The 57,671-nt window shown below is 74.7% G+C and carries 38 protein-coding genes and 1 pseudogene (2 of these 39 only partly in view); 17 read left to right on the top strand and 22 right to left on the bottom strand.

The window, feature by feature from the left end:
* From ACZ5GH_RS06125 to ACZ5GH_RS06140, 4 genes are all read left to right on the top strand, one after another.
* A protein-coding gene (locus ACZ5GH_RS06125; RefSeq protein WP_464333659.1) for a non-ribosomal peptide synthetase crosses the window boundary here: on the top strand, window positions 1-14,512 show its 3' portion. Its footprint begins 461 nt before the window's first position; the window shows 14,512 of its 14,973 coding nt (coding positions 462-14,973); the start codon falls outside the window, past its left edge; the stop codon is at window positions 14,510-14,512.
* On the top strand, window positions 14,506-15,324 hold the full coding sequence (locus tag ACZ5GH_RS06130) for an ABC transporter permease (RefSeq protein ID WP_387751208.1): 819 nt from the start codon (window positions 14,506-14,508) through the stop codon (window positions 15,322-15,324). The genes ACZ5GH_RS06125 and ACZ5GH_RS06130 overlap by 7 nt, the downstream gene beginning before the upstream one ends.
* A gap of 23 nt (window positions 15,325-15,347) precedes the next feature.
* Window positions 15,348-16,610 carry a cytochrome P450 gene (locus ACZ5GH_RS06135; RefSeq protein WP_464333660.1) on the top strand — a complete coding sequence of 421 codons (1,263 nt, stop codon included), beginning with the start codon at window positions 15,348-15,350 and terminating at the stop codon, window positions 16,608-16,610.
* A 64-nt stretch (window positions 16,611-16,674) separates the two neighbouring features.
* Window positions 16,675-17,616, top strand: a complete 942-nt coding sequence (locus ACZ5GH_RS06140; RefSeq protein WP_464333661.1) for an ATP-binding cassette domain-containing protein — start codon at window positions 16,675-16,677, stop codon at window positions 17,614-17,616.
* Here ACZ5GH_RS06140 and ACZ5GH_RS06145 read toward each other — a convergent pair whose 3' ends face one another.
* The 3 genes from ACZ5GH_RS06145 to ACZ5GH_RS06155 all read right to left on the bottom strand — a co-directional run bounded on the left by ACZ5GH_RS06145 (window position 17,617) and on the right by ACZ5GH_RS06155 (window position 21,602).
* Window positions 17,617-18,585, bottom strand: a complete 969-nt coding sequence (locus ACZ5GH_RS06145; protein WP_464333662.1) for a Gfo/Idh/MocA family protein — start codon at window positions 18,583-18,585, stop codon at window positions 17,617-17,619.
* Between the two features lie 52 nt (window positions 18,586-18,637).
* Window positions 18,638-21,274: a tetratricopeptide repeat protein gene (locus ACZ5GH_RS06150; protein ID WP_464333663.1), complete on the bottom strand. Its 2,637-nt coding sequence runs from the start codon at window positions 21,272-21,274 to the stop codon at window positions 18,638-18,640.
* Between the two features lie 133 nt (window positions 21,275-21,407).
* On the bottom strand, window positions 21,408-21,602 hold the full coding sequence (locus ACZ5GH_RS06155) for a hypothetical protein (RefSeq protein WP_387751195.1): 195 nt from the start codon (window positions 21,600-21,602) through the stop codon (window positions 21,408-21,410).
* Window positions 21,603-21,840: 238 nt separating this feature from the next.
* Here ACZ5GH_RS06155 and ACZ5GH_RS06160 point away from each other — a divergent pair, with 238 nt between their 5' ends.
* The 3 genes from ACZ5GH_RS06160 (at window position 21,841) to ACZ5GH_RS06170 (ending at window position 23,804) form a co-directional block, all read left to right on the top strand.
* Window positions 21,841-22,200, top strand: coding sequence for a hypothetical protein (locus ACZ5GH_RS06160; protein ID WP_387751192.1), 360 nt, complete (start codon window positions 21,841-21,843; stop codon window positions 22,198-22,200).
* A 133-nt stretch (window positions 22,201-22,333) separates the two neighbouring features.
* On the top strand, window positions 22,334-23,188 hold the full coding sequence (locus ACZ5GH_RS06165; protein WP_464333664.1) for an alpha/beta fold hydrolase: 855 nt from the start codon (window positions 22,334-22,336) through the stop codon (window positions 23,186-23,188).
* 187 nt (window positions 23,189-23,375) lie between these two features.
* Complete coding sequence (locus ACZ5GH_RS06170) at window positions 23,376-23,804, top strand: SRPBCC family protein (protein WP_387751186.1); 429 nt, start codon at window positions 23,376-23,378, stop codon at window positions 23,802-23,804.
* A gap of 196 nt (window positions 23,805-24,000) precedes the next feature.
* Here ACZ5GH_RS06170 and ACZ5GH_RS06175 read toward each other — a convergent pair whose 3' ends face one another.
* The 3 genes and pseudogenes from ACZ5GH_RS06175 to ACZ5GH_RS06185 all read right to left on the bottom strand — a co-directional run bounded on the left by ACZ5GH_RS06175 (window position 24,001) and on the right by ACZ5GH_RS06185 (window position 27,164).
* On the bottom strand, window positions 24,001-25,614 hold the full coding sequence (locus ACZ5GH_RS06175; RefSeq protein WP_464333665.1) for a tannase/feruloyl esterase family alpha/beta hydrolase: 1,614 nt from the start codon (window positions 25,612-25,614) through the stop codon (window positions 24,001-24,003).
* A 211-nt stretch (window positions 25,615-25,825) separates the two neighbouring features.
* Window positions 25,826-26,494, bottom strand: coding sequence for a cytochrome b/b6 domain-containing protein (locus ACZ5GH_RS06180; RefSeq protein ID WP_464333666.1), 669 nt, complete (start codon window positions 26,492-26,494; stop codon window positions 25,826-25,828).
* Window positions 26,442-27,164 (bottom strand): annotated as a pseudogene (locus ACZ5GH_RS06185) (molybdopterin-dependent oxidoreductase). The gene ACZ5GH_RS06180 and the pseudogene ACZ5GH_RS06185 overlap by 53 nt, the downstream one beginning before the upstream one ends.
* A 510-nt stretch (window positions 27,165-27,674) precedes the next feature.
* Between ACZ5GH_RS06185 and abc-f the strand changes: the two are divergent.
* From abc-f to ACZ5GH_RS06200, 3 genes are all read left to right on the top strand, one after another.
* Window positions 27,675-29,309: a ribosomal protection-like ABC-F family protein gene (gene abc-f / locus ACZ5GH_RS06190; protein WP_387751175.1), complete on the top strand. Its 1,635-nt coding sequence runs from the start codon at window positions 27,675-27,677 to the stop codon at window positions 29,307-29,309.
* A 79-nt stretch (window positions 29,310-29,388) separates the two neighbouring features.
* The gene (locus ACZ5GH_RS06195; protein ID WP_464333667.1) at window positions 29,389-31,122 is read left to right on the top strand and encodes an ABC-F family ATP-binding cassette domain-containing protein; all 1,734 of its coding nucleotides are present in this window, start codon (window positions 29,389-29,391) and stop codon (window positions 31,120-31,122) included.
* A 20-nt stretch (window positions 31,123-31,142) separates the two neighbouring features.
* Window positions 31,143-31,706, top strand: coding sequence for a CGNR zinc finger domain-containing protein (locus ACZ5GH_RS06200; RefSeq protein ID WP_464333668.1), 564 nt, complete (start codon window positions 31,143-31,145; stop codon window positions 31,704-31,706).
* 367 nt (window positions 31,707-32,073) lie between these two features.
* Here ACZ5GH_RS06200 and ACZ5GH_RS06205 read toward each other — a convergent pair whose 3' ends face one another.
* Window positions 32,074-32,502, bottom strand: a complete 429-nt coding sequence (locus tag ACZ5GH_RS06205; RefSeq protein ID WP_387751168.1) for an Ohr family peroxiredoxin — start codon at window positions 32,500-32,502, stop codon at window positions 32,074-32,076.
* A gap of 340 nt (window positions 32,503-32,842) precedes the next feature.
* Between ACZ5GH_RS06205 and ACZ5GH_RS06210 the strand changes: the two genes are divergently transcribed.
* Window positions 32,843-35,986, top strand: a complete 3,144-nt coding sequence (locus ACZ5GH_RS06210; RefSeq protein ID WP_464333669.1) for an AfsR/SARP family transcriptional regulator — start codon at window positions 32,843-32,845, stop codon at window positions 35,984-35,986.
* A 91-nt stretch (window positions 35,987-36,077) separates the two neighbouring features.
* Window positions 36,078-36,242, top strand: a complete 165-nt coding sequence (locus ACZ5GH_RS06215) for a hypothetical protein (protein WP_387751162.1) — start codon at window positions 36,078-36,080, stop codon at window positions 36,240-36,242.
* A 29-nt stretch (window positions 36,243-36,271) separates the two neighbouring features.
* Here the strand turns inward: ACZ5GH_RS06215 and ACZ5GH_RS06220 are convergent, their stop codons facing one another.
* The 6 genes from ACZ5GH_RS06220 to ACZ5GH_RS06245 all read right to left on the bottom strand — a co-directional run bounded on the left by ACZ5GH_RS06220 (window position 36,272) and on the right by ACZ5GH_RS06245 (window position 45,169).
* A complete protein-coding gene (locus tag ACZ5GH_RS06220; RefSeq protein ID WP_387751159.1) occupies window positions 36,272-37,285 on the bottom strand; it encodes a helix-turn-helix domain-containing protein in 1,014 nt (337 codons plus the stop codon).
* 92 nt (window positions 37,286-37,377) lie between these two features.
* A complete protein-coding gene (locus ACZ5GH_RS06225; protein ID WP_387751157.1) occupies window positions 37,378-38,391 on the bottom strand; it encodes an alpha/beta hydrolase in 1,014 nt (337 codons plus the stop codon).
* 113 nt (window positions 38,392-38,504) lie between these two features.
* Window positions 38,505-39,476, bottom strand: coding sequence for an AraC-like ligand-binding domain-containing protein (locus ACZ5GH_RS06230; protein ID WP_464333670.1), 972 nt, complete (start codon window positions 39,474-39,476; stop codon window positions 38,505-38,507).
* A 151-nt stretch (window positions 39,477-39,627) separates the two neighbouring features.
* Window positions 39,628-42,357 carry a helix-turn-helix transcriptional regulator gene (locus ACZ5GH_RS06235; protein ID WP_464333671.1) on the bottom strand — a complete coding sequence of 910 codons (2,730 nt, stop codon included), beginning with the start codon at window positions 42,355-42,357 and terminating at the stop codon, window positions 39,628-39,630.
* A gap of 156 nt (window positions 42,358-42,513) precedes the next feature.
* The gene (locus ACZ5GH_RS06240) at window positions 42,514-43,200 is read right to left on the bottom strand and encodes a YoaK family protein (RefSeq protein WP_387751148.1); all 687 of its coding nucleotides are present in this window, start codon (window positions 43,198-43,200) and stop codon (window positions 42,514-42,516) included.
* Window positions 43,201-43,288: 88 nt separating this feature from the next.
* Complete coding sequence (locus tag ACZ5GH_RS06245; RefSeq protein ID WP_387751922.1) at window positions 43,289-45,169, bottom strand: amidohydrolase; 1,881 nt, start codon at window positions 45,167-45,169, stop codon at window positions 43,289-43,291.
* Between the two features lie 322 nt (window positions 45,170-45,491).
* Between ACZ5GH_RS06245 and ACZ5GH_RS06250 the strand changes: the two genes are divergently transcribed.
* Window positions 45,492-46,154 (top strand): hydrolase, encoded by a 663-nt coding sequence (locus ACZ5GH_RS06250; RefSeq protein WP_387751146.1) that lies wholly within the window; start codon window positions 45,492-45,494, stop codon window positions 46,152-46,154.
* A gap of 14 nt (window positions 46,155-46,168) precedes the next feature.
* A complete protein-coding gene (locus tag ACZ5GH_RS06255) occupies window positions 46,169-46,651 on the top strand; it encodes a DoxX family protein (protein ID WP_464333672.1) in 483 nt (160 codons plus the stop codon).
* Window positions 46,652-46,901: 250 nt separating this feature from the next.
* Here the strand turns inward: ACZ5GH_RS06255 and ACZ5GH_RS06260 are convergent, their stop codons facing one another.
* The 3 genes from ACZ5GH_RS06260 to ACZ5GH_RS06270 all read right to left on the bottom strand — a co-directional run bounded on the left by ACZ5GH_RS06260 (window position 46,902) and on the right by ACZ5GH_RS06270 (window position 48,794).
* Complete coding sequence (locus tag ACZ5GH_RS06260; protein WP_387751142.1) at window positions 46,902-47,366, bottom strand: SsgA family sporulation/cell division regulator; 465 nt, start codon at window positions 47,364-47,366, stop codon at window positions 46,902-46,904.
* Window positions 47,367-47,475: 109 nt separating this feature from the next.
* Window positions 47,476-48,030 (bottom strand): Dps family protein, encoded by a 555-nt coding sequence (locus tag ACZ5GH_RS06265; RefSeq protein ID WP_387751139.1) that lies wholly within the window; start codon window positions 48,028-48,030, stop codon window positions 47,476-47,478.
* Between the two features lie 38 nt (window positions 48,031-48,068).
* A complete protein-coding gene (locus ACZ5GH_RS06270) occupies window positions 48,069-48,794 on the bottom strand; it encodes an alpha/beta fold hydrolase (protein ID WP_387751136.1) in 726 nt (241 codons plus the stop codon).
* 289 nt (window positions 48,795-49,083) lie between these two features.
* Here ACZ5GH_RS06270 and ACZ5GH_RS06275 point away from each other — a divergent pair, with 289 nt between their 5' ends.
* Together ACZ5GH_RS06275 and ACZ5GH_RS06280 are read left to right on the top strand one after the other, a co-directional pair.
* Window positions 49,084-49,920, top strand: coding sequence for an alpha/beta fold hydrolase (locus ACZ5GH_RS06275; RefSeq protein WP_387751133.1), 837 nt, complete (start codon window positions 49,084-49,086; stop codon window positions 49,918-49,920).
* Window positions 49,921-50,082: 162 nt separating this feature from the next.
* Complete coding sequence (locus ACZ5GH_RS06280; RefSeq protein ID WP_464333673.1) at window positions 50,083-51,009, top strand: VOC family protein; 927 nt, start codon at window positions 50,083-50,085, stop codon at window positions 51,007-51,009.
* A 118-nt stretch (window positions 51,010-51,127) separates the two neighbouring features.
* On the opposite strand, the gene ACZ5GH_RS06285 is transcribed toward ACZ5GH_RS06280, so the two are convergent.
* The 4 genes from ACZ5GH_RS06285 to ACZ5GH_RS06300 form a co-directional block, all read right to left on the bottom strand.
* Complete coding sequence (locus ACZ5GH_RS06285) at window positions 51,128-51,886, bottom strand: alpha/beta fold hydrolase (RefSeq protein WP_387751128.1); 759 nt, start codon at window positions 51,884-51,886, stop codon at window positions 51,128-51,130.
* Between the two features lie 143 nt (window positions 51,887-52,029).
* Window positions 52,030-52,893 (bottom strand): helix-turn-helix domain-containing protein, encoded by an 864-nt coding sequence (locus tag ACZ5GH_RS06290; RefSeq protein ID WP_387751125.1) that lies wholly within the window; start codon window positions 52,891-52,893, stop codon window positions 52,030-52,032.
* A gap of 107 nt (window positions 52,894-53,000) precedes the next feature.
* On the bottom strand, window positions 53,001-53,831 hold the full coding sequence (locus tag ACZ5GH_RS06295; protein WP_387751122.1) for an alpha/beta fold hydrolase: 831 nt from the start codon (window positions 53,829-53,831) through the stop codon (window positions 53,001-53,003).
* 154 nt (window positions 53,832-53,985) lie between these two features.
* The gene (locus ACZ5GH_RS06300; RefSeq protein WP_387751119.1) at window positions 53,986-55,257 is read right to left on the bottom strand and encodes a PucR family transcriptional regulator; all 1,272 of its coding nucleotides are present in this window, start codon (window positions 55,255-55,257) and stop codon (window positions 53,986-53,988) included.
* Window positions 55,258-55,785: 528 nt separating this feature from the next.
* Between ACZ5GH_RS06300 and ACZ5GH_RS06305 the strand changes: the two genes are divergently transcribed.
* On the top strand, window positions 55,786-56,241 hold the full coding sequence (locus ACZ5GH_RS06305; RefSeq protein ID WP_387751117.1) for an SsgA family sporulation/cell division regulator: 456 nt from the start codon (window positions 55,786-55,788) through the stop codon (window positions 56,239-56,241).
* A gap of 126 nt (window positions 56,242-56,367) precedes the next feature.
* Here ACZ5GH_RS06305 and ACZ5GH_RS06310 read toward each other — a convergent pair whose 3' ends face one another.
* On the bottom strand, window positions 56,368-57,306 hold the full coding sequence (locus tag ACZ5GH_RS06310; protein WP_464333674.1) for a hypothetical protein: 939 nt from the start codon (window positions 57,304-57,306) through the stop codon (window positions 56,368-56,370).
* A 151-nt stretch (window positions 57,307-57,457) separates the two neighbouring features.
* Window positions 57,458-57,671 carry the 3' portion of a hypothetical protein gene (locus tag ACZ5GH_RS06315; protein ID WP_464333675.1) on the bottom strand. 212 nt of this gene lie beyond the right edge of the window, so only the last 214 of its 426 coding nucleotides appear in the window; its start codon lies beyond the right edge, outside the window; its stop codon occupies window positions 57,458-57,460.

Here is a 57,671-nt window from a genome sequence, read left to right on the forward strand (position 1 = left end):
GCTGGCCGAACTGTACGGGGCCGACGGCGGCGACCCCGGCCCGGCGCTGCCCCCGCTGGCCGACCTGCTCGCCGCCGAGGCGGCCCACCGCGGCTCCGAACGGGCCCGGCGGGACGCGGAGTTCTGGCAGCGCCGGTTCCCCGAGCCGCCGGAGCCGGCCGACCTCTCCCACCGGGAGCCCCCGGCGGCCCCGCCGCGCGGCTTCCTGCGCCGCACCGCCGCCCTGTCCCCCGCCACCTGCGCCCACCTGCGCGCCACCGCCGGCCGCGCGGACGTCACCTGGCCGACCGCGGTGATGGCCGCGGTCGCGGTGTACACCCAGCGGATGACGGGCGTCGAGGACGTCCTGCTGACCCTGCCGGTGACCGCCCGGCTGACCGCCCACGAGCGGTCGATCCCCGGGATGCTGGCCAACTACCTGCCGCTGCGGGTGCCCGTCCGCCCCACCCTGACCAAGGCCGGCCTGCTGCGGCGGACCTCCCGGGAACTCGCCCAGGTGCTCCGCCACCAGCGCCACCGGGTCAGCGCGATCCGCCGCGCCATGGGGCTGCGCAGCGACGACCGGCGGCCGTTCGGACCGTTCGTCAACCTGCTGCCGCAGCAGACCGAGCTGGCCCTCGGCCCGTGCACCGCCCGGGTGGTCAACCTGTCGACCGGGCTGATCGACGACCTGATGGTCACCGTGGTCGAGACCGCCGGGGCCGGCATCGAACTGCACCTCAACGGGAACCCGGACCGCTACACCGGGGCGGAGATCGACGGGCACCTCGCCCGGCTGGTGGACTTCCTGGACCGGTTCGCCGAGGCCGGGGACGACCGGCCGGTCGGCGGCCTGGCCGTGGCCACCGGGGACCGCGCCGACTGGCTGCGGCGGGCGAGCGGACCGGAGCGCCCGGCGGAGTTCGACTGCCCGGTGGCCCGGATCCGCGAGGTCGCCGCCCGGCACCCCGAGGCGGTCGCGGTCGTCGAGGACGGCGGCACGACCGGATACGCCGAACTGGTCGGCCGGGCGAGCGCCCTGTCCCGCCGGGTGGACGGCAGCAGCCCGGTCGCCCTGCTGGTCGCCCCGGGCGCCGACTTCATCGCCGCGGTGCTCGGCGTGATCGGCGCCGGCGCGGCCTACGTCCCGCTGGACCCGCACGCGCCCGAGGCCAGGACCGTCGCCCTGCTCGTCGACAACGGGATCGGCACCGTGGTCGCGGACGCCGCCCACCGGCCGCTCGCCGAGCGGGCGGTGGCCGCCGCCAGCCGGCCGATCCGGGTGCTGGAGGTCTCCGCCCGGGACCGGGACGCCGCCGACGACCTCGCGCCCGTCCTCGGTGCCCCGCTGGACCTGGCGTACGTGATCTTCACCTCCGGGTCCACCGGGGCGCCGAAGGGCGCCATGGTGCACCGCGCGGGGATGGTCAACCACCTGCTGGCGAAGGTCGACGACCTGGCGCTGGACCGGGCCGACACCGTGGTGCACAACGCCCCGGTCACCTTCGACGTGTCGGTGTGGCAGATGCTCGCGCCGCTGGTGGTCGGCGGCCGGGTGCGGGTGGTGCCCCGGGAGACCGCGGCCGACCCCGACCTGCTGTTCGCCCTCGCCGACACCGAGGGCGTCACCGTCCTGGAGGTCGTCCCCTCGCTGCTGCGCGCGGCCCTGGACGCCTGGGACCTGACCGCCGCAGGCCCCCGGCTGGCCGCGCTGCGCCACCTGGTGGCGACCGGCGAGGCGCTGCCCGCCGACCTGTGCCGGCGCTGGGCCGACCGCTACCCGCTGGTCGGGCTGGTCAACGCGTACGGGCCCACCGAGTGCTCGGACGACGTCGCCCACGCCCACCTCGGGCCCGGGGGCCCGGCGCGCGGCTCCGTCCCGATCGGGCGCCCGGTGCGCAACACCCGGCTCTACGTGCTCGACGACGCCCTGCTCCCGGCACCCCAGGGCACGCCCGGCGAGCTGTACGTCGGCGGCGCCGGCGTCGGGCGCGGCTACCTGGCGGACCCGGCCCGCTCCGCCGCCGCGTTCGTGCCCGACCCGTACGGCCCGGCGGGCAGCCGGATGTACCGCACCGGCGACCGCGTGGTGTGGGACGGGGACGGGCAGCTGGTCTTCCTGGACCGCCGGGACAACCAGGTGAAGGTGCGCGGCCACCGGATCGAGCTCGGCGAGATCGAGGCGGCGCTGCGCGCGCTGCCGGACGTCTCGGACGCCGTGGTGCGGGCGGTCGACGGCGCCGGCGGCGGCAAGCGGCTGGTGGGCTACTGCGTCCCGCGCGCCGGGGCCGAGCTGCGCCCGGCCGCGGTCCGCGAGCGCCTGGCCGCCGTCCTGCCGGACCACCTGGTGCCGCGCGACGTCCTGGTCCTGGACGCCCTGCCGCTGACCGCGCACGGCAAGGTCGACCGCCGGGCGCTGCCGGACCCGGGGCCCGCCGCCGAGGCCCCGGCCCGGCCGGACACCCCGCGCAGCCGGGCCGAGGAGATCGTCTGCGCCGCGTTCGCCGAGGTCCTCGGCGTGCCGGAGGTCCGCCCCACCGACAACTTCTTCGAGCTGGGCGGGGACAGCATCAGCGCCATCCTGGCGGTCGGCCACGCCCGCCGGGCCGGACTGACCGTCACCCCGCTGCAGATCCGCACCCACCACACCCCCGCGGCCGTCGCGGCGCTCGCCGCGCCGGGCTCCCCGGGTGCGGCGACCCGCCCGGCCGCCGCGCCGGACGACACCGGCGAGGTCGAACTCCTGCCGATCGCCCACCAGTTGCGCGAGGACCTGGCCGTCCTGGACGAGCGCACCCGGCAGTACAGCCAGTACCAGGTGCTCACCACCCCGGCCGGCCTGGACCTCGACCGGCTGACCGCGGCCGCCGCCGTCCTGCTGGACCACCACGCCGCGCTGCGGTCGCGGCTGACCGCGGTGGCCGACGGCCTGTGGTCCCTGGAGGCCCTGCCCGAGGGCGCCGTCCGGGCCGCCGACGCGGTCCGCCGGGTCGACGTCTCGGCGCTCGCCGACGACCCGGACGCGCTGGCCGCCGCCGTCGGCGAGCAGATCGACGCGGCCCGCGCCCGGCTGGCCCCGGAGGCCGGCACGGTGACCCAGCTCGTGCTGCTCGACGCCGGGCCCGGCCGCCCGGGCCGGCTGGTGTGGCTGACCCACCACCTGTGCGTGGACGGGATCTCCTGGCGCGTCCTGGTCGACGACCTCGCCGCCGCCTGCCGGGGCCTGGACCCGGATCCGGTCGGCACCTCCTACCGCCGCTGGTCGCAGCTGCTCGGCGAGCAGGCCCGCACCGCCGAGCGGGTGCGCGAGTTCCCGCTGTGGGCCGAGCAGTCGGCGGGCCGGGAGCCGCTCGGCGCCCGCCCGCTGGACCCGGAGCGCGACGTGTACGGCTCCGCGCACCGGCTCCGGCTGGAGCTGCCCGCGGACACCACCGCGGCCCTGCTCGCCGCCGCCCGCCGCGGCTACGGCGGGGAGATCAACGACCTGCTGCTGACCGGCCTCGCGCTCGCCGTCGCCGACTGGCGCCGGCACCGCGGCCGCCCGGCCGGCGCCGTCACCGTCGAACTGGAGGGCCACGGCCGCGAGCCGTTCACCGACGAGGCCGAACTCTCCCGCACCGTCGGCTGGTTCACCAGCGTCTTCCCGGTGCGGCTGGACCTCGGCGACACCTCCCGGGAGCCGCTCGACGCGGCGGTGCGCCGGGTGCGCCGGCAGCTGGGCCGGCTGCCCGACCACGGGCTCGGCTACGGGCTGCTGCGCCACCTCAACCCGCAGACCGTCGCCGCGCTGGCCCGGCACGGCGTGCCGGAGCTCGGCTTCAACTACCTCGGCCGCTTCCAGACCGACCGGGACGAGAGCGCCGGGGACTGGCTGCCGGACTCCCGGCACGCCGTCGTCGGCACCGGGGTGCACCCGCGGATGCCGCTGCGGCACGTGCTCGCGGCCACCCCGGTCACCGAGGACCGGCCGGACGGGCCGCACCTGGTCGCGGACTGGCTCTGGGCCCCGGAGGCGCTGGCCGACGAGGACGCCGAACACATCGCCCACGCCTGGTTCCGCGCGCTCGAAGCCCTGGCCGCCCACGGCTCCCACGCCCGGCGGGGCGGGGCCGCCGCGACGGACGGGGAGGCCCTGGAGCTGTCACCGCTCCAGAAGGGCCTGATCTTCCAGACGGAGTTCGACAAGCAGGGCATGAACTCCTACCTGATGCAGGCCGTCCTGGACATCGAGGGGCCGTTCGACCCGGCCGCGCTGCGCGCCGCGGCCGCCACCCTGCTGGCCCGCCACGACGGCCTGCGGGTGCACTTCCCCGAGCGGTCCACCGAGGACGCCCGGCAGGTCGTGGCCGCCGAGGTGCCGGTGCCCTGGGAGGAGGTCGACCTGTCCGGCCTCCCGACCGCGGCCGAGCAGGCGGCCGAGGCCCAGCGGCTGACCGACGCGGACTGGACCCGCGGCTTCGACCTGGCCCAGCCCCCGCTGCTGCGCTTCACCGTGATCCGGCTGGCCCCCGACCGGGTCCGGCTGCTGTGGACCCTGCACCACCTGCTGGTGGACGGCTGGTCGATGGGCGTGATCGCCCAGGAGCTGTTCACCCTGTACGCCACCGGCGGCGACCCGTCCGCCCTGCCGCCGGCGCCCTCCTACCGGGCGTACTTCGACTGGCTCGCCGCCCAGGACACCGAGGCCGCCCGCGCCGCCTGGCAGCGGGCGCTGGACGGCCTGGGCGAGCCGCTGCGGCTGGGGACGGCCGACCGGCCGGGCGACCCGGGGCTGCCCGAGGCCGTCGACCTCGCCCTCCCCGAGGAGCTCACCGCCCGGCTGGTCGCCTGGGCGCGCGCCGAGAACCTCACCCTCAACACCGTCCTCCAGGGCTGCTGGGCGCTGTTGCTCGGCCGCCTCACCGACGCCTCCGACGTGGTGTTCGGCGCGGTCAACTCGGTGCGGCCGCCGGAGCTTCCGGGCATCGAGTCGCTGGTCGGCCTCTTCCTGAACATGCTCCCGGTGCGGGTGCGGCTCGACCCGGACCTGCCCGTCGCCGAGCTCTTCCACCGGATCGACGAGGAGCAGACCGCCCTGCTCGACCACCGGCACCTCGGCCTGGCCGAGGTGCAGCGGATCGCCGGCGCCGGCGAGCTGTTCGACACCGTGTTCAGCTACCAGAACCAGCCGCAGGCCGACGTCGGCCGGCTCAACGCGCTGGTGCCCGAGCTGCGGCTGGGCGACGCGCGGACCCGGCTGGCCGGCGAGCGCGGCCTCGCGGTGCTCGCGTACCCGGACACCCGGCTGACGCTGAGCGCGCAGTTCCGGCCCGACCGCTACGACCGCGGCGAGGTCGTGCGCATCCTGGACCGCTTCGCGCACGTGGTGGAGAGCGTCCTGGCCGCCCCGGACGTCCCGGTCCGCCGGCTGCCGCTGCTCACCGACGAGGAGCGGCACCGGATCCTCGGCGACTGGGCCGGCCGGGCCGACGCCGCCCCGCGGACCGTGGTCCCCGCGCTGTTCGCCGCCCGGGTCGACCAGGCGCCGGACGCCGTGGCCGTGGTCTTCGAAGGCCGCGAGACGACCTACCGCGAACTGGACGAGCGGTCGAACCGGCTGGCCCGGCTGCTGATCGCCCGCGGCGTCGGACCGGAGCGGATCATCGCCCTGGCCGTACCGGACCCGGTCGAGATGACCTGCGCCGTCCTGGCGGCGCTCAAGACCGGCGCGGCGTACCTGCCGATCGACCCGAAGTACCCGGCCGACCGGATCGCCTTCATGCTGGCCGACAGCCGGCCCGCCGTGCTGGTCACCACCCGCGACCTCGCCCCGCGGCTCGCGGACGGCGGCCGCGCCGCGGTGCTGCTCGACGACCCGGCCACCGCGGCGGAGCTGGCCGCCCTGGCGCCGCACGCCCCGCAGGACGCGGAGCGGACCGCCCCGCTGCTGCCCCGGCACCCGGCGTACGTCATCTACACCTCCGGGTCGACCGGCCGGCCCAAGGGCGTGACCGTCGACCACTCCGGCTTCGCCGCCATGGTGGCGAGCCTGATCGAGCGCTTCGGCGCCGGCCCGGACACCCGGGTGCTGAAGTTCGCCTCGTTCAGCTTCGACGCCTCGGTCTGGGAGCTCAGCCTGTCGCTGCTCGGCGGTGGCACCCTGGTGGTGGCCGACGAGGAGTGCCGGGTCCCCGGCCGGCCGCTGGTCGACCTGATCCACCGCCACCGGGTGAACCTCGCCGGGCTGCCGCCGGTGGTCGCCGCCGCGCTCCCGGAGGACACCCGGCTGCCCGCCGACCTGACCATGGTCGTCGCCGGTGAGGCGTGCCCGCCGCACGTGGTGGCCCGCTGGTCGGGGCAGCTGCGGATGATCAACGGCTACGGCCCCACCGAGGCCGTGATCGCCTCCACGGTGAGCGAGCGGCTCGGAGCCTCGGGCCGGCCCCCGATCGGCCGGCCCACCCGGGCCCACCGGGTCTACGTGCTGGACTCCGCGCTGCGGCCGGTCCCGGCCGGGGTGGTCGGCGAGCTCTACGTCGGCGGCAACCTGGCCCGCGGCTACCTGGACCGGCCCGGCCTGACCTCCGAACGCTTCGTCGCCGACCCCTTCGGCCCCGCCGGCGAGCGGATGTACCGCACCGGCGACCTGGCGAGCTGGCGCCCCGACGGCCAACTCGACTACGCCGGACGGGCCGACGACCAGGTGCAGCTGCGCGGCTTCCGGATCGAGCTGGGCGAGATCGAGTCCGTGCTGACCGGCCGGCCCGAGGTGGCGCAGGCCGCCGTCGTGGTCCGCACCGACGACGGCGAGGACCGGCTGGTGGCCTACGTGGTCGCCCGGCCCCCGGCCGTACCGGACCCTGCCGCGCTGCGGGAGCGGGTCGCCGAGGCGCTGCCCGAGTACATGGTCCCGTCGGCCGTCGTCGTGCTCGACGAACTGCCGCTGACCCCGCAGGGCAAGCTGGACCGCCGGGCCCTGCCCGCCCCCGACAGCGCCCCCGCCCCGGCGGGCCGGCTGCCGCGCACCCCGGTCGAGGAGATCCTCGGCGGGATCTTCGCGGACGCGCTCGGCCGGGCCGCCGTCGGCATCGACGACGACTTCTTCGACCTCGGCGGCCACTCCCTGCTGGCCACCCAGGTGATCAGCCGGGTCCGCTCCGCGCTGGGCACCGAGGTGCCGATCCGCACGCTCTTCGAGCAGCGGACGGTGGCCGGCGTCGCCCGGGAACTCGCGGGCGGCGGCGAGGTGCGGCCACCGCTGCGGCGCGCCGCCCACGGCCGGTCCGACGGCCGGCTCTCCTTCGCCCAGCGGCGGCTGTGGTTCCTGAACCGGCTGGAGCCCGGTTCGGCGGCCTACAACGTGACCTTCGCGGTCCGGCTGTCCGGGCCGCTGGACACCGCCGCCCTGGACGCGGCGCTGGCCGACCTGGTCGGGCGGCACGAGGTGCTGCGCACCGTCTTCCCGGAGACCGACGGCGAACCCCGCCAGCAGGTCCTGGGCGCGGAGGCCTGGACCGGGCTGACCGTCCGGGACGGCGGCCCCGCCGAGGCCGCCGGGGAGGCGGGCCGCGGCTTCGACCTGTCGACCGAGATCCCGCTGCGGGCCACCCTGCTGCGCACCGGCCCGGCCGAGCACCTGCTGCTGCTGATCGTCCACCACATCGCCTGGGACGGCTGGTCCGCCGCCCCGCTGACCCGGGACCTGACCCGGGCGTACACGGCGCGGGCCCGCGGAACGGCCCCCTCCTGGGAGCCGCTGCCGGTGCAGTACGCGGACTACTCCCGCTGGCAGCGGGAACTGCTCGGCGAGGACGGTGACCAGAACTCCCTGGCCGCACGGCAGTTGGCGTACTGGACGGAGCAGCTGGCCGGCCTGCCCGAGGAACTGGCCCTGCCCTTCGACCGCCCCCGCCCCAAGGTCGCCACCCACCGCGGCGGCACCGTCCCCTTCCACGTCGACCCCGACACCCACCGACGGCTCGCCGAACTCGCCCGCGACAACGGCGCCTCCCTCTTCATGGTCCTCCAAGCCGCCCTCGCCGCCCTCCTCACCCGCCTCGGCGCCGGCCACGACATCCCCATCGGCTCCCCCATCGCCGGACGCACCGACGACGCCATGGAAGACCTCGTCGGCTGCTTCATGAACACCCTCGTCCTACGCACCGACACCAGCGCGAACCCCACCTTCACCCAACTCCTCGACCGCGCACGCGAAACCGCCCTCAAGGCCTACGAACACCAGGACATCCCCTTCGAACGACTCGTCGAAGCCCTCGACCCCGCCCGCTCCATGGGCCGCAACCCGCTCTTCCAGGTCATGCTGGTACTCCAGAACAACACCCGCCCCGAGCTCTCGCTGCCGGGCGTCCGGGCGGCCTTCGAGCCGCCGGCCGCCGACTCGGTCAAGTTCGACCTGAACTTCTTCCTGGCCGAACAGCAGGACGCGCTCGCCGCCCCGACCGGGATCGACGGCTTCCTGGAGTACAGCGCCGACGTGTTCGAGCCGGCCACCGCCGAGGCCCTGGCCGCCCGGCTGGTCCGACTGCTCGACCAGGTCGCCCGCGACCCCGGGCTCCCGCTCGGCCGACTGGACCTGCTCTCCGCGCAGGAGCGCCGGCAGGTGCTCACCGACTGGAACGACACCGCCGGCGGCCACCCCGCCACCACCGTGGTCGCCCTCTTCGAGGCCCAGGCCGCCCGCACCCCCGACGCCGTCGCCGTCCGCACCGAGACCGTCGTCCGCACCGAAGCCGCCGTCCGCACGGCAACCGCCGCCCGTACGGAGACCGCCGCCCTCACCTACGCCGAACTCGACGCCCGGGCCAACCGCCTGGCCCGCCACCTGATCGGCCTGGGGGTCGGACCGGAGCACACCGTGGCGCTCGCGGTGCCCCGGTCGCCGCGGATGGTCGTCGCCCTGCTGGCCGTGCTCAAAGCCGGCGGCGCGCACCTGCCCGTCGACCTGGCGTACCCGGCCGACCGCATCCGGCTGATGCTGGACGACGCCGCGCCCGTCCTGCTGCTCACCGACACGGCGACCGCCGGACGGCTGCCGGAGACCGGCCTGCCCCGGCTGCTGCTGGACGACCCCGCGCTGGACCGCGCCACGGCGGCGCTGGCCGGCACCGCCCCCACCGACGCGGACCGCACCCGCCCGCTGCTGCCCGACCACCCGGCGTACGTGATCTACACCTCGGGCTCCACCGGCCGGCCCAAGGGCGTGCTCGGACTGCACCGCGCCCTGGTCAACCGGCTGACCTGGTTCGCCGAGGAGCTGCCCGGCCAGCGGGAGGCCGCGATCCTGGCGAAGTCGCCGGTCAGCGTGATCGACGGGATCACCGAGCTGCTGGCACCGCTGCTGTCCGGCGGCTCCACCGTCCTGGTCGACGCCGACACGGCCCGCAGCGTGCCCGAGCTGGCGGCGGCCACCGCCCGGCACGGCATCGCCCGGCTCACCGTCGTCCCCAGCCTGCTGAACGCCTTCCTGGACGGCTTCCGGGACGGCGAACTGTCCGGCGCGGCGGGCTGCGCGGTCTGGATCTGCAGCGGGGAGCAACTGCCCGCCGCCACCGTCCGCGCGTTCCGGCGGGCCCTGCCCCGGGCCCGGCTGCTCAACTTCTACGGCGCCTCGGAGGCCGGTGCCGTCGCGACCCGGGGAGAGGTCCTCGCCGGGCCGGACGGCGCCGACACCCTGATCGGCCGTCCGATCTGGAACATGCGGGCCTACGTGCTGGACGACGGGTTGCGGCCGGTGCCCCCGGGCGTCACCGGGGAGCTGTACCTGGCCGGCGCCGGACTCGCCCGCGGCTACACCGGACGCCCCGGCCTCACCGCCACCCGCTTCCTCGCCTGCCCCTTCGCACCCGGCGAGCGGATGTACCGCACCGGCGACCTCGTCCGCTGGACCACCGACGGCCAACTCGTCTACCTCGGCCGCGCCGACACCCAGGTCAAGATCCGCGGCTTCCGCGTCGAACCCGGCGAGATCGAAACCGTCCTGGCCACCCACCCCACCGTCCGCAACGCCGTCGTCATCGCCCGCACCGACGGCCCCACCGGCCCCACCCTCGTCGCCTACGTCACCCCCACCCCCGACACCACCCCCGACCCCGCCGCCCTGCGCGACCACACCACCGACCACCTGCCCGACCACATGGTCCCGGCCGCCGTCGTCGTCCTCGACGACCTCCCGCTCACCCCGAGCGGCAAGATCGACCGCAACCGGCTGCCCGCGCCCGACTTCACCCCCGTCGGCACCCGGCCGCCCCGCACCCCGGCCGAGGAGAGCCTCTGCGCGCTCTACGCCGAGGTCCTCGGCCTGCCCCGGGTCGGCATCGACGACGGCTTCTTCGACCTCGGCGGCCACTCCCTGCTGGCGACCAGGCTGGTCAGCCGCATCCGTACGGCCCTGGGCTCGACCGTCTCGATCCGGGACGTCTTCGAGGCCCCGACCGTGGCCCGGCTGGTCGGCCGGCTGCGCCAGGACCGCTCCGCGCGGCCCGCGCTGCGGCCCGGACCGCGCCCCGCGGCCCTGCCGCTGTCCTTCGCCCAGCGGCGGCTGTGGTTCCTGAACCACCTGGAGCCCGGTTCGGCGGCCTACAACATGGCCTTCGCGGTCCGGCTGTCCGGGCCGCTGGACACCGCCGCCCTGGACGCGGCGCTGGCCGACCTGGTCGGGCGGCACGAGGTGCTGCGCACCGTCTTCCCGGAGACCGACGGCGAACCCCGCCAGCAGGTCCTGGGCGCGGAGGCCTGGAAGGGGCTGACCCTCCGGGAGACCACCCCTGCCGAGGCCGCCGGGGAAGCGGCCCGGGAGGCGGCCCGCGGCTTCGACCTCGCGACCCAGCTGCCCCTCCGCGCGACCCTGCTGCGCACCGGCCCGACGGAACACCTGCTCCTGCTGGTGGTCCACCACATCGTGGCCGACGGCTGGTCCGCCACCCCGCTGGCCCGGGACCTCTCCCGCGCCTACGCGGCCCGGTCCACCGGCACCGCGCCCGGCTGGAACGCCCTCCCCGTGCAGTACGCCGACTACACCCTCTGGCAGCAGCGGCTCCTCGGCGAGGACGGTGACCAGGACTCCCTGGCCGCACGGCAGTTGGCGTACTGGACGGAGCAGCTGGCCGGCCTGCCCGAGGAACTGGCCCTGCCCTTCGACCGCCCCCGCCCCAAGGTCGCCACCCACCGCGGCGGCACCGTCCCCTTCCACGTCACCACCGACACCCACCGACGGCTCGCCGAACTCGCCCGCGACAACGGCGCCTCCCTCTTCATGGTCCTCCAAGCCGCCCTCGCCGCCCTCCTCACCCGCCTCGGCGCCGGCCACGACATCCCCATCGGCTCCCCCATCGCCGGACGCACCGACGACGCCACGGAAGACCTCGTCGGCTGCTTCATGAACACCCTCGTCCTACGCACCGACACCAGCGCGAACCCCACCTTCACCCAACTCCTCGACCGCGCACGCGAAACCGCCCTCAAGGCCTACGAACACCAGGACATCCCCTTCGAACGACTCGTCGAAGTCCTCGACCCCGCCCGCTCCATGGGCCGCAACCCGCTCTTCCAGGTCATGCTGGCCCTTCGGAACAACGTCCAACCGACGCTCTCCCTACCGGGGTTGACGGTCACCGAGGAGCCGGTCGGCGGGGACAGCGCCAAGTTCGACCTGTCCCTCGCCGTCGCCGAGCGCCGCCACGAGGACGACTCCGCGGACGGTCTGGTCGGCACCCTGGAGTACAACGCCGACGTGTTCGAGCCGGCCACCGCCGAGGCCCTGGCCGCCCGGCTGGTCCGACTGCTCGACCAGGTCGCCCACGACCCCGGGCTCCCGCTCGGCCGACTGGACGTCCTCACCGCGCAGGAGCGCCGGCAGGTGCTCACCGACTGGAACGACACCGCCACCGAGGACGCCGCCGACGACGGCACCGCACACAACGGCACCGCCACCGACGACCCCGGCACCACGGTGGTCACCGCCTTCGAGGCCCAGGCCGCCCGCACCCCCGACGCCGTCGCCGTCGTCACCGACTCCACCGCCCTCACCTACGCCGAACTCGACGCCCGGGCCAACCGCCTGGCCCGCCACCTGGTCGGCCTCGGGGTCGCCCCGGATCGGCCAGTGGCCCTGTCGCTGCCCCGGACGGCGGAGATGGTGGTGGCGCAGCTGGCCGTCCTGAAGAGCGGCGCCGGCTACCTGCCGGTCGACCCGGCGCTCCCGGCCGACCGCATCCGGCTGATGCTCGACGACGCCGCGCCCGTCCTCCTGCTGACCGAACTCGCCATCGCCGCACGGCTTCCGCGCACCGACGTGCCCACGGTCGCCCTCGACGACCCGGAGGTCGACGCCGCGCTGGCCGCGCTGGACGACCGGCCGCTGACCGACCCCGACCGGGCCGCGCCACTGCACGGCTCCCGGCTGGCCTACCTGCTCTTCACCTCCGGCTCCACCGGGCGGCCCAAGGGCGTCATGGTCGAGCACCGGTCGCTGATGAACCTGCTGCGCTCCGTCCGGGAGCGGTTCCCGCTGGAGGCCCACGACCGGCTGCTGGCCGTCACCACCTGGTCCTTCGACATCGCCGGCCTGGAGGTCTACCTGCCGCTGCTGTCCGGGGCCGGCCTGGTGGTCGGCGCGGAGGGCGTCGCCCTGGACCCGGCCGCGCTGGCCGGCTCCCTCGAACGCGACGGCATCACGATCATGCAGGCGACCCCGGCGCTCTGGCACGAACTCGTGCTGCACCGGCCCGAGTCGGTGCGCGGGCTGCGCGTCCTGATCGGCGGCGAGGCGGTACCGCCGGCCCTGGCCGACGCCCTGGCCGCCCGGGCCGAGGAGGTCACCAACCTGTACGGGCCGACCGAGACCACCATCTGGTCCACGGCGGCCGGGCTGGCGGGCGACGGCGTCGTGACGCTGGGCCGTCCGATCCGCAACACCCGGGCGTACGTGCTGGACGACGGGCTGCGGCCGGTGCCCCCGGGAGTGGCCGGGGAGCTGTACCTGGCCGGCGCCGGGCTCGCCCGCGGCTACACCGGACGCCCCGGCCTCACCGCCACCCGCTTCCTCGCCTGCCCGTTCGCCTCCGGCGAACGGATGTACCGCACCGGCGACCTCGTCCGCTGGACCACCGACGGCCAACTCGTCTACCTCGGCCGCGCCGACACCCAGGTCAAGATCCGCGGCTTCCGCGTCGAACCCGGCGAGATCGAAGCCGTCCTCACCACCCACCCCACCGTCCGCAACGCCGTCGTCATCGCCCGCACCGACGGCCCCACCGGCCCCACCCTCGTCGCCTACGTCACCCCCACCCCCGACACCACCCCCGACCCCGCCGCCCTGCGCGACCACACCGCCGACCACCTGCCCGGGTACATGGTCCCCGGCGCCGTCGTCGTCCTCGACGAACTGCCCCTCAACCCCAACGGCAAGATCGACCGCAACCGGCTGCCCGCGCCCGACCTCACCCCCGCCGGGACCGCGCGCCGCCCCCGCAACCCCGTCGAGGAGACCCTCGCCGCGCTCTACGCCGACGTCCTCGGCCTGCCCCGGGTCGGCATCGACGACAGCTTCTTCGACCTCGGCGGCCACTCCCTGCTGGCGGTCCGGCTGGTCGGCCGGGCGCAGTCGGCCGGCCTGCGGCTGGCGGTGGCGGACGTCGTCCTGCACCGCACCGTCGCGGCCCTGGCCGAGCGGGCCCGGCCGACCGTCTCCGCCGAACAGTCCGCGGACGCGTTCTCCCCGGTCCTGCCGATCCGGCCGGACGGCGACGCGCCCCCGCTGTTCCTGGTGCACAGCGGACTCGGCTTCAGCCTGCCCTACCTGGGGCTGGCCCGGTACCTCGATCCGCGCTACCCGCTGTACGGCCTCCAGTCGCCCGCGCTGCACGCCACCGCCCCGCTGCCCACCGACATCCGCGACGCGGCGGAGCACTACGTGCGGACCATCCGGCGGCTGCGGCCGCACGGCCCGTACCGGCTGCTCGGCTGGTCCTACGGCGGCGTGCTCGCCCACGAGATCGCCGTCCGGCTCCAGGAGTCGGGCGAACGGGTCGACTTCCTGGCCGACCTGGACGGGTACGTCGGCCCCACCGGCCGCGACGAGAGCGGGCAGGACGACCGCGAACTCCTGCTCCGCGCCCTGGAGGCGCTCGGCCACCGGCGCGGCGAACTGACCGGCCCCGGCCGCACCCGCGACGCGCTGCTCGACCTGCTCCGGCGCGAGGCCGGCCCGCTGGCCGACCTCGACGAGGAGTCGCTGCTGCGGCTGCTGCGGCTGTCGCGCCACCACGGCGCGCTGATGGAGCGCTTCGCCCCCGGCCGGTTCACCGGGGACCTCCACCTCTTCGCGGCCGCCGAGGAGTGGACCGCGGACCAACTCGCCGACCAGACCGGCCGATGGGAGCCGCACGTGAACGGACGGGTGGTCGTCCACCGGATCGCCGCGGGCCACGAGTACCTGATGCACCCCGGTCCGCAGGCCGTCATCGGCCGGCTGGTCGACGCCGAGCTGCGCCGCCTGGACGCGGGCCGGGGCACGGACGGGGGCCGGGCATGCTGACCGCCGTCACCCCCCGCCCCCGCTCGGCCCCGCTGGCCCTGCTCGTCGAGTCCGTCGCCGTCGCCGGACGGCGGCTGCGGCGGCTGCGCCGGGCGCCCGGCCGGCTGATCGGCATCGTGATGAACCCGCTCATCTCGATGATCGTGCTCGGCTTCCTGTTCCAGGGCTCGCTGTCCTTCTCCGGCAGCGGCAGCTACCAGGAGTACATCTTCGCGGGCGTGGCGGCCCAGGTCGGCCTGGCCGGGATCGGCCCGACCGCGGTCGCCGTCGCGGCGGACCTGCGCGGTGGCCTGGTCGACCGGTTCCGCAGCATGCCGATCTCCAGACCGGCCGTGCTGCTCGGCCACACCCTCGGCGACCTGGTCGTGGGGCTGGTCGGCCTGGCCGTGGTCACGGTGGTCGGCCTGCTGTTCGGCTGGCGCCCGCACAACGGCCCGCTGTCCGTCGTCGCCGGGCTCGCCCTGCTCGCCGCCTTCATGTACGCGATGCTCTGGGTCGGCCTGATGCTCGGGATGTTCTCCCGGAACATGGAGACCATCAACGTCGTCGCCGGGCTGGTCACCGTCCTGCTGACCTTCCTGTCCAACGCCTTCCAGTCCGTCGACCGGCTGCCGGGCTGGCTGCGGCTGGTCGCCGAGTGGAACCCGGTCAGCGCCGTGGTGACGGCCCTGCGGCGGCTGTGGGGCAACCCGGACGCCGCCGGCAGCGCCACCACCCCGAACCTCACGCTCACCATCGCCGCCTCGCTCGGGGCCGTGTTCGTCCTCACCGTCCTGCTGAGCCTGCGCCGCTACCGGACCGCAGTCTCCTGACCCCGTCACAGAAACGGCCGACCATGCCCCTGGAGAACCTGGACCACCCGACGGTCGCCGGCCCCGCCGGCCCCGCGGACGTCTCCGGCCTCGACCTCGACGCCATCGACCTCACCGACCCCCACACCTACCTCGACCTCGACGTCCGGGCGATGTGGGCCCGCTTCCGGGCCGAACGGCCGGTGCACCCGCACCCGGCCACCGACCAGGGCCCGCCGTTCTGGGCCGTCTCCCGCCACGCCGACGTGCTCGCCGTCTACCGCGACAACAAGCGGTTCACCTCCGAACGCGGCAACGTGCTCACCACCCTGCTGCAGGGCGAGGACTCCGCCTCCCGCAGGATGCTCGCCGTCACCGACGGTCCGCGGCACCGGGAGATCCGCAACCTGATGCTCAAGTCCTTCTCCCCGCGGGTGCTCGCCCCGGTAGTGGCCGGCGTGCACGAGCGGACCGCCGCGCTGCTGGACGAGGGCCTCGACCGCGGCTCCTTCGACTTCGTCACCGACCTCGCCGACCACATCCCGATCAACACCATCGGCGACCTGATGGACGTCCCGGTCGAGGACCGCGAGCGGCTGGTCCACTGGAACACCCAGACCCTCTCCCGCACCAGCGCCGAGCACACCGCGACCGAGGAGTGGCTGGCCCGCAACGAGATCCTGCTCTACTTCTCCGAGCTCGCCGCGAAACGGCGCAGGCACCCCGGGGACGACGTGATCAGCGCCCTGGCGACCGGCACCGTCGACGGCGAGCCGCTGAGCCAGGAGGAGGTCGTCTTCAACTGCTACAGCCTGATCCTCGGCGGCGACGAGTCCAGCCGGATGTCCTCCATCGGCGCCCTCATCGCCCTCTCCGAGCACCCCGACCAGTGGCGGGCCCTGAAGGACGGCACGGTCGGCCTGGAGACCGCCGTGGAGGAGGTCATGCGCTGGACCACCCCGGCCATGCACTTCGGCCGGCGCGCCCTGACCGACGTGGAGCTCGGCGACCGGACGATCCGGGCCGGCGACGTCGTCACCCTGTGGAACAGCGCGGCCAACTTCGACGAGACGGTCTTCGCCGACCCGGACCGCTTCGACCTGGCCCGCACCCCGAACAAGCACGTCGCCTTCGGCTACGGCCCGCACTTCTGCCTGGGCGCCTTCCTCGGCCGGACCCACGTCGAGGCGATGCTCGCCGCCCTGCGCGACCGGGTCGGCCGGATCGACCTGCTCGGCGAGCCGGTCCGGCTCTACTCCAACTTCGTCCACGGCTACACCAGCCTCCCGGTCCGCCTCACCGCCTGACCGCACCCCGCCTCCCTCGCCTCCCCTCCTCCCTCCCCTCCACGCCACCGACCGGGAGCCCCACATGGACATGGCCATCCGCGCCGAGGGCCTGCACAAGCGCCACCGGGACGTCGTGGCGGTCGCGGACATCCACCTCGACGTCCGGACCGGCACCGTCCTCGGCCTGCTCGGCCCGAACGGCGCCGGCAAGACGACCACCGTGCAGATCCTCACCACCCTGGTCACCCCGGACGGCGGCCACGCCGAGGTGGCCGGCTACGACGTCGTCCGCCAACCGCAGCAGGTCCGGCGCCGGATCGGCCTGGCCGGCCAGTACACCGCCGTGGACGAGGTCCTCACCGGCCGCGAGAACCTCGTCCTGCTCGGCACCCTGCTCCACCTGGGCCGCCGCGAGGCCCGCCGCCGCGCCGACGAACTCTTGGAGCGCTTCCGCCTGTCGGAAGCCGCCGACCGCCCCGCCCGCGCCTACTCCGGCGGCATGCGCCGCCGCCTCGACCTCGCCAGCTGCCTGATCACCGCGCCCCCGGTGCTCTTCCTCGACGAACCCACCACCGGCCTCGACCCGGTGAGCCGGATGGAACTCTGGGGCCGGGTCCGCGAACTCGTCGACGCCGGCACCACGGTGCTCCTCACCACCCAGTACCTGGAGGAGGCCGACTACCTGGCCGACCAGATCGTGGTCGTCGACTCCGGCCGCGTCATCGCCGACGGCACCCCCGACGAACTGAAGCGCAAGGTCGGCAGCGAATGGCTGGAGCTGACCGTCCGCTCCCCGGAAGACCTCGCCCCCGCCCTCGCCGCCCTGCGCCCCGCCCTCACCACCGAACCCACCGTCGACCCCCAGAAGGGCCGCCTCTCCATCCCCCTCGACGACGGCCTCAACGACATCGCCACCGTCGCCGCCGTCCTCCGCCGCACCGACATCCCCGTCGCCGACTTCACCATGCGCCGCCCCACCCTCGACGACGTCTTCGCCCACCTCACCGGCCACCCCACGCCCTGACTACTCCGGGTCGGGCACCGCCCGGTGGATCGCGGTGATCCGCTCCGCGGCCTCGAAGCCGATCACCGGATCGGGCCGGCCGGAGAACAGGCTGGCGTAGAGCGGACGGTAGTGGGCGACCTTCCGTTCGGTCCTGCCGTCGTTCCCGAACGCCGCCAGCAACTCGCCGTCCCTGGCGGCGAACCCCGTCATGGCGGTGTGGTCGATCCACACCTCCACGCCGGAGCGGCCGAACGCCAGGCTGCTCTCCTTGCTGCTGGACCCGGTCAGCCAGCTGCTGCGCAGCCGTGCCGTCCCCGCCTCGCCTCGGGAGCGGAAGTCCACCGCGCACCACGCGCTCGCGCCGCTGTCCGTCTGCCGGAAGGACCTGACTCCGACGAGGTCCACGAAGCGGGTGAGCATGCTGAGCTGGTTCACCCCGGAGTCCGTCCAGCTGGAGACGTACGAGGCGAAGGCCTCCGGTCCGCGCAGGACGTACGGGTCGTAGAAGGCCGAGGTGACGGTCGTGACCGGCCCCCAGTCCGGGTGTGCGGCGATCAGGTCCGCCGCCCAGTCGACCTCCGGGGAGAACGCGAAGTGGTGCGCGGTGAACACCCGGCCCCGCACGTCGGACTTCCCGTCCAGCGCGCGCAGCGCGGCGAGGGAGGTGCGGTCGTGGACGAGCGGCTTCTCCACCAGGATCCTGGCCGTGGAGCGCAGCAGTGCTGTGGTCAGCAGCTCGGCGTGGGTCTCCGTCGGGGTGGCGAGGACCAGCAGGTCCGGCCGGTGTCCGTCGAGCGCCTCGCCCAGCCCGCCGTAGTGCGGCGGCCGCCCGCCCCGGAACTCCACTGGCTCCACCGGCCCGGGGTCGACCGTGAACTCCAGTTCCACGTCAGGCCGTTCGGCGAGGACGGTGAGGTGGGTGGCGGCGATGACGCCGATCCCCACCAGCCCGACACGTACCGGTTCGACGCGCTCCCGCTGGGTCATGGTCCCTCTTCCCCTCGTCCGTACCGGCCCCGCGCACCGGGGCGCCGATGTCTCATCCTCGCGCGGCGACCTCCGCCCAGCGGCCCAACGACTCGGCCGGCCCGTCCACCCACTCGACCGTCGGGTCGTGCTCCGCGGCCTTCGGGACGCCGTCGATCCAGCTGGTCACGATCGGGACCCAGTAGGTGTTGCCGCCCGACCTGCGGGTTCGCGCGTCGAGTTCGGCCCGGGTGCGGCGAGCGCCGTCCCGGTCCTCGCCGAGCACCCCGATCAGGACCTGGGCCACGTCGGCCAGGTTGTGGCCGCCGCGGTAGCCGATGCCGTCGGCGAGCTGCCGGGTGCTCCTGACCGCCTCCACAGCGGCCCCGTCCTCGCCGGCCACCGCGTGCGCGACCGCCTCGGCCGAGCGGATCTTGACCAGTTCGACCGGGTTGGGCACCAGATCGAGCAGGTCCCTCGCCCGGGCCGCCGCGTCCGCGACCACCGCCGTGTCGCCGGCCCAGCAAGCGGTCTGCGCGAGATTGGCCAGCGCCTTCGCCTCCGCGGCGGCGAGGTCCTCCCGCCGGGCCAGGTCGATCGCCTCGGTGTACACGGCGGTCGCCTCGTCGAAACGGGCGTTCACCCGCCAGATGTGCCCGATCAGCCGCAGGCGTTCGCCCTCCTCCTCCGGGCCACTGCTGCGCTGCTCCCGGAGCGAGCCCAGCGCCGTGCCGAACCGTCCGTTGAGGTAGTCGTAGTCGCAGAGCCAGTACCGGGCCGCCGCGTCGAACTCGCCGCCGACCAGGCCGCGGTAGATCTCCGCGGCCTCGGTGTAGTCGCCGTGGTTGCGCAGCGCGTGGGCGAGGTGGATCCGGAGCAGCTGCGCCGTCGGGCTGCCCTGCCGCACGCCCTCCGCGGCGCCGCCGAGCAGTTCGATCGCCTCCGCGGCGCGGCCCGTACGGCGCAGCTGGACGCCGCGTATGGCGGCGAGCACGGCCCGGTACTCCGGCGTTGCGGCCCGGTCGGCGGCGAGCCCGGCGCCCAGCTCCGTCCACTGCCCGGCCTCGACGAGGCGCTGGGTGGCACGGGCCATCCAGTCCTCGAAGACGCCGTACGCCGCCGAGAGCCTGAGTCCGGATCCGAGCGCCTGGGCGACGGCGACCCGGCCGGCGGACGGCCCGATGCGCCGGCCCAGCCAGGTGAGCAGCCGGGCCGCGACCTCGCTGCGGTCCCGGTCGGACCAGCCGTCCGGGAGCGTCCGGTCCGCCTCGCCGATGGCACGGCGCAGCGCCGCGTGCAGGGCGTAGGGCAGGGCGTAGGCGTCGTCGTGGGTCAGGAACGGCCGGCGCAGGAAGCGTGCCACGCTGCCGTCGGAGACGTGGGGCTGTCCCGCCCGCAGCAGCTCCGCCCCGACCCGTTCGGTGAGCGCCGCGGTCCGGACCAGGTCGCGCTCCTCCCGGGGCAGGTCGCGGATCGACCGGGTGGCCACCGCCGTGAACGTGCCGCCGAAGTCGGCCGGTGACGGCTGCCCGCCGCGGGCGAGGAGGGCGGCGAAGTGCGAGACCGAGAGGTCCAGGTACAGCGGCAGCCCCTGGCCGCCCGCGATGATGCGCCGGCGGACCTCGGCGGGCATGACCGGCTCGCCGTCCCGGGTGAGCGCCTCGCTGAGGTAGCTGTCGGCGTCGGAGTCCGAGAGGTAGCCCACGAGGTGCTGGCGGGGTTCGACGGTGTCGTTGCTGTAGTGCAGGTTGGGCCAGCACTGCGGGCCGGTGAAGTCCAGCTCGCCGCCCGCGCCCGCGTCGGCCCAGTCGACCCGGTTGCGGCCGGTGATCACGAACAGCACGTTCGGCATCAGGTACGCGCACCGCTGGATCAGTCGCTCCACCGTCCGGTCGGCACGGCCGTTGACCATCTCGAAGGTGTCGAGGAACACGCACACGGTGGGCCGCCGGGCGGGCCGGCCCCGGGGCGGCAGCCGCTCCAGGTCCCAGGCCAGCAGGTACGGGAAGTAGGAGAGCGTCTCGTAGTCGGCGTCGGCCTCGACCAGTTCGGCGAACAGCTCGCAGTCGGCCAGCAGGCGCCCCTCGCGGACCCGGTCCCGGACGGCGCGGTAGGTGGCGAGGGCCGCCCGGTGCGCCAGTCCGGCCAGGCCGCCGAGGCCGCCGGGGTCGACCTCCTGCACGGTCTGGGTGATCTGGTCGCCGAGGCCGATGTTCCGGGAGGCCCGGCGCAGGGCCGGCGAGGCGTCGAGGAAGTCCTGGAGGGCCTCGCCGGGGTGGGCCCGGGCCCAGTACGAGGCGAGCGCCAGGTCGAAGGCCTGCCAGCGGCTGCCCAGCTGCCCCAGGCCGGCCCGCAGGCGCAGCAGCAGGCCCTCGATGTCGCGGGCGCCGTCCTCGGCGAGGTCGACGCGGACGGCCACCACGTCGTCGCGTTCCTCGGCCGCGGCGTCCGCGAGGAGCCGGCGCTCCAGCTCGTGGGAGAGCGTCGACTTGCCTATCCCGCCGACCCCGTAGAGCGTCAGGACGTTCCGGCGGCCCTGTGCCCGGTCCACGACCGGCGAGACCTCCGCCTCGTCGAGCGTGCGTGCCAGGCACTCCACCGACCGCTCGAAGGCTGCCACTTCGTCGACCCGGTTGGTGAAGACCTGTTGCGCCGTGACGGTGGACGACAGCCCGCTCATGAACGCGGCCCGCAGGTTCACCCGTGCCATCCCGCCTCCTCCTCCGCGGCGCCCCGGGGCCACGCGTTCGCATCGGCCCGGGGACGTGGCTGACATACTGTCAGCCCTCCGCGAGGTCCCACAAGGCGCGTCCGGCGCGCCGGACGGGCGCGGGCCGTCGGGGCTACAGGCCCAGGTCGACGGCCAGGCAGGAGTAGAAGTTCCAGGCGCGCTCGGGGTCGTAGGCGGTGTTCGCCGCGCCGCCGGGGCCGGTGGCCGACTGTTCGGTCATGTCCTCGAAGCGGATGCGCTCGGGGAGGCTGCCGTAGCGGGCGTGGCGCGACTCGGCGGCGGGGTCGCCCGCGGGCTGGTTGCTCATGGCCACTCTCCTGATCGGCGGTCACGGATGACGGTTTCAGAGTGCGATCCGAATTGTCACCTGTCAAGCCGGTGATGATGGAGATGGAGACACACCTGGCGGCGCACACGCGTTTGGCTGGATCGGCACTCCCAGACGCTTTGTTGAAGATGCAAGGATCTGCCTCCCGGCCAGGGCCCGGCGACGGGTCGCGGGTCGGCTTTTCCGGCAGTTCCGCCACACGAAAGCAGGTGGTCGCATGTTCACATCCCAGGCGAGGCTCCGCGGCGCGGTCACGGCCGCGGCCATGGCCGCCGCCCTGGTCGCACTCGGCGCCGGGGCGGCCGGCGCCGCCGGCTGGCCGCCGCTGGAGCCGGGCGCGCGGCTCTATTCCGCGGCCGACGGAAAGGGGGCGGTAACCACCGTCGACCTCGCCGACCTGGGCACGTGCCACGCGCTGGCGGCGCCCGTCCGCTCGGTGCAGGTCGCCGACGGGGCGGCGTCGGTGGTGCTGTACGCCGACGCCGGGTGCGGCGACGCCCGGGCGTGGGCCACCGGGTCGCTGGCGCAGTCCAACCTGCCACTGGCAGCTCTGAGCTACCGGGTGGTCCCGGCGTAGCGACACCCCGCAGAGCGTTGATCGTCACCGCCTTGACAGGTGATGGACGGGGGCGGCATTCTCATCACCTGTCAGGGCGGTGACGGCATCGGTGATGCCGCCCGCCCACGCCGAAATCCGGGAGGGATCTGTCGTGGTGAGCATCAAGGGTGGACGCGGGCGGCCGGCGGCGAGCGTGGTCTCGGCGCTCACGGCGGGCCTGGCGCTCGGCGCCTTCGCCCTCGCCGGCACCGCCGACGGCGCGACCGCGGCCGAGGCCTTCGCGAACGGCCGGACCAGGCCGACCGTCGTCCTGGAGCACGGCGCCTTCGCCGACGCCTCCAGTTGGAACGGCGTCGTCGCCGCGCTGCGCGCCGACGGCTACCCGGTGGTCGCCGCCGCGAACCCGCTGCGCGGACCCGCCTCCGACGCCGCCGCGCTGCGCACCGTCCTGGACCACGTCAAGGGCCCCAAGATCCTGGCCGGCCACTCCTACGGCGGCAACGTCATCAGCCAGGCCGCCACCGACGATCCCGAGGTCAAGGCCCTCGTCTACGTGGCCGCCTTCCTGCCGGCCCCGGGCGAGAGCGCCCTCGAACTGACGAACAGGTACCCGGGCTCGACGCTGCCCGACGCCCTGGATCCGGTCGACTACCGGCAGGCCGACGGCAGTAACGCCACCGACCTGTACATCCGCCAGGACGCGTTCCGCCACCAGTTCGCCGCCGACGTCCCCGCCGGCCAGGCCGCCCAGATGGCCGCCGGGCAGCGCCCCGTCGCCCAGACCGCCCTGACGGAGAAGGCGACCTCCGCCGCCTGGCTGACCAAGCCCAGCTGGGCCGTCGTCACCACCCGCGACCTCAACATCCCGGCCGCGGCGCAGCGCTTCATGGCCGAGCGCGCCCACGCCGAGACCACCGAGGTCGCCGCCTCCCACTCGGTCGCCGTCTCGCACCCCCGGCTCGTCGCGGACGTCATCGAGCGGGCCGCCCGCGCCACGGCCCACTGACGGACCGCTGCCGGTCCGCCCCGCGCGCCCCCTCTCACCCGGTGCCGCCATGTCGGCGGCACCGGGCGCCGGCATGCCCGGGCCGGCCAGCCCCCATTTCACCGTCACCATCTTGACCGGTGACGTAGCTTCATGAAAACCTACCGTCACCTATCAGAACAGTTACTTCCCGATGAGGACACCCACCATGGCAGTCGTACGGTTCCAGCTCCTCTCCACGCTCGGCACGGAGGACGTCCTGGCGGTGCTGACCGACTTCACCCCCGCCCGCGCCGAGACCTGGCCGACGATCGACGCCGAGCACTTCGAGGTCCACGCGCTCGGCGACACCTGGGCCGAGGTCACCGAGGGAACCGCCGCCGCCTGGGAGCGCGCCCACTACGAGTGGAAGCCGGGCGGCGACACCGTCACCGTCACCACCCTCGACTCCAAGCTCTTCGGCCCCGGCGGCGGCTGGGTGTTCCGGATGACCCCCGAGGGCGACGGCACCCTGGTCGACGTCCGGCTGACCCGGCAGCCGACCACCCTCAAGGGCCGGATGCTCGCCGCGCTGCTCCCCGTCGCCGCTCCCCCGGCCCTGCGCAAGTCCTTCGCGGGGCCGCTGCGGACCAGGTGAAACCCGCCACAGGACGGAAGGGGCCGACAGCACCGGCTGTCGGCCCCTTCGCCGTGCCCGGGCAACGCCCTCCGCGAGGCGGCGTGCCGGCGCGTGACGAAGGGCCGCGTGCCGGCGCGTGACGACGAGACCGACGCGGAAAGGCCCGGCCCGCGCCGTCGGGCGCGGGCCGGGCCGGGTCGGCACCGGGCGGGGATCAGTGCCGGGAGGGGAGGACGCAGCGGAAGCTCGCGGCGGCGGCCGGGTCCCCGTGGCCCCGGTAGCGGGACACCTCGGGGTAGCGGCAGACGTCACGCTCGACGCTGCGCCCGGAGGCGTCGATCAGCGTGGCGGGCAGCGTCCGCGGCGCCCTGCCCTGCTCGACCCAGGCCGTCAGGGCGGCGAGGTCGTCGACCGTGCCGGCGCCCTTGTTGAGGCCGCAGTGGGCCGCACCCGGGACGAGGAAGAGGCGGTAGAAGTCGTCCACGCGCTTGGTGCCGCCCATCTTCCGCTCGACCTGCCGTCGGTAGTCGACGGTGCCCTGGGTGGGGATGAACTGGTCGGCCTGGCCGTGCCAGGTCAGCAGCTTGCCGCCGGAGTCGCGGAAGGCGGACAGATCGGGGTGGTCGGTGCCGATGATCCGGTCGTACTCGGCCTGGGACTGCTCGAACAGACGGGTGAACTGGTCGTAGGTGATCGTCGAGACGTCGAACGACGGCTGCTTCTTCAGCCAGGTCGTCACCCAGAGCCGGGGCACCGGGAACGGCGCGCCCTTCACCTGGCCGTTCGCGTCCCGCTCGGTGCCGGCCAGCCCCGCCAGGTCGGCGCCGACCGGGACGCCGGACCACAGCTTCCGGCCCGACGCGGTGCGCGGACCGTCCCAGATCCTGCGCACCACGGCGGCGTCCGCGGCCGTGATGGTCAGCTCCTTCCCGTCGCAGACCACCGTGGTGCCGATCAGCCGACGCGGGTCGAAGTCGCACCGCGACGCGTCGGCGACCAGGTTGTCCCTGGCCCCGTCGAGCGGGTCGCAGGCCGCGACGGCGGCGTCGGTGAAGGCCTTGAACTCGCAGGCGGACGGGTAGGTCCGCTCGTTGTTCATGACCACCTGCGGCCACAGGGTGGCGACCTCGAACTCGTCCCAGTTGACGGCGGGCGCGTCGGCCAGGATGCCGTCGAAGTCGTCGGGGTGGCGCTGGGCCTCCAGGTAGCCCTGGCGCCCTCCGGTGGAGCACCCGTTGAAGTACGAGTAGGAGGCCGGTCGGCCGAAGTGCGCCGCCACCACCTGCTTGCCGACGAGTGCCGCCTCGTGCTGGGAGCGGGACGCGAGGTTCTCCAGCAGCGCGGTGTCGACCTCGCCCTTCGCGTTCAGCGCCCAGCCGACGTCGACGGCGTCGGCGAGCCCGCCGTCGGTGGTCGTCGCGGCGTACCCGTTCCTGACCGCCGTGCCCATCCCGACGCCGTTGTCCCCGGCCGCGAAGGCGCTCCCGCCGAGCGCCTGGAAACGGCCGTTCCAGCCGCTGACGGGCAGCCAGGTCCGCACCTTCGCGTGGTCGTCGTCACCGGGGTGGGTGAGGGTGACCACCACCTCGCAGAACGCGGGGACACCGGTGACGGTGCCGCCCACCACCCCTGTCCCGTCGATCGTGCCGCCCGCCCGGCGGTCCGCCGTCACGGACTCCACCGCCGTGCCGGCGGGGGCCCGCACGGCCGGCGCGGAACAGCCGGACGCCGCGGGCGCGGAGCCGTACGGCGTCTCCGCCGTCGCCGCCGGCAGGTTCACCGCGGCCAGCGCGGCGCCGGTCGCGAGCACGGTCAGGAATCTCTTCATGGGTGTCCCGTCCAAGGAAGTACGTGGGTGTGCGCCCGGCCGCGCGGGCACGTGTGTCCGGCGGCCGGGCAGGGTGGTCGAAAGCGGTGTGGCGAAGAAGGTGTGGCGAAGAGGGTGTGGCGAAGAAGGTTCGGCGAAGCAGGTGCGGCGAAGAAGGTGCCGCGAAGGAGTCGCGGCAAGGAAGAGGAAGGTGAGAGCCGGCCGTACGGGCTCAGGCGTCCGTCCGGTCCCCGGGCAGCCACCGGGAGTGGTGCCGCGCCGCCCAGGAGCGGCTGACGTACCCGGTGCGCATCCCGCGCCGCGCCTCCGGGTCCTGGAGCGCCTTGCGCAGGTGGCCGAGGACCACGAACGCGATCGCCCAGGCCAGGACGTCGTGGACGAAGATCGCGCTGGTGCGGGAGACGAACGGCAGCAGGTGGGTGAACCACATCAGCAGGCCCGTCGACGCCATCACCAGTACCGCGCCGGCGATCCAGCCCGCGTAGAGCTTCTGCCCGGCGTTGAACTTGCCCGCGGGCCGCGCCTCGGGCCCGACCCGGCGCCGGCGGACGGCCCGCAGCCACTCCCGGTCGTACGGCGCGAAGCGGTTGAGCCGGCGCAGGTCCGCCCGGAACTCGGCGGAGAACAGTCCGAGCAGGAGCGGCAGCGGCAGCAGCACGCCCGACCACTCGTGGACGGTGGCCACCAGATGGCGCCGCCCGACGAGTTGGGCCAGCGGCCCCAGGTAGAGGCAGGCCGCGGCGGCCAGGCAGAGCAGCATCAGGACGCCGGTGGCCCGGTGGACCAGGCGTTCCGCGGTGCTGAACCGCCGCACCCGGCCCCGGTGTTCAGGCCGCTTCGCCGCGCCGGTCGGCGCCGTCGAGCCAACCGTCGATGTCATAGCCGCGCTCCTCCCAGTAGCCGGGGACGACCCTGTCGGTGACCTCGATGCCGGACAGCCACTTGGCCGACTTGTAGAAGTACATGGGCGCCACGTAGAGGCGGACCGGCCCGCCGTGCGCGTGGGTGATGGGCTGGTCCTGCATGTTCAGCGCCACCAGGACGTCCGAGCGGCGGGCCTGTTCCAGGGTGAGGCTCTCGGTGTACTCGCCGTCGAAGCAGGTGAAGCGGACGGCCGCGCCCGGGGAGCGCACTCCGGCGGCGTCGAGGAGGTCCGCCAGCCGCACCCCCTCGAAGGGCGTCCGGTCCACCCGCCAGCCGTCCGTTCACAGCACGTCGTGGACCACCCGGGTCTGCGGCAGCGCGCGCAGTTCCGGCAGGGTGTAGGTCGTCTGACGCTCCACCAGCCCGCCGACGCGCAGCTCGTAGTTCGTCTCGTCCTTGTGCGGCACCGAGCCGACGACGCTGTAGTACCGGAAGCCGCCGGGGTTGGGCAGCAGGCCGGTCAGGCCGGTCGCGTCGCGCTCGGAGGCGGCGGCCAGGAACCCCTCCCAGCCGCGCTGGAGGTACGGCGCCGCGGCGATCCCCGCGACGCCCGCGCCGAGCATGCCGAGCACCGCTCGCCGCCCCACCGGGGCGCCCTCGGCCCTCCGCTTCGGTCTTCCCGCCATGGTCAGTGCGCTCCTTCGGGGTGGCGACGGTCCCGGCGGGCGGCCGCTCTCCGGCCGCCCGGTCGCGGGCGGGTCCACACGTGTGGCCTCGGTCGAGCGCCTCGACTCCGTCACCTGTTCAACAGGTGACGATGCTGGCACGGCCGCGCTCGGCCTGTCAACGGGAGCGCCGACGGGCCGGCGACGGCTGGCCGCGGAGCAGGAGCCCGGACGAAAGCGGGTGCGGTGAAGGGCAGTTGCCGGCCGACGCCCCCGGCGGCGCCCACCTGCCGACCGATCGACCACCCCCCGGCCCCTGCTACAGTGGATGTGACCTGTAGTCGTGTGATCGAGGAGTGGCAGACGTGGCGGGTGACGACGACATCTCCGGGTGAGATCCGGATCTGACGGCCACCGGCCGGTGCTTCAGGAGCGCCGCCGAGGTGGTCCGTTTCGTCGACCCTTTTTTCCCACACGTCTGCCCAGGGCAGAGGTCCGTCTCCCTGCCCTCATTCCCTTCGAGGTCATCCCATGTCCGACGCTGCCGTCGTCTGCTCGAACGTCTCCTTCGCCTGGCCCGACGACACCCCGGTCTTCCACGACCTGTCCTTCACCGTGCCCGCCGGCCGCACCGGCCTGGTCGCCCCCAACGGCGCCGGCAAGAGCACCCTGCTCAAGCTGATCGCCGGCGAACTCAAGCCCGCCACCGGCTCGGTGACGGTCACCGGACGGCTCGGCCACCTCCGCCAGAGCCTGCCGCTGACCTCCGACCTCACCGTCGCCGAGGTGCTCGACGTCGCCGGGATCATCCGGGCCATCGACGCCGTGGAGTCCGGCGACGTCGACGAACGGCACTTCACCACCATCGGCGACGACTGGGACATCGAGGAGCGCACCCGCGCCCAGCTCGACCGCCTCGGCCTGACCGACCTCACCCTGGACCGCGGCCTGAGCACGCTCAGCGGCGGCCAGATCGTCTCCCTCGGCCTCGCCGCCCAACTGCTCAGGCGCCCCGACGTCCTGCTGCTCGACGAGCCCACCAACAACCTCGACGTGGAAGCCCGGCACAAGCTCTACGACGTGCTCGCGGACTTCAACGGCTGCCTGCTGCTGGTCAGCCACGACCGCGCACTGCTCGACCGGATGCAGCACATCGCCGAACTCGGCAACGGTGAACTTCGCTTCTACGGCGGCAACTTCACCGCCTACGAGGAGGCCGTTCGGGCCGAGCAGGAGGTCGCCGAGAAGAACGTCCGCAACGCCGAGCAGGAGCTGAAGCGCGAGAAGCGCGAGATGCAGCAGGCCCGCGAACGCGCCGAGCGCCGCCAGAGCAACGCCGCCCGCAACCTCAAGAGCGCCGGCCTGCCCCGCATCTTCGCCGGGAACATGAAGCGCGGCGCCCAGGAGTCCGCCGGCCGGGCCGGCCAGATGCACGCGGCCCGGGTCACCGAGGCCAAGGCCCGGCTGGACGAGGCCGGCCGCGCCCTGCGCGAGGAGCAGCGCCTCTCCCTGGAGCTGCCCGACACCCAGGTCCCCGCCGGGCGCAACCTCTTCCTCGGCGAGGGCCTGCAGGTCCGCCACGCCGGCCGGCCGGTGTTCGCCGACGGCGGCGTCGACCTGAGCGTGCGCGGCCCCGAGCGCATCGCGCTGACCGGGCCCAACGGCGCAGGCAAGAGCACCCTGCTGCGCCTGGTCACCGGCGAACTCACCCCGGACGCCGGGGAGATCAGGCGCAACGACGGGCGGATCGCCTACCTCTCGCAGCGGCTGGACCTGCTGGACCTCGACCGCACCGTGGCGGAGAACTTCGCCGCCTTCGCGCCCGAGCGGCCCGAGACCGAGCGGATGAACCTGCTCGCCCGCTTCCTCTTCCGCGGCGCCCGGGCCCACCTGCCGGTCGGGGTGCTCTCCGGCGGCGAGCGGCTGCGCGCCACGCTGGCCTGCGTGCTGTGCGCGGAGCCCGCCCCGCACCTGCTGCTCCTGGACGAGCCGACCAACAACCTCGACCTGGTCAGCGCCGGCCAGCTGGAGAGCGCCCTGAACTCCTACCAGGGCGCCTTCCTGGTGGTCAGTCACGACGAGCGCTTCCTCGCGGAGATCGGGGTGAACCGCTGGCTCCGGCTGGCCGACGGCACGCTGAAGGAGACCGGGGCTCCCGCGGTGTGATCCGCCGGCGTTCGGCCCGGGCCGCGAGCGCGGTCCGGGCCCCGGCAGGCCCACCACCCCTCACCTCGGAAGGCTCCCCGTGCTCCAGCACGCCCTGCTCGCCCACGACCTCGTCCGCGTCCTCGGCGGCCGACGCGTCCTCGACGGCGTCGGCCTGACCGCCGCCCCCGGCCACCGGATCGGCCTGATCGGGGAGAACGGCGCCGGCAAGTCCACCCTGCTGCGGGTGCTCGCCGGCGTGGACGAACCCGACGCGGGAAGCGTCTCGCGCCCCGCGGACCTCGGCTTCCTGCACCAGGAGATGCCGTTCGAGGCCGGTGCCACCGTCGCCGCCGTCCTGGACGACGCGCTGCGCGAGGCCCGTGAGGACCTCGCGGAACTGGACCGGCTCGGCGCGGAGATCGCCCGGCTCCCGGAGTCCGACCCGGGCCACCCGGAACTCCTGGACGCCTACGGCCGGCGGCTGGAACGGGCCCGGGACCGGGAGTCCTGGGACGCCGACCGGCGAGCGGCCCTGGTCCTCGACGGGCTGGGCCTCGGCGCGCTCGGCCACGACCGCGCGCTCGGCTCGCTGTCCGGCGGGCAGCGCGGCCGGCTGGCCCTCGCCGCGCTGCTCGTCCGGCGGCCGTCCGCGCTGCTGCTGGACGAGCCGACCAACCACCTCGACGACGGCGCCGCCGCCTTCCTGGAGGAACAGTTGCGCGCACTGCCCGGCACCGTGGTGGTGGCCACCCACGACCGGGCGTTCCTCGACGCCGTCTGCACCCACCTGGTCGACCTCGACCCGGCGGTGGACGGGCCGGTCCGCTACGGCGGCAACTACAGCGCCTACCTGGGCGAGCGGCGCGCGGAACGGGAGCGCTGGGAGCGGCGGTACGCCGAGGAGCAGCAGGAGTTGGCGCGGCTGCGGCACACCGTCGGGGTGACCGCGCACCTGGTCGCGCCGGACCGGGGACCGCGCGACAACGAGAAGATGGGCTACGGCCACCGGGCGGGCCGGGTGCAGAACCAGGTCTCCCGCCGGGTGCGCAACGCCACCCGGCGGCTGGAGGAGCTGGAGCGCGCACAGGTCCCCGAGCCGCCGCGCCCGCTGCGGTTCGCCGTCGAGGCCCTGGCGACGGACGTCGACGTGCTGGCGACGGACGTCGACGCACTGGCGGCGGACGCCGACGCGCCGGCGGCGGACGCCGACGCCTCGGCCGTGGACCCCGGGGGGAACCCGCGCCCCCTGGTGTCACTCCGGAACGTCCGGGTGCCCGGCCGCCTCGCCCTGGACGCCCTGGAGCTGGCGGCCACCGACCGGCTGCTGGTCACGGGCGGCAACGGGACGGGCAAGTCGACGCTGCTCGCCGTACTCGCCGGGCTCCTCCCCGCCGAGGGCACGGTGCACCGGCACCCCGGGCTGACGGTCGGACTGCTCACCCAGGACACCGTGTTCGACCGGTCCGACCGCACCGTGCGCGACACCTACGCGCTGGCGCTGGGCGCGGCGCGGGCCGAGCGGGTGCCGCTCGGGTCGCTCGGCCTGCTGCACCCGGCGGACCTGGACAAGCCCGTCGGCCGGCTGTCCGTCGGGCAGCGCCGACGGCTCGCGCTGGCCCTGCTGGTGGCCGACCCGCCCCGGCTCCTGCTGCTCGACGAGCCCACCAACCACCTCTCCCCGCGTCTCTGCGACGAACTGGAGGAAGCCCTCGGCACCGGCCCCGGCGCGATCGTCCTCGCGAGCCACGACCGCTGGCTGCGCCGCCGCTGGCAGGGCCGCGAGCTGCGGCTGGAGCCGGCCGGGGCCGCGCGTCATTGCTCCCCCGGGTAGTCACCTGTCAGCATGGTGATGTGAACCTCGACCATGTCTTCGTCTGCGGGCACCCGGCCCTGGACTTCGCGGCCACGCTCCGCGCACGGCGCACCGTGCGGTTCGAGATGTTGGTGACGCCGGAACGCCTGAACGCCTGGTACCTGGACTGCGGGCTCGTGGACACGATCACGCCCGGCGACGAGCACGGCCTCCGCGAGGCGAAGACCGTCCGCGAGGCCGTCTACCGGCTCGTCACCGACCGCCGGCTCGGCGAGGCCTTCGACCGGGAGGCCCTCGCCGTGCTGAACGCGGCCGCGCGCAAGCCGCCCGTGACGCCGCAGCTCACCACGACGGGGCGGCGCAACGCGGCGACCCCCGGGCAGGCATTGGCGACCGTCGCGCGCCAGGCGGTCGAACTCCTCGGCGGCCCGGACGTCCCGCTGATGAAGGAGTGCGGCAACCCGGAGTGCACCCGGGTCTACATCGACCGCTCCCGGGGCCTGCGCCGCCAGTGGTGCGGCATGGAGTCCTGCGGCAACAGGATCAAGGCCGCCGCCTACCGCGCGCGCAGGAGGACTCCGCCCGCCTCGGCCGCGCGATAGCTCGCCGCCAAGGGGCGCGTCCGGCGCCGGACGCAGCACCACTCTCCGTCCTGGACACCCTGGTGCGGCCGGGCCGGGACAGCGACGGCTGACCGGTCCCGCCCTCAGGCGAAGAACGAGGCCGCCGGACCGTACCCCAGCCGCAGGACGGCCTCCGCCCAGCCCCACAGCTGCGCGCCGTCCGGCCAGGGCCGCTGCTCCGCGCCGGTGGAACACCGGTCAGGGGTGTGACGGCGACACCCGGCCGCCCGCGGACACGTGTGCGCCGAGGTTGCCATGTCCTGCCTCGCTCTCGAATCGGGGGGGGTGGGCGGGTCCCGTGCCGGACGGGGGGCAGGCACGGGACCCGCCGCCTGGGAGGGGTGGATCAGGCGGCGACGCCGGCGTGGATGACGACCGGGATGTTGTCGCGCGTGGCCTTGGAGTACGGGCAGATCCGGTGCGCGGCGCGGGCCAGCTCCTCGGCGGTGGCCTGGTCCACGCCGCCGAGCACGGGGCTCAGGACCGCGGAGAGCGAGAACTCACCGTCGTCGCCGTGGGTCAGCGTGATCTCCGCCGTGATGGAGGTGCTGGTCAGCCGGACCCCGCGGTCGCCGGCCGCCCGGCGGAGCGCCCCGAGGAAGCAGGCGGCCCACCCGGCCGCGAGCAGCTGCTCCGGATTGGTCGCGGTGCCGGCGCCACCGAACTCCTTCGGAACGGCGAGACCGGTCTCCAGCAGACCGTCGGAGGAACGGACCCGGCCGCCGTTGCGGCCCTCCCCGTCGACGTCGACGACGGCGGTGTAGCTGACTGCCATGACTGGTGCTCCCCATCTGGATCGGATCGGTGTCCGGCCGCTCCCTGCGATGCGCACAAATCCTCTGCGCCATCACCTGTTCGGCCGGTGACGCAATGATGGCAACCCATTCCGTCACCCGTCAAGCAGGTGACGAGATCTCATCGAGGGGCTAGCACAGGGCGGGCGGAAGGATAAAGAACATGCCAAAGGTGAACCGGCCGGAGGCTCGGACGTGCTATGGCCGACGGGCCGCGCACGTGCCATGCTCTCCAAGGCGACGGACGGGACAGACCGGCGGGGGTACACCGTGGAGTTCCATGTTCTGGGGACAGTCGAACTCTCCGTCGGTGGAAGGCCGGTGACCCTCCGGACCAACAAACTGCGCTGCCTGGCGGCGGCACTCGCACTCGACGTCGGCCGGCCCGTACCGGTCGACACCCTGATCTCCCGGCTCTGGGGAACCGAGCCTCCCGCCAAGGCCCGGGCAGCCGCGCACTCGTACATCTCCCGGCTGCGCACCGCGCTCCGGCTGGCCCAGCACGCGGACGGCGACGCGCCGCCCGCGGTGATCAACCGCAGCGCGCACGCCTACACCCTGGCCACCGATCCGCAGCGGGTCGACTGGGCACGGTACGTCCGACTCGGCCGACGCGCGCGGTCGCTCGCCGACGCGGGCCACGACCGCCAGGCACTCGAAGTCCTCCGGCAGGCGGACGACACCTGGCGGGGCGAGCCCCTCGCCGGCCTCCCCGGCCAGTGGGCGCAGGCCGCCAGGAGCACCATGCGCGACCAGTGGCTCGCCACCACACTCATCCGCTTCGAAGTCGAGCTCAGACTCGGGCACTTCGCCGATCTGGTGCCCGAACTGTCCGCGCTGGCGGAACAGCGCCCGACCGACGAGCGGGTGGCGGGCCACCTGGTCACCGCGCTGTACGGCTGCGACCGCTTCGCCGACGCGCTGGAGGTGCTCCGGCGGACCCGGCGGTTACTGCGCGAGTACCTCGGCACCGAACCCGGGGACCAGCTCAGACTCCTTCAGCAGCGCGTCCTCCGCCGTGCCCCGATCGGCGGGATCCTGACCCGTCCGGCGGGTGCCGCCGCCCCCGCCGCCCCGACCGCCGCCGCGCCGCCCCCTCCCCCGCCCGCCACGGCCGACCGCGGCCCCGCGCGCAGCAACTACCTCCCCGTGCTGCACCGGCTGGTGGGCCGCGACGCGGAACTCCGGCGCCTCCTCTCAGCGTCCACGGGCGGCTACATCGGAGCGGTCTCCGGCATGGCCGGCACCGGGAAGACCCGCCTCGTCGTCACCGCGGCGCACCTCCTCCAGGACCGCTACCCGGACGGCCAGTACTACGTCGACCTCCGCGCGAACGGCGGCGCCCAACAGCCCCTGGAGACCGGGACGGTGGCGACGCTGCTGCTCAGGCAGTTCGGGATCCCGGCCACCTCGATCCCGACCGACCGGGAGGAGCTGTCGGCCCGGTGCCGCGGCCTGCTCGCCGAACGCCGGGCCGTGGTCGTGCTGGACGACGCCCGGGGGCCCGAGCAGATCCGTCCCCTGCTCCCGGCCGACCCGGCCTCCTTCGTGCTCGTCACCAGTCGGCACCGACTGGTCGAACTCCCGTGCAGCCCGATCTTCCTGGACGTCATGACGCCCGAGGACGCGGTGGAGCTCTTCACCATGCTGGTCGGCAAGGAACGGGCCGACGACGCCGCAGGAGCCGAGGCCCTCGTCGAGCTGTGCGGTCGGCTCCCGCTCGCCATCGACCTGGCGGCGAGCCGGTTGAAGGCCCACCCCACCTGGTCCCTGGAGCACTTCCTCCGGCGGCTGTCCCGCAGGAGCGGCCGGCTGGACGAACTCCGCCACGGGCTGGAGAGTGTGGCCCTGGCCTTCGACGTCTCCTACCGGTCGCTTCCGCGCCCGCAGCAGGAGGCGTTCCGCCTGCTCGGTCTGCACCCCGCTCCCGACTTCGGCCCCGACACCGCCGCGGCCCTGGTCGGCCGGCCGCTGCGGGAGACCGATCGGATCCTGGAGAGCCTGCACGACCTGCACATGCTCCAGGAGAACTCGCCGGAACGGTACGGCCTGCACGACCTCCTGCGCGAGTTCGCCGTCGATCTCGTCACGGCCGAGGAACGGCGGCAGGCGGTCCGAAGACTCGTCGACTTCGCCTTGCGGGCGGCCGATCGAGCCGACCGCAGCCTCAATCCCCGACGCTTCCGACTGGCCGTTCCCGAACTGCCGCGACACGCCCCCGTGGACGCCCTGCTGGGCGGACTCGACTGGCCCGACGACCGGGCGATCAGGGGGTGGCTGGGCGCGGAACTCCCCGGGCTGGTCGCCGTGGAGGCCCACGCCCGGACCAACGGCCTGGCCGAGGAGGCCGCATGGCTCGCCCACGCCCTCACCGACCACCTGGAGTCCGAGGGACTGTGGCGCGAGGCCGACGGGATGCACCGGGCCGCGGCCGACCACTTCCACGCCCGAGGCGAGGACCTGGCCGAGAGCCACGCCCTCCTGGCGCTGGCCTCGGTCCGGATCCGCACCGCCCGGTACACCCTCGCCGAGCCGGCCGCGGAGGGCGCCCTCGCCATCGCCCGGACAGCGGGCGACGCCGGGTGCACGGCGGAGGCGCTGGAGCGGCTCGCGAAGATCCGTTGGAACCAGAGCGACCTGACGGCCGCGCTGTCGATCCAGCGCGAGGTCGTGGAGATACACCGGCAGGCGGGGGACGAAGGGAACAGAATCCGCTGCCTGAACAATCTCGGCGCGGTTCTCGTCTATGTCGGCGACCATCAGGCAGCACTGGAATCGTTCACCGAAGCCTTACCCCTGGCCGAATCCATGGGTGATGCGCGCCTCCGGCTCCTGATTCTCGGAAATATCGGCGGCATACACCTCAGCACCAGGAATCCGAATGCCGCGCGCGACGCGTTCGAGCAGATCCTGACCATCGGGGAAAACATCCTCTCACCGAATGATCTGGCGATCGTCCGCATGAACCTCGCGGAGTCCTTGCCGCTCCCCGCCGACGCCGACCGCGCCACGGAGCTCATCCGGTCCGCGTTCCGCACCTTCCGCCAGACCGGAAACCGGCAGCTGGAGACCAGTGCCGGCAACGGGCTGGGAAACGTGCACCTGGAGACCGGGCGCTACGAGGACGCCCTGGACCAGTACGCGCGCGCCCTCGAACTGGCCCGGTCGATCGGCGCCCAGCGCGAGGCCGCCGGTGCGCTGCGCGGACTGGGCCGGGCCGAGCACGCCCTCGGCCGGTCGTCCGACGCGCTCGGCCACCTCCAGCAGGCCGTAGAACTCTCCCGGCAGATCGAGGCGACGGAGGAGGAGGCCCACGCCTGCGAGGCGCTGGCCGAAGCGCAGCTCAGGGCCGGACACCTGGAGGCGGCCCGGACGACACTTCAGCGCGCTGTCGAGCTCTCGGAGTCGGCCAACCTGTCAGAATCGAAAGAGATGCGCAACCTTCGCAAAGAGCTTGATCAATAGTCGAACATAAATCGCCAGACTGGCCTGAAGTCAACGCTCATGCCATTATTCCTGTGATCACCCGCCCAAACGATCATCAGGAAAGTATTTCGTGGACAAATTTGCCTTGTACATGGCGGCCGCCCTGGCCGTGGCCCTGCCCGCGCTGACCGTAACCGCGCACGGCAGGCCCGACAAAGCCGAAACGGCGTCGACCACCGAGGCCTGGGTGCCGCTCTGGGCGCTCAAGGCGGCTGCCGCGGACCCCACCGCCTGAACCGGGTCCGCGGCAGCCCGTCACCCGGTTCACACCGCGACGCCGTACCCGGCCGACAGGCCCGGCACCCCCACGGCTCCCGGCGTCGGCCCCTGGCCCGCGCCGGCCTGCCACCCGCGCGGGGACACCCCGTAGGCGGCGCGGAACGCCCGGCTGAAGTGACTGGCGCTCACGAAGCCCCAGCGTCCGGCGATCGCCGCCACGCTCACCTGGCCCGAGGTCCGGCGGGCCAGGTCCCGGCGGGCCATGTCCAGCCGCTGGCGCTGGATCCAGCGGGCCACCGTCACCCCCTCGAAGCGGAACAGCTTGTGCAGGTAGCGCACCGACACGTGGTGGGCCGCCGCGATCCGCTCGGGCGAGAGGTCCGGGTCCCCCAGGTGCCGCAGGATGTGGTCCTTCACCCGGGCCAGGGTGGCGAGCGCGACCTCGGGCGCCTCCGGGACGGACCGGCCGCGGCGCTCGTGGGCGAGCACCGCGAGCAGGTCGAGCGCCGTGGCGGCGAGCCAGGAGGCCAGCTGCGGCTCCATCGTGTCGGCGGACCGGGAGAGGCACTCCAGGTAGGCGGCGACCAGCCGGGCGGTGCCCCCGCCGGCGTCGAAGGCCGTCGCGGTCAGCACCCGCAGGTCCTCCTCGGAGACACCCCCGGCCGACCGCGGCCAGTGGAAGGCCGTGAGGACGAAGGGCTCCGGCAGCTCCTTGACGAACGGCCGCCCGGCGTCGGAGATCGCGAAGGTGCCCGGGCGCAGCTCCACCCGGTGGCCGTCCTGGAGCAGCCGGGCGGTACCGCAGTGCTGGAGCCCCAGGGTGAGGTGGTCCTCTCCCCCGCGGGCGATCAGCCCCGCGGTGCGCTCGACCCGCTGGGGGCCGGCCTGCACCAGGGAGACCCGAGTGGCGCCCAGGCCGTGGCTGGTGATCGTCGCGGGCGCGGGCACGCTCTCCAGCAGCGTCACGTCCAGCGGGACGAAGGTGCGGGAGACGGCCCGGTGCCAGTACTCGGCGCGGTCGGCGGGCGGTACCAGGGCGGAGTCGAAGACGACGGGCATCGGTACTCCTCGTACGGCTGTCGGCCGGACCGGCCGGTCCGGTGTCGCGGTGTCGGGTGGGCACGGGCCCGCGTCGGGACGGTGCGAGAGGGTCACCAGGAGCGTCCGTGCAGGGCGACGTGCACGGTGTCGACGGCCTGGATCAGCGCGGCCCGGGCGGTACTGGTGGGGCAGTCCGCGGCGAGCAGGAGGAAGCCGTGGACGGCGCCCTGGTAGCGCATCGCCACCACCGGGACCCCGGCCGCGCGGAGCCTGGCCGCGTACGCCTCGCCCTCGTCCCGCAGCACGTCGGCTTCGGCGGTGACCACCAGGGCCGGCGGCAGCCCGGCGAGTTGGTCCAGGGAAGCGCGCAGCGGCGCGGCGGTGGCCTCGGTCCGGCGGTCCGCCTCCGGCAGGTAGTCGTCCCAGAACCGGCGCATGTGGTCGCGGTGCAGGAAGTAGCCGGCCGCGAACCGGTGGTAGGACGGCGTGTCGAAGTCGGCGTCGGTGACCGGGCAGAGCAGCACCTGGTGGACCAGCGGCGCGTCGCCGCGCTCCCGGGCCAGCAGGGTCAGCGCCGCCACCAGGTTGGCCCCGGCGGAGTCGCCGACGGCGGCGATCCGCTCGCCGTCCAGTCCGATCTCGTGGCCGTGCGCGTGGATCCAGCGGGCCACGGCGTGGCACTGCTCGACGGCCACCGGGTAGCGGGCGGCGGGCGCCCGGGCGTAGTCCACGTAGACCACGGCGGCGTCGGTGCCCAGGGCGAACTCCCGGATCAGCCGGGCGTAGCAGGCGGCGTCGCCGAGCGACCAGCCGAGGCCGGGCAGGAACAGCACGACGGGGCTGGGCCCGCCGGCGCCGACCGGCCTGGTGACCTGGACGTGCACCCGTCCGGTCGGGCCGCAGGGCAGGGCGAGCCACTCGGTCGTGGTGCCGTACGGGTCGTCCTGGTCCTGGTGCCCGTCCGGGTCACCAGGCCCGTCGGCGCCGTCCGGAGGGTCGTCCGGGGCGAGGAAGGAGAGGTCCGGCAGTTCCGTCGCGGACCGGCCGGCTCCGGCGTCCAGGAAGTCCTGGAGCGCCCGGTCGAGCACCGGGCGCCGGTCGGGCTGGGGGGTGGGGTCGGACAACTCTTGCTCCTGGCTTCGGTCGGCGGGCACGGTGGTTCCTTGAGTGCCCCGGCCGTGGTGGCCTGCGGGGAGGCCTGATCGTTCCCTGTGGCGGGCGGGCCGTCGGCTCCTCCTCAGCCGGGTTCACCGTGCGGGAGTGAACGCCACTCGCGCGGCGAGACGCCGTACGCGGCGCGGAAGGTCCGGCTGAAGTGCGCAGGGTTGACGAAGCCCCACCGCTGGGCGACGGCCGAGACCGTGGGCGCGGTGCGGCCCCGGCGGGCGAGTTCGCGGGCGCAGGCCTCCAGCCGGAGCTGCTGGACGAGGCGGCTCACCGTCACGCCCTCGCCCTCGAACAGCCGGTGGAGGTAGCGCACCGAGATGTGGTGGGCCTGGGCGATCCGCTCGGGCGACAGGTCCGGTTCGCCCAGGTGGCGGTCGACGTACTCGCGCACCCGCTGGACCAGGTGCGCGTTCTGGGCGCCCGGCTCGTCCGTCTCCCGGGCGGGTGCCAGCTGGGCGATGAGCGTGCCGAACAGGTCGGCGACGCTGCCGGCCAGCCGGTCCCCGACCGGCGCGGGGAAGGAGTGCGCGGAGGCGGCGAGGACGCCCAGGAAGGGCAGCAGCACCGGTCCGCACCCCTCGGTGGGCCCGACGGCCGTCGCCGAGGCGTGCCGCAGGTCGCGCTCCGGCACCCCGAGCATCCGGCGCGGCACGTGGAACAGGTGGGTGCGGAACCGCTCGGGGTAGTCGACCGCGTACGGGCGCGCCGTGTCGTACAGCACCAGCCCGCCCGGCGGCACCTCCGCGCGGCGCCCGTCCTGCTCCAGGACGGCCCGGCCGGCCACCTGCAGGCCGACCCCGACCTGCGGCTCGCTGCGCGGGGCGCGCGCGATCAGCGCCGCGGTGCGGGAGAGCCGGGCCGCGTCCGCCTCCAGGGTGGAGATCCGCACGTACCCGAGGCGGTGCGACTCCAGGAGTCCGTCGAAGGGCCGCCCGGTGCGCGGGCGCACCTCCAGCGGTACCAGCGACCGCGACACCGCTCCGCTCCAGAAGGCCGCCCTGTCGCCGTCCGCGACCGACGCCGTCGTCACCCGCACGCCCATCTGACCGTCCTTCCGCCGGAGTCCTGCGCACTCCAGCCTGGACCGCCCGCGCGGCGGGCCGGTAGGTCATCTGACTGTCGTGCCGGGGCGGTACGTCACGGGGCTCGGCGGGGCGACCGGGGCGGACCGGTCGGCCGGGTGTTTCCGCAGGTCAGACGCCATCCAGGGCGTGGGCGAGCGCGGCCCGCGTGGTGATGCCGAGCTTCGGGAAGATCTTGTAGAGGTGGGCCCCGACGGTGCGCGGCGACAGCTGGAGCTGCCGGCCGATCTCCTTGTTGGTCAGACCGGTCGCGGCCAGCCGGGCGATCCGCAGCTCCTGCCCGGTCAGCCCGGACGGGTCGGTGGCCGGCGGCCCGTCCTGGGGCAGGGCCACCGAGTCGCCCGCGGCCCGGAGCTCCTCCTCGCACTGCGCCGCCCAGGGGGTGGCCCGCAGCCGGCGGAACACGTGGTGGGCCGCGCGCAGCGCCTCCCTGGCCCCGGGCCGGTGGCGGCGGCGCAGCCACGCGCCGTGGGCGAGCCGCAGCCGCGCGAGGTCGAACACCCACTGCTCGGCGCCCGGCACGGCGTACGCCGCGCGGTAGGCGGCGTCGGCCTCCTCGTCGTCCGCGGCCAGGGCGGTGGCGGCCGCCCACAGGAAGGCGTGCCGACCGGAGATCTCGGCCGAGCGCGCGGCGGCGCCGGCCGCGAGGTGGGCCCGGGCCTCCTCGTGCCGGCCGGTGTGCACGGCGGCCGTGACCAGGTCGAGGACCAGCGCGTGGTTCCAGGGCGGGCCGCCGGGCAGCCGCCCGGGCGGGGTGAGCTCGCAGAAGTGGGCGTACGCCTCCTCGTAGCGCCGGTGGGCGAGCGCGACCAGTCCGCGCAGATGGGCCAGGCGGTCGAGGACGTACCGCATCCGGGCGCGGGTGGCGGTCGGCCGGACGCTCCGCTCGATCTCCCGCAGCCCGGCCTCGTCCCCCCGGCCGGCCAGGAAGTGGGCGTAGTACTGGCGGAACATCAGGGCGTTGGTGTGGTAGCCGAGTTCGTCCGCGATCTCGGCCTCCCGCAGGCAGACGGCGGCGCGGTCCCAGTGGCCGAGCAGGTAGTCCTGGTGGGCCTTGGCCTTGGCCACCGAACCCTCGATGGCGTAGCCGTGCAGGCCGGCGAAGCGCTGCCAGAGGTCACCCACCGGGCAGTCGAGCGCCGAGGCGGTCCACAGCAGGAGCCAGGCCGCGCCGACCTCCTGCTCCTCGGTCATGTCCTCGGCCGTCGCCAGCAGGTCGTCGGCCGCGCCCGGGGCCGGGTCGGTCCAGGCCCGCAGGCACAGCCGGCCCGCCTCGGAGACGTTCTCCCGGTGCCGTTCCAGGGCGCGCCACGCCCAGGGGTCGTCCGTGTAGGTGGCGGCCAGGAGGAGTTTGAAGTACACCTGCTCGACCAGCCCGCCGAAGGTGTCGGCGCCCGGCGCGGTCAGGGTGTCCAGGGCCGCGGGCAGCAGCGCGGCGGAGGACTCGAAGTCGACGTGGTGGCTCTGGTCGGCGTAGACCACCGCGTACGAGAACAGCGGGGCGACGTCCGGCGGGACGGTGCCGGTCCTCAGCTCCTCCACCAGGGCCGCGGTCTGGCGCAGCTGCCCGCCGCGGGCCGACATCACGGCGGCCGCGGTGAGCCGGCGGACGCGGTCGCCGGGGCTGGGGCTGAGGGCGGCGGCGCGTTCGAGCAGCAGCGCGCCCTCCGCCTCGCCGCCCCGGCGGGCGAGGTCGTGGCCGGCCTCCTGGAGGCGGCGCGCGAGGTCGTCGTCGGGCAGCAGCGCGGCGGCGGCCTCGTGGACCAGTCGGCGGGGGTCGTCCGGCGCCAGGGCGTCGGACAGCGCGCGGTGCGCCTCCCGGCGCGCGGTGTCGGAGGCGGCGGAGACGACGGCGGTGCGGACCAGGGGGTGCCGGAACACCAGCTGTCCGGCCGGGTCGAGCCGGGCCAGGCCCTGCGCCTCGATCCGTTCCAGGATCTCCCGCGCGTTCTCGTCCGCGAGGGCGCGGAGCCACTCGGCGCTGCCGGAGTCCGGGCCGGCGGCCAAGGCGCCGAGCAGGAGGATCCGGCCGACCTCCGGGGTCACCGTCCCCAGCCGTTCGGTGAACATCCGCTCCAGCTTGCGCCCCAGCGGCAGCCGCTCGGGCAGTGGAGCGGTGCCCCGCTGCTGGGCGGCCGCCAGCTGGCGCGGCAGCTCCACCAGCGCCAGCGGGTTCCCGGCCGCCTCGGTCAGCACGCGTTCCCTGGCGGGCGCCGCGAGTTCGGGGTAGCAGGTGCCCAGCAGGACGGCCGCGTCCTCCTGGGGCAGCGCCGGGACGTCGACGGCCTCGGCCGACCAGGTCTGGACGGCCGGCCCGTCCGGGCGGGTGGCCCCGACGATCACCACCGGCAGCTCGGCGCACCGCCGGTGCAGGAAGGCGAAGACGGTCGCGCTGGACGAGTCGAGCCAGTGCAGGTCGTCCAGGACCAGCAGCACCGGGGCGGTCCGCACCGCCTGTTCCAGCAGGGCGAGGGCGGCGGCGCCGACGGCGAAGCCGCTCGGGGTCCCGGAGCGGACGCCGAAGGCGCTCTCCAGGGCCTCCCGCTGGTGCCCGGACAGCGCGTCGGAACGCTGGAGCAGCGACCAGAAGGCCTGGTGGAGGGCGCCGAACGCGAGGTCCGTCTCGGCCTCGGTGCCGACCGCGCGCAGGACGGTGAACCCGCGTTCGCGCGCCGCCCGCTCCACCCAGGCCACCAGGGTGCTCTTGCCGACCCCGGCGTCACCGTGCAGCAGGACGGTGGAACCGCTGGCGCCGTCCACGGCCTGGACCAGCGCCGCGGTCAGCAGCTCCGTCTGCCGCTGCCGACCGACCAGGATCGGGAACCGCCTGTCCTCCGCCACTGCTTCTCTCCCTCGGGCCGGCCGGGCCGCTCGCCGGGCACCCAAGGCTACCGCCCGCCGGAACCGCTCCGAGGTCGCGGGCCGGGCGGCTGGAACGCCCCCGGCCGCCGGGCGGGGGCGGTGCGTCCGGCCCCGGTCATGCGCCGGTGGAGCCGGTCACTCCCGGTAGAGCAGGACGGAGGCGCCCGCCAGGACGGCGCTGGCGACCAGGGCCCAGGCGATCTGCCCGTGCAGGACGAGGACGGCGCCCGGGGCGGCGCCGGCCAGCATGGTGACGACGGAGAGGACCTTGCGCCGCTGGCGGGGGGCGCTGCCGCCGGCCGGCCGGGAGTCGGCGGCCAGGCCGGTCAGGGTGAGGGTGAGCACGGTGGTGGTGAGGTCCGGTATGCCCAGGCCCCTGACGGTGGCGTTGCGGATGCCCATGGCCAGCGCGAGCAGGGCGATCACCGGGTACTGCGCGGCCCCCTCGGGGCTGTGGACGAAGAGGACGGCGGCGGCCGCCGCGTGCAGCACCGCCTCCAGGACGAAGGCCGCGCGCAGCCGCGCGGGGCGTCGGACCGAGCCCTGCCGGGTCGCGATCCGGCCGGCCACTCCCGCGCCGAGCAGGAAGGCGGCGAGCGAGGTCAGCGAGCCGGCGACGGAGAAGCCGGGTGCGCCGGCCAGGGCGAAGGCGATGACGACGACGTTGCCGGTCATGTTCGCGGTGAAGACGTGGCCGAGGCCGAGGTAGCTGACGGCGTCGATGAGGCCGCTGACCAGGGTGAGGCCGAACAGGGCCAGGGCCAGGGGGTGGCGGTCGTGGATGTGAGGTCCGGACGGCTGCGGCGGCGGTGGGGTGGTCACGACGGCTCCTCGTGCGGGAGGGGGAGGGGGACGCGGGTGGGGCACCCCCCGGTCCGGGCGGTGCCCCGTGACGGAACCGGCGGGCGCGTCAGAAGAAGCAGGGGTCCAGCGGCACCTGGGGCTGCCCGGGCAGGGCGAGGCCGCGGGCGGTACGCCAGGCGAGCTGTTCGCCGGAGGCCGCCACGGCCTCCAGCACGCCTTCGGCCTGCTGGACACCGGCGGCCGGGCCGGGGGCGGGGGTGGCGTGGTAGCCGCCGAAGCGGGTGACCGGGCTCCAGGACGGCGACACCTCGGGCAGCTCGGGGGCCAGCCCCTGGTGCTCCTGGACGGCGTGGACGATGCGGCCGCCGACGACGGTCAGGACGGCCTCGATGTGCGGGATGTCGGCCTCGGGGACGGTGAAGTAGTCGGCGCTGAGCAGCGCCAGGTCCGCGTAACTGCCGACCGTCAGACGCCCCTTGACGTCCTCCTCGCCGGTGAGCCGGGCACCGCCCAGGGTGTAGAGCTCCAGGGCCTGCTCGCGGCCGAGCCGGTTGTGCTCGGCCGCCAGGCGCCGGCCGCTGACCGCCCGTCCGGAGACCAGCCAGTGCAGGGCGACCCACGGGTTGTAGGAGGAGACCCGGGTGGCGTCGGTGCCCGCCGCGACGGTCAGGCCGCGGTCCAGCATCGCACGCAGCGGCGGGGCCTCGGCGGCGGCCGGGGCGCCGTAGCGCGAGACGAAGGCCTCGCCCTGGAAGGAGAGGCGGTTCTGCACGGAGACGGCTCCGCCCAGCGCCGCGATCCGGTCGAGGCTGTCCGGGCTGACGGTCTCGGCGTGGTCGAAGAGCCAGCGGTTGCCCTGCGGGAAGAGGCCCTCGGCGGCGAGCTTCTCGAAGACGGCGAGGTCGCGGCGGATGGTCTCGTCGTAGGTGGCGTGCAGCCGGAATCCCCAGCCGTTCTCCATGAGCAGCCGGACGGCCTTCTCGAACTCCGTCTCGTAGGCGCCCAGTTGTGGCCGGGGTTCGGTGAAGTTCTCGAAGTCGGCGGCGGCCCAGGTGAGGTTCTCCCCCGCGCCGTTGAGGCGCAGCCACGCGTCGCCCTCGCCGGGGCGCACGGTGTCGACCCACCGGCGGAGGTCGTCCAGTTCCTGCCCGGCGGTCTGCGGGAACAGGTGGTAGGCGATGCGCAGGCTCAGCTCACCGCGGCGGGCGAGTTCCATCACGGTGCCGTAGTTCTCGGGGAAGCTCTGGAAGCCGCCGGCGGCGTCGATCGCGGAGGTGAGGCCGAAGCGGTTCAGCTCGCGCAGGAAGTGCCGGGTGGAGCCGATCCGGTCGGCCTCGTCCAGGGTCGGTGCCTTGGCCAGGGTGGAGTACAGCAGCAGGGCGCCGGGGGCGGCGATCAGCAGGCCGGTCGGCTCGCCGTCGTGTCCGCGGACGATCTGGCCGCCGGCCGGGTCGGGGGTGTCCCGGGTGAAGCCCGCGGCGCGCAGCGCGGCCTTGTTGAGCAGCGCCGACTGGTAGAGGTGCAGCACGAACACCGGGGTGTCGGGCGCGGCGGCGTTGAGCTCGGCCAGGGTGGGCAGGCGCCGCTCGGCGAACTGGTCGGCGGACCAGCCGCCGACCACCCGCACCCACTGGCCGGGCGGGGTGCGCTCGGCCTGCAGCCGGAGCATGGCCAGGGCCTCGCGCAGCGTCCGGACGCCGTCCCAGCGCAGCTCCAGCACGTAGTTGAGGCCGCCGCGGATGACGTGCAGGTGCGCGTCGTTGAGGCCGGGGACGGCCCGGCGGCCGAGCGCGTCCACCACCCGGGTGCCGGGGCCGACCAGCGGGACGACGTCGGCGTCGTCGCCGACCGCCTGGATCAGTCCGTCCCGGACGGCCACGGCGGTGGCCTGCGGGCGGCGCGGATCGTTGGTGTACACCTTGGCGTTGCGCACGACGAGGTCGGCGGGCTGGTCGGGGGTCCCCGGGCGGATTCCGGCGACGGGCATGGTGGACAAGGGGGGTCCCTTCGTTCAGTGCTGGTTCGGCGCGGGGCCGCGAGGGCGCTCCGGCGCGAGGCCGTGCGTCGAACCTAGGCAGCGGGTGGCGCCGAAGGGGCTTCGCAGCGCATGACCGGTTGTCCGGCAGTGCACTTCGGTGCGCGGGGGCCCGCGGCCGGCCGGTGGTGCGTTGTCGGAACAGTCCCGGGCACAGAGCGAGCAGAACCGCCGGAGCATCGCGGACTAATGTCGCCAACGTGACGCCGAGCCGATCCGGCCGGCGTCCGACGCAGTGTCAACTTCCTGCATCCCCAAGGAAAGAGAACCCACCATGGTCGACTTCGCCAACGTCCACGCCGCGCCGAGCCCGGACCTGCTGACCCCGGACAACGCGATGATGCTGTTCGTTGACCACCAGCCGCAGATGTTCTTCGGCACCGGCAGCGGCGACCGCACCGCCATCATCAACTCCACCGTCGGCCTGGCCAAGGCCGCGAAGATCTTCGACGTGCCGGTGGTCCTGTCGACCGTCGCCGCCGAGTCCTTCTCCGGCCCGATCCTGCCGCAGCTGAAGGCCGTCTTCCCCGACCAGGAGGTCATCGACCGCACCAGCATGAACGCCTGGGAGGACGAGGCCCTGGTCGAGGCCGTCAAGGCCACCGGCCGCAAGAAGATCATCCTGTCCGGCCTGTGGACCGAGGTCTGCCTCGTCCTGCCGGCGCTGTCCGCGCTGGACCAGGGCTACGAGGTCTACGTCGTCGCCGACGCCTCCGGCGGCGTCAGCCCGCTGGCCCACGAGCACGCCCTGCAGCGGATGACCGCCGCCGGCGCCGTGCCCGTCACCTGGGTGCAGGTCCTGCTGGAGCTCCAGCGCGACTGGGCCCGCAGCGAGACCTACGTCGCCGTGACGGACCTGGTCAAGGAGCACGCCGGCGCCTACGGCCTGGGCGTCTTCTACGCCCAGTCGATGATCAACCCGCACGCCGCCGGCTGACGGAGCCTCCCATCATGAACACGGGTCTACTCCTGCTGCGCCTGGTCGTCGGCCTGCTGATCGCGGGCCACGGCGTCCAGAAGGTCAGCTTCCACCTCGGTGGCGGCGGGCTGGAGGGCGGCAGCGCCGAGTTCCGGGGCGACGGCTTCCGCGGTGGCAGGCTCACCGCGGTGGCCGCCGGCGGCACCCAGATCGGGGCCGGGCTGATGCTGGCCGCCGGCCTGCTCACCCCGCTGGCCGGCGCGGGCGTCATGGGCGTGATGACCGTCGCCCTGACGGTCAAGTGGCCCCACGGACTGTGGGTCCAGCACGACGGGTACGAGTTCCCGTTCGTCCTGATCGTCATCGGCGCGGCGCTGACCGCCGCCGGCCCCGGCCAGTGGTCCCTCGACGGGGCCCTCGGCCTCGCCGCCTGGCCGCTGTGGTGCCTGCCCGCGGCCGTGGTCGCCGGTGTCGGCGGCGGCCTGGCCACCCGGCTCGCACTGCACCGCCGCTGACGCGGCGCACCACGGCCGAAACGGAGCACCACGGCCGGAGCGGCCGGAACACACCGGGCTCGGGCCCCCTCGGAAGGGACACCTTCCAGGGGGCCCGAGCCCGGTGGGCGTGCCGGTCCCGACCTCTGGAGGGTCTGGGCCTCCGGAAGGCGACGTCCCCTGGAAGGCCTTCGGCCCCCTGGAGGAGGGAGCACCCGCGGGTGCTCCCTCCTCCAGGGGGCCGATCCGCGCTCCCCCGCCGGATCCGGTCTCAGCGACCGTCCACCAGTCGCCTCGACTCGGCGTCCCAGTCGATCAGTTCGGCCTCGCGGCCGCGCGGCACGAGGGCGAAGCTCTCGCGCAGCCAGCCCTGCACCGGCCCGACCGGGACGTCGATCGAGGCGGTGCCGTCGTCACCCCGCAGCGTGATCCGCAGCCGCCGGCGGCCGTGGCAGCGGCACGGCGGGGAGATCCGCACGTCGCCCGTCCCGGCCGGCCGGTGCAGGCCCTTCCACAGCAGGTCGCGGGAGAACTCCCAGGTGCCGACCGCGGGATCGGAGCCGGGGAACTCCATGACCACGGAGAACGGCTCGGTGCCGTGGTAGCCGAAGCGCACCGGGAGGTCGATGAACTTCCCTTCGCCGATGTGGAGTTGGGCGGCGACGGCGAGCACGGCACAGTCCGCGCCCGCCGTGGGGCCCTGGTCGGGGAACGGCTGGCGTCCTGGCACGGGCACGGGACCTCCGGGGGCTGGGGACGGAGACGGAGAAGTGCCGGGCCCGCCGACGAAACGGGCCCGGCACTGTGCGGAGCCGGGCCTGCCGACGAACAGGCCCGGCCCGCGGTCACTCCCCGGTACCGGGGGTGACGACCAGGTGCTCGGCGAGGAACCAGACCTGGGTCTCGCCGGTGCGGATGATCTGCGAGACCAGGAGGTCCTGAGTGCCGTCGTCGCCGAGCTTCGCCGTACGGGCGGCGGCGTCGCGGACGTCGGCCAGGATGGTCTCGTGCGCGTCGAGGAGCCGCGAGAGCATCGACCGCGCCCCCTCGACGCCGTCCGGCGGGCGCGGCACGCCGGTGATCTGGGCGGCGTGCCGGGGGTCGCCCACCGCGACGCCGCCGAGGCTCTGCACCCGTTCGGCGAGCGCGTCGACCAGCTCCAGTTGCTCCTGGGCGTGCTTGTCGAAGAGCAGGTGCAGCTGGTAGGCGGTCGGCCCGCGCATGCCCCAGTGGTACTTCTTGTACAGCGCGTACAGGAACTGGGTGTCCGCGAGGACCCGGTTGAGCCGCTGGCACGAGTACTGCCGGGCGTCGTGGGAGAGCGCGATCGGCAGCTGGGTGACGGTGCCGAACTCCTGGATCTCGGGACCGTGCTGGTGGAGGCGAGGCTGGCTGGTCATGGTGCTCCTGGGGCTGGGTGGTTGCGGGGAAGGGCGGGTCAGTAGGCCGTGGACCGGACGGCCTCGCGGATCACGTCGGCGACGCGTCCGGGGTGGGAGAGCATCACCAGGTGCGAGGAGTCCACCTCGACGGTGGTCATGCCGGCCCGCTGGTAGCCGAACCGCTGGACCTCGGGGTTGAGGGTCCGGTCGGCGGTGGCGACGACCCCCCAGGACGGCTTGGTCCGCCACGCGGCGGTGGGCGCGGCCTCGCCGAACGCGGCGGCGGCGAGCGGGCGTTGGGAGACGGCGAGGACCCGGGCCAGCCCGGGGTCGACGTCGGCCGCGAAGATCGCCGGAAGTCGGTCGACCGCCACCGACACGTCGGTGCCCTCGCCGTCCCCGCCCTCCAGCGGGAAGGGGGCGTACACCAGGGCGGAGGCGAGGTCGGAGTCCGGGAAGCGGCCCTGCAGCTCGCCCAGGCTCTCGCCCTCCTCCAGTGCGTAACCCGCCAGGTACACCAGCGCCTCGACGTTCTCCTCGGCGCCCGCCACGGTGATCACCGCGCCGCCGTAGGAGTGGCCGACCAGCACCACCGGCCCGGGGATCCGCCGGACCACCGACGCGAGGTACGCGGCGTCCCCGGTCAGGCTGCGGTTGGGCACCGCCGGCGCCACCACCTCCAGCCCGTCGGCCAGCAGTTCGGGGATGACCTCGGCGAAGCTGGAGGCATCGGCGAAGGCGCCGTGCACCAGCACGACGGTGGGCGTGTCTCTGGTCGTCATGAGGGGTCCTCACTGGGGCCTCGTCAGAGGCCTCCGGATCACTGGCGGCTGTCGCCCCCAGGCTAGGAACGCGCGGGCCCGGGGCCTGTTCCGACGGCGCACTGCCTGCGGTCGGCCAGCGCACCGGGCTCCGGGGCCCGGAGCCGGATCCGGGGCCGGGCCGCCGGTGCGCCCGGCCGCAGCGCTCTCGGACGATTCGGGGTGCTCTCAGAGGCAACCGGCCGGCGGCGGCCGGGCCTAGCGTGGCCCACGTCGCAGCCAGACGCTGCCGCAAGGAAAGGAACACCCCATGCCGTACATCACCGTTGGCCAGGAGAACTCCGCCTCCATCGACCTCTACTACGAGGACCACGGCACCGGCCAGCCGGTCGTGCTCATCCACGGCTTCCCGCTGAACGGCGCCTCCTGGGAGCGCCAGAGCGCCGCCCTGCTGGACGCCGGCTACCGGGTCGTCACCTACGACCGCCGCGGCTTCGGCCGGTCCTCGCAGCCGACCACCGGCTACGACTACGACACCTTCACCGCCGACCTCCACACCGTGCTGGAGACCCTCGACCTGCGCGACGCCGTCCTGGTCGGCTTCTCGATGGGCACCGGCGAGACCGCCCGGTACGTCGCCACCTACGGCTCCGAGCGGATCGCCAAGGTCGCCTTCCTGGCCTCGCTGGAGCCCTACCTGCTGAAGACCGACGACAACCCGGAGGGCGCCGCCCCGAAGGAGTTCTTCGACGGCGTCGTCGCGGCGGTGAAGGCCGACCGCTTCGCCTTCTACACCGACTTCTTCAAGGACTTCTACAACCTGGACGAGAACCTCGGCACCCGGATCAGCGAGGAGGCCGTCCGCAACAGCTGGAACGTCGCCGCGTCCGGCGGCGCCTTCGCCGCCTCGGCCGCGCCGACCACCTGGTACACCGACTTCCGCGCCGACGTCGCCCGCATCGACGTGCCCGCCCTGATCCTGCACGGCACCGGCGACCGCACCCTGCCGATCGACAACACCGCCCGCGTCTTCCACAAGGCGCTCCCCGCCGCCGACTACGTCGAGATCGAGGGCGCTCCGCACGGTCTGCTCTGGACCCACGCCGAAGAGGTCAACGCCGCGCTGCTCGCCTTCCTCGCCAAGTAGCCCGGACGGCCGCCACACCCCCGACCGCGGCCGTCCGCACCCGCGCCGGTACCGCCGTCGCCGCCCCCCGGGCCCGGGCGACGGCGGTACCGGCCACCCCCGACCCGCGCCCGGCACCGCTCCCGGCGGTCGCCGGGCGCGCGCCACGACCAGGAGGTCCCCGTGGAACCCCGCTTAGCCCGTCGTCTGGTCCCGCTGGTGGCGGCGCTCGCCGCCCTGACGGCCGCTCCCGCCGCCTCGGCGGCCGGGAACGCCCCCGCCGCGCAACCGCCGGGCGCCCACCGGCAGTTCGCCGTCGGCCCGCAGTACGACTCCACCCACGTCTACGTCGAACCCGGCACCGAGCAGGCCTTCGTGACCAGCTGGACGTCCACCTTCGGCGGCACCACGATCGGCCCGGTCTCCACCCAGGTGACCCCGACCCCCAGCCGGACCCTGTCGGAGCTGGTGGTGTCCCCGGTCGGCACGCTGTCGGTGTTCGACTTCACCACGCCCGTCCCGTACCCCTTCGGCACCGAACGCACCGGCTGGCTGGTGACCGACCTCGACCAGGCCGTCCGCGCCGCCCGGGCCGACGGCGCGACCGTCACCGTGGCGCCGTTCGCCGACCCGATCGGCCGCGACGCCGTCGTCCAGTTCCCCGGCGGGGTCAGCGCCCAGCTCTACGTGCACACCACGCCGCCGTCCTACCCGGCCCTGGCGAGCGTGCCGGAGAACCGGCTCTACCTCTCACCGGACGCGGTCGGCGCCTTCCTGCACAGCTACCTCTCCTTCACCGGCGGCCGGATCGTCTCCGACGACCGGAGGGCCGACGGCGCCGCCCTCGGCCTGCCCGGCACCACCTACCGGCTGATCCGCCTCACCTCCGGATTCGGCACCACCACGGTCGCGGTGACCGACGGCCACCTGCCCCACCCGTTCGGCCGGGAGCTCACCGGATACGGCGTGCCGGACGTCGCCACCACCCTGGAGCGGGCGAAGGCCGCCGGCGCCTCGGTGCTGTCGGGGCCGGTCCGCGCGGACGGCCGGGACAGCGCGATGGTGCGGTTCCCGGGCGGCTACATCGCGGAGATCCACACCGCTCGGTGACCGGTGGGACGCGGAGGCGCGGGTGGGCGGCCGGGCACACGTCGCCCGGCCGCCCGCCCGCGGGCCTCCGCTCGTCCGCGTCCGCCCCCGTCGGGTGGCGCTCCGCCCCCACCACCCGTCAGGTGCCGTACCCCTCGGCCGCGTTCCGCCCCGGCCGGGCCGGAACCGACCTGGCGGCGTCGTGGATGAACTCGGCGACCGTGCTCGGCCGGGAGACGGCCACCGCGTGGGAGGCGTCCGGCAGTTCGAGCACGGTGGCACCGGCCCGCTGCGCGGTGAAGCGCTGGATCGACGGCGGCAGTGCCTGGTCGGCCCCCGCCACCAGGGCCCAGGCGGGCGTGGTGCGCCAGGCCGCCACCGTCGGCACGTCGGTCAACACCCTCTCCGCGGCCGGGCGTTGGAGCGCGGCCAGCACCTGGGCCACCTCCGCGTCGAGGTCGGCGGCCACCAGCGGCCGGAAGCAGTCCGCCGGCACGGTGAGCTCCGTCGCCCGGTCGGTGCCCCCGACGGTGAACTCCGAGCGCCGCAGCCGCGGGATGAGCGGCGAGGGGTCGAAGCGGCTCGCGAGCACGTCGTAGCTCTCGCCGACGTCGGGGAGGTAGGCGGCCACGTAGACCAGCGCCACGACGTTCGGGGCGCCCCCGGCCTCCGTGATCACCATGCCGCCGTAGGAGTGGCCGGCCAGGACGACGGGGCCGTCGATGCCCGCGACGACGGAGGCCAGGTAGGCGGCGTCGTGGGCCAGTCCGCGCAGCGGGTTCGCGACGGCGAGGACCGTCAGGCCGCGTCTGTGGAGTTCGGCGATGACGCCGAACCAGGTGGTGGCGTCGGAGCAGCCGTCGTGGACGAGCACGACGGTGGGCCGGGTGGGGTGCATGGCTGCCTTTCGGATGGCGCCGGCGCCACGTCCCGCCGGGCGCGGTCGGGCCGTCGTCACCGGGCGGCGGTCGGGCCGTCGTCACCGGTCGACGGGGCATGGCCTCGGCGGGACGTGGCGTCGGCGGCGCCGGGTGGAGGGGGTCAGGAGGCCGGGCTGCGGCCGTCGGTCTGCGCGGCGTAGGCCTGCCACTCGCGGGGCGAGACCCCGTAGGCGTCGCGGAACGCCCGGCTGAAGTGGGAGTGGCTGACGAACCCCCACCGGTGCGCGACCGCGGAGACGCTGGTCTGCCGGCGGGACGGGCGCTCCAGCTCCCGGCGGCAGGCGTCCAGCCGCCGCTGCCGGACCCACTGGCCGACGGTCGTCCCGTCCTGCTGGAAGAGCTTGTGGAGGTAGCGCACCGAGATGTGCTGCGAGCGGGCGATCGACTCCGGCGCGAGGTCCGGGTCGGCGAGGTTCTCCTCGATGTGGGCGCGGATCCGCGCCAGCAGTTCGGCCGAGCCGCTCAGGTGCTCCGGGCTCTCCCGTTCGAGCAGTTCGGTCACCAGGATGGCGACGATGTCGGAGACGCTGCGGGCGAGGTGGTCGCCCGGCCGGGCACGGTGGGCCCGGGTCCGGGCGGCGAGGGTGCGCAGGAACTGGGAGGCGAGCGAGCCGACGCCCTCGCTCCCGCGCGCCATCAGGCCGCCCGTGCGCCGGACGTCGCCGTGCCGGACGCCCAGGTAGAAGCAGGGGACGCGGAAGTGGATCATCCGGCACCCGACCTCCTGCAGCAGGCCCGCCGGGTGGACGGTGGTGCCGATCAGCAGGTCCCCGGGGGCGAGCGCGGTGCTGACGCCCTGGCGGCGGACGGAGGCCGCGCCGCGGACGTGCAGGGCGACGTAGAGGCAGTCCTCGGGATCGGTCCCGGGCGGTGGGGAGAGGACGTCGATGACGCCGTTGCCGCTGTCGTGGGCGACCCCGTCGAGGGGGTGGACTTCGGCTTCGGGCGCGGGGGTTTCGGGCATGGGTGAGGGACCCGACGGGATCACGGGAGGCTCCGACCGGTTTCGAATCGTTCAGGTGCAGGGGAAGTGGCCCGCCGCGCCGCAGGGCCGACGCGGCGGCGGGGCGTTCAGGAGAGGAACTGCTCCACGACGGCGTTGAACTCGCCGGGGTTCTCCAGGAACGGGAAGTGCGAGTTCGCCACGGACTTCGGGAACACGTGGAGGCGGGCGCCGGGGATCCGCTCGGCGATGAAGCGCTGGGAGGCCGGGTCGACGTGGCTCCCCTCGCAGCCGAGCACCAGGGTCGGCACGTCGACGCACTCGAGGACGTCGCGCCAGTCCTGGGCGCAGTGGTCGAACAGCAGCGGGACGCCCGCGTACGCCGGGGTGGCGCGGACCTGCTCGGTCACGAACGCCGGCAGGCCCGGGTCGGTGTCCCCGCCGAACATCGAGCGGACGAAGTCCTCGCGGACCTTCTCCCCGTCCGGGCCGGCCAGCGCGGCGCCCAGTTCCAGCAGCCCGGCGACGTCGAAGAGGGCGCCGGACTCGCGCCGCTCCCCCTCCGTCATCCAGGGCACCGCCGCCACCGCGGCCGGCTGGTCGACCAGGACGAGCCGGCGGATGCGGCCGGTGCCCTGCTGGTCGATGAGGCTCCACCACACCGAGGCGCCCATCGACCAGCCCAGCGCGTCGAAGGCGTCCAGGCCCAGGTGGTCGACCAGGCCGAGGACGTCGCGGGCCAGCCGCGCGATGCGGTAGCCGTGGCGCGGCTTGCCGGAGCGGCCGTGGCCGCGGAAGTCCACCGTCACGACGCGCCGGCCCGGCGCCAGCCCCTCGACCTGGTGACGGAACATCTCCTGGGTCTGGCCCCAACCGTGGAGCATCACCAGCGGCACCCCGTCGCCGCCGCTGTCGCGGTAGGCCAGGCGCACACCGTCGTTCGTGATCAGTTCGTGCATGGTGCTCGTTCTTGTCCGTTCGTTTCGGCTCACGGGTCCGGGGAGTCCGGAACCCGCGGGTCGCCGGGGGATGAGCGGCAGCTCGTGGTGACGATTCTCGCGGTGGGCTGAACCCGTTGGCCACCGACCGACGTAGGGATTGCCCGACGAAGCTTCATCGCTCTGTAGCAACGGGGGGCTTCGGCGCCGCCCCCGGACCGGCCTCCAGCAGGTCCCGCAGCCGCAGCCCCATGTGCAGCACCAGGCGGTGCGCGCCGTTGTCCAGGTCCAGGCCCGTGATCTCCTGGATCTGGCGCAGGCGGTAGTACAGCGAGGTGCGGTGGACCTCCAGGGCCTCCGCGGTCTTGGGCACCGAGCCGGCGTTCTCCAGGAAGCAGCGCAGGGTCTCCTCCAGCCGGGCGTTGCCGCCGCCGTCCAGCAGGCGCCGCAGCGGCACCGGCAGGAGGGAGGCGGTGAGCGCGCTGTCGGGCAGCTGGAGGAACACCGCGTACTCCCCGAGCCGCTCCCAGTCGCCGATGCCCTCCAGCCGGGGCAGCCGGCGGGCCGCGCGGGCCGCCACCCGGGCCTGGTCGTAGGAGATCCAGGCGTCGGCGAGCGCCGTCCGGCGTCCGCCCACGCCCACCACCACGGCCGGCTCCGGGCCCAGGAAGGTCCTCAGGGAGCGGACGACCGCGCGGCACTGCTGCTCCAGGTCCTCCGCCGCCGGTTCCCGCTCGAAGACCTGCACCAGGACCGCCCGGTCCTGCTCGACCGCCGCCAGGCCGCGGGCCGTACGGGTCTGCCGGAACGGCTCCAGCGCACCGCGCAGCGCCACCGCGATCTGCCCGGACGGCCCCCGCTGGTCGGAGACGGCCACACTGGTCACCACGACGTGCGGGCCGGCCGGCAGCAGCCCGTCGTCCAGCAGCCGCTGGTGCGCCGCGCAGCGCCGCGCCGAGTCCGAGCCGACCAGCTGGTCCACCAGCCGCCGGATCTGCTCCTCGTCTTCGTCCGACGCCAGCTGCTCGGCGAACATCTCGATCGCCACGGCGCGGGCGACCCGGTCGATGGCGGCGGTCTCGGCCGCGGTGAGGGGCTCCCCCGCGGCCACGACCATGAGGATGCCCAGCAGGTGGCCCCGCTCGCGGACCGGGACGCAGTAGCGCGGCTGCAGCCCCAGGTCGTCGCGGCCCGGCAGGACCCCGGGCCTGGTCCACTGGGCGACCCCCTGCGACAGCACGTAGCGGATGGCCTCGTCGTCCGCGATGCCCTGCAGCAGCGTGCGCACGCGCACCGGGTCCTCGTCGCCGAAGTGCCGACTGGTGCAGATCATCCGCACCAGCGGGTCGTCGAGGACGACGGAACGTCCCAGTTCCTCGGCCAGGCCGTCCACCAACGTCTGGAGCGCCTCGCCTCCCGAACGCGAGCGCTGGTTCCACCTCTGCATGATCAAAATCCTCCCGGCGCCCTTCATACAAGGAGCGGAACAGGATGGACAAACCTTCAACAAACCGAGGATTCGGGGGGCTCCGACCGGACCGGAGCACGCCCTCCCCGGGCGGCCGCCACCCCCGGACGAGGCGCCGCTCGCACCGCCGCTCTCCGCCAGACGCCTTGCTGAACAAGCAAGTTGAATGACCATCAGGCGACGCGACGACCGTCGGACCGGCCACCGACCGCACCACTGCGCGAACGCCGGACCGGTCGGACGGGACAACGAGGAGCCCGCGCCCCGCCTTCCACACCGACCGAACGGTGCGCAGATCGTCAGCTCGCGGTGCACGGCCGGAACATCCGGGCCGTGCACCGCTTCCTAACCTGAGGAGCGATTCCGCCTCCCCCTGCTCGTCGGCAGCTCCCAGGGCCCGAGGCGAGAGCGTCGCGCCGCCACCGGCCCCGCCCCGGTGCCCCGACCGTCCGACGCGCCGCCCGACCCCTCTCGACCCCGTCCCGACGCCGCACCAGGAGAAGACCCGTGCCCGCCCACCACTCCCTCTCCGGCCCCCAGCCCCGCCCGGAGGCCACCAGCACCGACGTCGCCCTCGACGCCCGGCTGGTCCTCGGCGAGCACAGATCCGTCGACATCCCGGTACGCCTCGGCTACCGCAGCGACGACCCGCTCGCCGTCGCCCTCCAGTTCCTCGGCCCCGCGGCCGAAGCAGGCACCTGGCGGTTCTCCCGCGACCTCCTGTGGGAGGGCCTGCAGAAGCCCGCCGGCCTCGGCGACGTCCGCGTCTGGCCGCCCTGCACCTGCCACGGCCGCGCCTCGCTGCGCATCATGCTCCGCGGCGTCGACAGCGTCGTCCTCGTCGACCTCCCCTCCCGACAGGTCCGACGCTGGCTCCGCCGGGAGACCTTCTCCCTGGTGCCCCAGGGCTCGGAGGGCGCCCTGATCGACTGGACCACCGAACTGAACGGCCTGACCACCTGACGGCCTGACCACCTGACGGCCGGGCCCCCGTCGGGGATCCGTCCCGTCCCCGAACCGCGGGCGTTCCGGCCCGGGTACGTCGGCGACGAGCTCGGTCGCGACGCGGACTCGTGAACAGCCCCGCCGCTACGCAGCTGCGACGACCGCGCCGCGCAGCAGGCTGCGTGCGCGTTCGGCGCCCCGCCGGTTGCGTTCGAGAGCGGCCGCATCCGGCCCGGCCCCAGGAGTCGCGACTCCCGTGCACCGTCGGCAGACGGCGCCCCCGCCCGCCACCGGATCCGCGCAGCGCGCGCATTCCCCCACGCCGCCGGAAGCGTCACCGGCCGCGACCACCGCCATCGGCACCGCCCCCGCCCCCGGCATCCGCCGCTCCAGACGCGCGCGCAGGAAGCCCGCCGGCGCCAGCACATGTGAGGGCAGACCGCCCAACAGCGCTTCCCGCAGCCGCCCCACGTCCGGATCCCGGGCGAGCCAGTCCGCCACCAGCGGTGCGAGGTCCAGGACTTCGACCGCCCCCAACCGCAGGCGCCGGTCCGGGGCGGTCAACCGCCCGAGCAGTCCCGCCGCTGCGGCCCGGGCCTCCCCGTCGGCACCGGCGTCACCACCCCCGACCGCCCCCGCCACGGCTGCCGCGCCCACCGCCGCGCGGGAGGAGGTGTTCTCCTCGTTCTTCTCCCCCTCGGGGGAAGTGCCGACCTCCCGGCCCTCCCCCGCACCGAGTGCCGGGTTCTGGACCGCACCGCGCCAGGCCGCCTCGATCTCGTCCGCCTCCGTCAGCGGCACGCTGCTGACCAGGACACGCGTCGTCCACGTCCCCTTCGTCGGGTGCTGGGAGCGCCGGACGTGCAGGAAGCCCTCCTCGATCAGCTGGGCCCGCGCACCGGCGACTGCCGTGCGCCCCTCGGGCATGCGCCCGCCGATCGTGAGGACGGTGTCCCGGCTGCCGGGCGGCAGCGACAGCGCCCACAGCAGCAGCGTCTTCGCCGTGGCCCGCAGACGCGGGTGGCGGACGATCTCGTGTGGCGCCCGTACGTAGCGTTCGGGCGCGATAAAGTGCACGTGCATGAGGAGCCTTACTCCTCGTGCCTGACCCCGGGGTGTTGGTAGCACCGCCGGGGTCAACTATTGATCTGTAGCCGGACGGTAGCACACCGTCACCACCCCCCGCCCGGGAATCCGCGAACCGCCCAGGCGGGATGCCGATCGCCGCGAGGGGTCAGGACGCGCCGGCGGTCGAGAGGGCGCCCACGGCGAACTCGTGGGTCTTCGCGGCCGCCTCGTCGACCGGCACGTGCTTGCCGTCCGGCGGGAAGAGGTCGACGACGCCGATCGCGCCGTGGTGCGCCCAGAAGCAGGTCGTCATCTTCTGCAGGTCGTCGTCACCGGCGACCATCATGTCCAGGTCGCTGCCGAAGCGGAAGTGTCCGTCG

This window comes from Kitasatospora sp. Xyl93, assembly GCF_055383135.1.

Coding starts and splice junctions, on each gene's coding strand:
- ACZ5GH_RS06130 (WP_387751208.1), top strand. CDS start 14,506: ATGCTGACCGCCGTCACCCCCCGCCCCCGCTCGGCCCCGCTGGCCCTG.
- ACZ5GH_RS06135 (WP_464333660.1), top strand. CDS start 15,348: ATGCCCCTGGAGAACCTGGACCACCCGACGGTCGCCGGCCCCGCCGGC.
- ACZ5GH_RS06140 (WP_464333661.1), top strand. CDS start 16,675: ATGGACATGGCCATCCGCGCCGAGGGCCTGCACAAGCGCCACCGGGAC.
- ACZ5GH_RS06145 (WP_464333662.1), bottom strand. CDS start 18,585: ATGACCCAGCGGGAGCGCGTCGAACCGGTACGTGTCGGGCTGGTGGGG.
- ACZ5GH_RS06150 (WP_464333663.1), bottom strand. CDS start 21,274: ATGGCACGGGTGAACCTGCGGGCCGCGTTCATGAGCGGGCTGTCGTCC.
- ACZ5GH_RS06155 (WP_387751195.1), bottom strand. CDS start 21,602: ATGAGCAACCAGCCCGCGGGCGACCCCGCCGCCGAGTCGCGCCACGCC.
- ACZ5GH_RS06160 (WP_387751192.1), top strand. CDS start 21,841: ATGTTCACATCCCAGGCGAGGCTCCGCGGCGCGGTCACGGCCGCGGCC.
- ACZ5GH_RS06170 (WP_387751186.1), top strand. CDS start 23,376: ATGGCAGTCGTACGGTTCCAGCTCCTCTCCACGCTCGGCACGGAGGAC.
- ACZ5GH_RS06175 (WP_464333665.1), bottom strand. CDS start 25,614: ATGAAGAGATTCCTGACCGTGCTCGCGACCGGCGCCGCGCTGGCCGCG.
- ACZ5GH_RS06180 (WP_464333666.1), bottom strand. CDS start 26,494: ATGACATCGACGGTTGGCTCGACGGCGCCGACCGGCGCGGCGAAGCGG.
- abc-f (WP_387751175.1), top strand. CDS start 27,675: ATGTCCGACGCTGCCGTCGTCTGCTCGAACGTCTCCTTCGCCTGGCCC.
- ACZ5GH_RS06205 (WP_387751168.1), bottom strand. CDS start 32,502: ATGGCAGTCAGCTACACCGCCGTCGTCGACGTCGACGGGGAGGGCCGC.
- ACZ5GH_RS06220 (WP_387751159.1), bottom strand. CDS start 37,285: ATGCCCGTCGTCTTCGACTCCGCCCTGGTACCGCCCGCCGACCGCGCC.
- ACZ5GH_RS06230 (WP_464333670.1), bottom strand. CDS start 39,476: ATGGGCGTGCGGGTGACGACGGCGTCGGTCGCGGACGGCGACAGGGCG.
- ACZ5GH_RS06245 (WP_387751922.1), bottom strand. CDS start 45,169: ATGCCCGTCGCCGGAATCCGCCCGGGGACCCCCGACCAGCCCGCCGAC.
- ACZ5GH_RS06250 (WP_387751146.1), top strand. CDS start 45,492: ATGGTCGACTTCGCCAACGTCCACGCCGCGCCGAGCCCGGACCTGCTG.
- ACZ5GH_RS06255 (WP_464333672.1), top strand. CDS start 46,169: ATGAACACGGGTCTACTCCTGCTGCGCCTGGTCGTCGGCCTGCTGATC.
- ACZ5GH_RS06265 (WP_387751139.1), bottom strand. CDS start 48,030: ATGACCAGCCAGCCTCGCCTCCACCAGCACGGTCCCGAGATCCAGGAG.
- ACZ5GH_RS06270 (WP_387751136.1), bottom strand. CDS start 48,794: ATGACGACCAGAGACACGCCCACCGTCGTGCTGGTGCACGGCGCCTTC.
- ACZ5GH_RS06275 (WP_387751133.1), top strand. CDS start 49,084: ATGCCGTACATCACCGTTGGCCAGGAGAACTCCGCCTCCATCGACCTC.
- ACZ5GH_RS06285 (WP_387751128.1), bottom strand. CDS start 51,886: ATGCACCCCACCCGGCCCACCGTCGTGCTCGTCCACGACGGCTGCTCC.
- ACZ5GH_RS06290 (WP_387751125.1), bottom strand. CDS start 52,893: ATGCCCGAAACCCCCGCGCCCGAAGCCGAAGTCCACCCCCTCGACGGG.
- ACZ5GH_RS06295 (WP_387751122.1), bottom strand. CDS start 53,831: ATGCACGAACTGATCACGAACGACGGTGTGCGCCTGGCCTACCGCGAC.
- ACZ5GH_RS06300 (WP_387751119.1), bottom strand. CDS start 55,257: ATGCAGAGGTGGAACCAGCGCTCGCGTTCGGGAGGCGAGGCGCTCCAG.
- ACZ5GH_RS06310 (WP_464333674.1), bottom strand. CDS start 57,306: ATGCACGTGCACTTTATCGCGCCCGAACGCTACGTACGGGCGCCACAC.